The sequence below is a fragment of the Micromonospora globosa genome, assembly GCF_000717585.1.
GTDB lineage: Bacteria > Actinomycetota > Actinomycetes > Mycobacteriales > Micromonosporaceae > Micromonospora > Micromonospora aurantiaca.
Genome location: NZ_JNZR01000024.1, coordinates 56719 through 100287, shown reverse-complemented (window position 1 = coordinate 100287; position 43569 = coordinate 56719). Strand labels below are relative to the sequence as shown.

The 43569-nt window shown below is 73.1% G+C and carries 41 protein-coding genes, 1 other RNA gene and 2 pseudogenes (1 of these 44 only partly in view); 29 read left to right on the top strand and 15 right to left on the bottom strand.

Annotation, left to right across the window (positions count from 1 at the left end; translation table 11 throughout):
• Window positions 1-353: 353 nt before the first annotated feature.
• A complete protein-coding gene (locus IF06_RS0121570; protein ID WP_030273152.1) occupies window positions 354-1025 on the bottom strand; it encodes a bifunctional DNA primase/polymerase in 672 nt (223 codons plus the stop codon).
• A 217-nt stretch (window positions 1026-1242) separates the two neighbouring features.
• Here IF06_RS0121570 and IF06_RS0121565 point away from each other — a divergent pair, with 217 nt between their 5' ends.
• From IF06_RS0121565 to mctP, 7 genes are all read left to right on the top strand, one after another.
• Window positions 1243-2472 (top strand): helix-turn-helix domain-containing protein, encoded by a 1230-nt coding sequence (locus IF06_RS0121565; protein ID WP_013287790.1) that lies wholly within the window; start codon window positions 1243-1245, stop codon window positions 2470-2472.
• The gene (locus IF06_RS0121560; protein WP_030273150.1) at window positions 2469-3050 is read left to right on the top strand and encodes a flavoprotein; all 582 of its coding nucleotides are present in this window, start codon (window positions 2469-2471) and stop codon (window positions 3048-3050) included. The genes IF06_RS0121565 and IF06_RS0121560 overlap by 4 nt, the downstream gene beginning before the upstream one ends.
• Window positions 3051-3144: 94 nt before the next feature.
• Window positions 3145-4017, top strand: a complete 873-nt coding sequence (locus IF06_RS0121555) for a Nif3-like dinuclear metal center hexameric protein (protein ID WP_013287788.1) — start codon at window positions 3145-3147, stop codon at window positions 4015-4017.
• Window positions 4007-4744, top strand: coding sequence for a zinc ribbon domain-containing protein (locus IF06_RS0121550; protein WP_030273148.1), 738 nt, complete (start codon window positions 4007-4009; stop codon window positions 4742-4744). Before IF06_RS0121555 ends, IF06_RS0121550 begins: the two co-directional genes overlap by 11 nt.
• 5 nt (window positions 4745-4749) lie before the next feature.
• Window positions 4750-5898: a bifunctional RNase H/acid phosphatase gene (locus tag IF06_RS0121545; protein WP_030273146.1), complete on the top strand. Its 1149-nt coding sequence runs from the start codon at window positions 4750-4752 to the stop codon at window positions 5896-5898.
• A 127-nt stretch (window positions 5899-6025) separates the two neighbouring features.
• Window positions 6026-6268, top strand: coding sequence for a DUF3311 domain-containing protein (locus tag IF06_RS0121540; RefSeq protein ID WP_013287785.1), 243 nt, complete (start codon window positions 6026-6028; stop codon window positions 6266-6268).
• Window positions 6268-7920, top strand: coding sequence for a monocarboxylate uptake permease MctP (gene mctP, locus IF06_RS0121535; protein ID WP_030273144.1), 1653 nt, complete (start codon window positions 6268-6270; stop codon window positions 7918-7920). Before IF06_RS0121540 ends, mctP begins: the two co-directional genes overlap by 1 nt.
• Before the next feature lie 55 nt (window positions 7921-7975).
• On the opposite strand, the gene IF06_RS0121530 is transcribed toward mctP, so the two are convergent.
• Window positions 7976-8443, bottom strand: a complete 468-nt coding sequence (locus tag IF06_RS0121530; protein ID WP_013287783.1) for a MarR family winged helix-turn-helix transcriptional regulator — start codon at window positions 8441-8443, stop codon at window positions 7976-7978.
• Between the two features lie 56 nt (window positions 8444-8499).
• On the opposite strand from IF06_RS0121530, the gene IF06_RS0121525 reads away from it, so the two are divergent.
• Window positions 8500-9723 carry an MFS transporter gene (locus IF06_RS0121525; protein WP_030273141.1) on the top strand — a complete coding sequence of 408 codons (1224 nt, stop codon included), beginning with the start codon at window positions 8500-8502 and terminating at the stop codon, window positions 9721-9723.
• Between the two features lie 24 nt (window positions 9724-9747).
• Here the strand turns inward: IF06_RS0121525 and IF06_RS0121520 are convergent, their stop codons facing one another.
• Window positions 9748-10509 carry a sulfite exporter TauE/SafE family protein gene (locus IF06_RS0121520; protein WP_030273139.1) on the bottom strand — a complete coding sequence of 254 codons (762 nt, stop codon included), beginning with the start codon at window positions 10507-10509 and terminating at the stop codon, window positions 9748-9750.
• Window positions 10510-10721: 212 nt separating this feature from the next.
• Between IF06_RS0121520 and rnpB the strand changes: the two genes are divergently transcribed.
• Window positions 10722-11130: RNase P RNA component class A (gene rnpB, locus IF06_RS32865), an RNA gene on the top strand.
• Between the two features lie 198 nt (window positions 11131-11328).
• Here the strand turns inward: rnpB and IF06_RS0121515 are convergent.
• On the bottom strand, window positions 11329-11706 hold the full coding sequence (locus IF06_RS0121515; protein WP_052166203.1) for a hypothetical protein: 378 nt from the start codon (window positions 11704-11706) through the stop codon (window positions 11329-11331).
• 99 nt (window positions 11707-11805) lie between these two features.
• Here IF06_RS0121515 and IF06_RS0121510 point away from each other — a divergent pair, with 99 nt between their 5' ends.
• The 4 genes from IF06_RS0121510 (at window position 11806) to IF06_RS0121495 (ending at window position 14282) form a co-directional block, all read left to right on the top strand.
• Window positions 11806-12144 carry an immunity 51 family protein gene (locus IF06_RS0121510; protein WP_030273135.1) on the top strand — a complete coding sequence of 113 codons (339 nt, stop codon included), beginning with the start codon at window positions 11806-11808 and terminating at the stop codon, window positions 12142-12144.
• A gap of 185 nt (window positions 12145-12329) precedes the next feature.
• Window positions 12330-12674, top strand: coding sequence for a DUF6331 family protein (locus IF06_RS0121505; protein ID WP_013287776.1), 345 nt, complete (start codon window positions 12330-12332; stop codon window positions 12672-12674).
• A gap of 68 nt (window positions 12675-12742) precedes the next feature.
• Window positions 12743-13138 (top strand): VOC family protein, encoded by a 396-nt coding sequence (locus IF06_RS0121500; RefSeq protein ID WP_030273133.1) that lies wholly within the window; start codon window positions 12743-12745, stop codon window positions 13136-13138.
• A gap of 187 nt (window positions 13139-13325) precedes the next feature.
• The gene (locus IF06_RS0121495) at window positions 13326-14282 is read left to right on the top strand and encodes a threonine/serine dehydratase (RefSeq protein ID WP_030273131.1); all 957 of its coding nucleotides are present in this window, start codon (window positions 13326-13328) and stop codon (window positions 14280-14282) included.
• 133 nt (window positions 14283-14415) lie between these two features.
• Here the strand turns inward: IF06_RS0121495 and IF06_RS0121490 are convergent, their stop codons facing one another.
• Together IF06_RS0121490 and IF06_RS0121485 are read right to left on the bottom strand one after the other, a co-directional pair.
• Window positions 14416-14901 carry a roadblock/LC7 domain-containing protein gene (locus IF06_RS0121490; RefSeq protein WP_030273129.1) on the bottom strand — a complete coding sequence of 162 codons (486 nt, stop codon included), beginning with the start codon at window positions 14899-14901 and terminating at the stop codon, window positions 14416-14418.
• Window positions 14898-15269: a hypothetical protein gene (locus tag IF06_RS0121485; protein WP_013287772.1), complete on the bottom strand. Its 372-nt coding sequence runs from the start codon at window positions 15267-15269 to the stop codon at window positions 14898-14900. The genes IF06_RS0121490 and IF06_RS0121485 overlap by 4 nt, the downstream gene beginning before the upstream one ends.
• A gap of 238 nt (window positions 15270-15507) precedes the next feature.
• Here IF06_RS0121485 and IF06_RS0121480 point away from each other — a divergent pair, with 238 nt between their 5' ends.
• Both IF06_RS0121480 and IF06_RS0121475 read left to right on the top strand, forming a co-directional pair.
• Window positions 15508-15834, top strand: a complete 327-nt coding sequence (locus tag IF06_RS0121480; protein WP_013287771.1) for a PadR family transcriptional regulator — start codon at window positions 15508-15510, stop codon at window positions 15832-15834.
• Complete coding sequence (locus IF06_RS0121475; RefSeq protein WP_232236744.1) at window positions 15828-16793, top strand: hypothetical protein; 966 nt, start codon at window positions 15828-15830, stop codon at window positions 16791-16793. The genes IF06_RS0121480 and IF06_RS0121475 overlap by 7 nt, the downstream gene beginning before the upstream one ends.
• Before the next feature lie 17 nt (window positions 16794-16810).
• Here IF06_RS0121475 and IF06_RS0121470 read toward each other — a convergent pair whose 3' ends face one another.
• Window positions 16811-17479 carry a M48 family metallopeptidase gene (locus tag IF06_RS0121470; RefSeq protein WP_052166202.1) on the bottom strand — a complete coding sequence of 223 codons (669 nt, stop codon included), beginning with the start codon at window positions 17477-17479 and terminating at the stop codon, window positions 16811-16813.
• Window positions 17480-17622: 143 nt separating this feature from the next.
• On the opposite strand from IF06_RS0121470, the gene IF06_RS32260 reads away from it, so the two are divergent.
• The 4 genes from IF06_RS32260 (at window position 17623) to npdG (ending at window position 20917) form a co-directional block, all read left to right on the top strand.
• Entirely contained in the window at window positions 17623-17826 is a 204-nt protein-coding gene (locus IF06_RS32260) for a hypothetical protein (RefSeq protein ID WP_030273123.1), read from the top strand.
• A 77-nt stretch (window positions 17827-17903) separates the two neighbouring features.
• Window positions 17904-18653 (top strand): histone, encoded by a 750-nt coding sequence (locus tag IF06_RS0121460; RefSeq protein WP_222947130.1) that lies wholly within the window; start codon window positions 17904-17906, stop codon window positions 18651-18653.
• A gap of 62 nt (window positions 18654-18715) precedes the next feature.
• Entirely contained in the window at window positions 18716-20152 is a 1437-nt protein-coding gene (locus tag IF06_RS0121455; RefSeq protein ID WP_030273118.1) for an RNB domain-containing ribonuclease, read from the top strand.
• 66 nt (window positions 20153-20218) lie between these two features.
• The gene (gene npdG, locus IF06_RS0121450; protein WP_030273116.1) at window positions 20219-20917 is read left to right on the top strand and encodes an NADPH-dependent F420 reductase; all 699 of its coding nucleotides are present in this window, start codon (window positions 20219-20221) and stop codon (window positions 20915-20917) included.
• A gap of 86 nt (window positions 20918-21003) precedes the next feature.
• Here npdG and panB read toward each other — a convergent pair whose 3' ends face one another.
• On the bottom strand, window positions 21004-21849 hold the full coding sequence (panB, locus tag IF06_RS0121445; protein WP_030273114.1) for a 3-methyl-2-oxobutanoate hydroxymethyltransferase: 846 nt from the start codon (window positions 21847-21849) through the stop codon (window positions 21004-21006).
• 120 nt (window positions 21850-21969) lie between these two features.
• Window positions 21970-23730, bottom strand: coding sequence for an NAD+ synthase (locus IF06_RS0121440; protein WP_030273113.1), 1761 nt, complete (start codon window positions 23728-23730; stop codon window positions 21970-21972).
• A gap of 204 nt (window positions 23731-23934) precedes the next feature.
• Between IF06_RS0121440 and glnA (IF06_RS0121435) the strand changes: the two genes are divergently transcribed.
• The 5 genes from glnA (IF06_RS0121435) to IF06_RS0121415 all read left to right on the top strand — a co-directional run bounded on the left by glnA (IF06_RS0121435) (window position 23935) and on the right by IF06_RS0121415 (window position 30212).
• Window positions 23935-25284 (top strand): type I glutamate--ammonia ligase, encoded by a 1350-nt coding sequence (gene glnA, locus IF06_RS0121435; RefSeq protein ID WP_013475676.1) that lies wholly within the window; start codon window positions 23935-23937, stop codon window positions 25282-25284.
• A gap of 80 nt (window positions 25285-25364) precedes the next feature.
• The gene (locus IF06_RS0121430) at window positions 25365-25790 is read left to right on the top strand and encodes a DUF350 domain-containing protein (protein ID WP_013287762.1); all 426 of its coding nucleotides are present in this window, start codon (window positions 25365-25367) and stop codon (window positions 25788-25790) included.
• A 32-nt stretch (window positions 25791-25822) separates the two neighbouring features.
• The gene (locus IF06_RS0121425; RefSeq protein ID WP_030273108.1) at window positions 25823-26515 is read left to right on the top strand and encodes a helix-turn-helix transcriptional regulator; all 693 of its coding nucleotides are present in this window, start codon (window positions 25823-25825) and stop codon (window positions 26513-26515) included.
• Window positions 26516-26612: 97 nt separating this feature from the next.
• Window positions 26613-26978: a VOC family protein gene (locus IF06_RS0121420; protein WP_030273106.1), complete on the top strand. Its 366-nt coding sequence runs from the start codon at window positions 26613-26615 to the stop codon at window positions 26976-26978.
• A 207-nt stretch (window positions 26979-27185) separates the two neighbouring features.
• The gene (locus IF06_RS0121415) at window positions 27186-30212 is read left to right on the top strand and encodes a carbohydrate binding domain-containing protein (RefSeq protein ID WP_030273104.1); all 3027 of its coding nucleotides are present in this window, start codon (window positions 27186-27188) and stop codon (window positions 30210-30212) included.
• A gap of 133 nt (window positions 30213-30345) precedes the next feature.
• Here the strand turns inward: IF06_RS0121415 and IF06_RS0121410 are convergent, their stop codons facing one another.
• Entirely contained in the window at window positions 30346-30894 is a 549-nt protein-coding gene (locus IF06_RS0121410; protein ID WP_030273102.1) for a hypothetical protein, read from the bottom strand.
• Window positions 30895-31075: 181 nt separating this feature from the next.
• Between IF06_RS0121410 and IF06_RS0121405 the strand changes: the two genes are divergently transcribed.
• Window positions 31076-31969: a virginiamycin B lyase gene (locus IF06_RS0121405; RefSeq protein ID WP_030273094.1), complete on the top strand. Its 894-nt coding sequence runs from the start codon at window positions 31076-31078 to the stop codon at window positions 31967-31969.
• A gap of 51 nt (window positions 31970-32020) precedes the next feature.
• On the opposite strand, the gene IF06_RS0121400 is transcribed toward IF06_RS0121405, so the two are convergent.
• Window positions 32021-32905, bottom strand: coding sequence for a S66 peptidase family protein (locus IF06_RS0121400; RefSeq protein WP_369752289.1), 885 nt, complete (start codon window positions 32903-32905; stop codon window positions 32021-32023).
• 112 nt (window positions 32906-33017) lie between these two features.
• Here IF06_RS0121400 and IF06_RS0121395 point away from each other — a divergent pair, with 112 nt between their 5' ends.
• Together IF06_RS0121395 and IF06_RS0121390 are read left to right on the top strand one after the other, a co-directional pair.
• A complete protein-coding gene (locus tag IF06_RS0121395) occupies window positions 33018-33785 on the top strand; it encodes a type 1 glutamine amidotransferase (RefSeq protein WP_030273091.1) in 768 nt (255 codons plus the stop codon).
• A 2-nt stretch (window positions 33786-33787) separates the two neighbouring features.
• Window positions 33788-36811 carry a bifunctional [glutamine synthetase] adenylyltransferase/[glutamine synthetase]-adenylyl-L-tyrosine phosphorylase gene (locus tag IF06_RS0121390; protein WP_030273090.1) on the top strand — a complete coding sequence of 1008 codons (3024 nt, stop codon included), beginning with the start codon at window positions 33788-33790 and terminating at the stop codon, window positions 36809-36811.
• Between the two features lie 185 nt (window positions 36812-36996).
• Here the strand turns inward: IF06_RS0121390 and IF06_RS0121385 are convergent.
• A pseudogene (locus tag IF06_RS0121385) lies at window positions 36997-38193 on the bottom strand (hypothetical protein); the annotation flags it as partial.
• 89 nt (window positions 38194-38282) lie between these two features.
• Window positions 38283-38715: pseudogene (locus tag IF06_RS34990) on the bottom strand (hypothetical protein); the annotation flags it as partial.
• Between the two features lie 36 nt (window positions 38716-38751).
• On the opposite strand from IF06_RS34990, the gene mptB (IF06_RS0121380) reads away from it, so the two are divergent.
• Together mptB (IF06_RS0121380) and mptB (IF06_RS0121375) are read left to right on the top strand one after the other, a co-directional pair.
• Window positions 38752-40164, top strand: a complete 1413-nt coding sequence (mptB, locus tag IF06_RS0121380; protein WP_036311264.1) for a polyprenol phosphomannose-dependent alpha 1,6 mannosyltransferase MptB — start codon at window positions 38752-38754, stop codon at window positions 40162-40164.
• An 11-nt stretch (window positions 40165-40175) separates the two neighbouring features.
• Window positions 40176-41657 (top strand): polyprenol phosphomannose-dependent alpha 1,6 mannosyltransferase MptB, encoded by a 1482-nt coding sequence (mptB, locus tag IF06_RS0121375; protein WP_030273087.1) that lies wholly within the window; start codon window positions 40176-40178, stop codon window positions 41655-41657.
• Here the strand turns inward: mptB (IF06_RS0121375) and IF06_RS0121370 are convergent.
• Both IF06_RS0121370 and glnA (IF06_RS0121365) read right to left on the bottom strand, forming a co-directional pair.
• Window positions 41647-42186 carry an ATP-binding protein gene (locus IF06_RS0121370; RefSeq protein ID WP_030273086.1) on the bottom strand — a complete coding sequence of 180 codons (540 nt, stop codon included), beginning with the start codon at window positions 42184-42186 and terminating at the stop codon, window positions 41647-41649. The two genes, mptB (IF06_RS0121375) and IF06_RS0121370, sit on opposite strands and share 11 nt — an antisense overlap.
• A 164-nt stretch (window positions 42187-42350) precedes the next feature.
• Window positions 42351-43569, bottom strand: partial view of a type I glutamate--ammonia ligase gene (gene glnA / locus IF06_RS0121365; RefSeq protein WP_013287749.1) — the 3' portion only. 206 nt of this gene lie beyond the right edge of the window; the window shows 1219 of its 1425 coding nt (coding positions 207-1425); its start codon lies off the right edge, out of view — the gene reads right to left on this strand; it ends in the stop codon at window positions 42351-42353.

Sequence of the window (43569 nt, the reverse complement as noted above, 5' to 3'; positions counted from 1 at the left end):
GGGGGGGGAAGGGTGCAGGCGGGGTCAGCGGAGGGGGCGGTGGAGGATGGCGGGGCGGGAGCCGGTGGGGCGAGGACGGCCGGGGCGCACACCCAGCGGTCGGGTGAAGGCCCACGGGTGCAGGCGGCGGCGGGGCCGCGCCGGCTCGGTACCGCCGGTGTGGCGGGCAGCGTCGTCCCTGGACATGGTCAAACCCCCGCTCTGGCGCGGACGCGCCCTCGCCAGGAACAACGAGCCCGGTGCCGGGGAAGTCGCTGTCGGCCACCCGTCCGGGTCACCGGACCCGCTGTGACCAGGGAGAACGCTCGGCGTCGGAGCACGCGTTGCGGAAGCACCGGCCGGGTGCTGGGAGGTCAGCGGCCGCGGCGGGGCAGCGGGAGATGACCGGGGAACAGGTCGGCGCCGAGCGTCACCCCGGCCGCCCGTAACGCGGCGATCAGCGCGTTCTGCACCAGGTACGAGTCGGGTAGCTGCCACCGGGCCTGCTCGGGCGCGACCACCCAGCGCACCGTCCCCTCGGGCAGCCGGGTCGGCGGGGCCGGGATCCACGAGCCGGGTCCGTGGCGTACCACGTGGAAGCAGTGCTCCAGCTCGGGCCGCAGCGGGTCGCCGGGGCGTACCAGGAACATCCAACGGCCGGTCGGGGTGACCAGCGCAGGGCCGCGTACGCCGAACCCGGCGGGGTGGGTGGCGACCGCTTCCAGGACCTGCCGGCCCAGGTGGGCGGCGACCTCCAGGACGTCGAAGGCGCGGCCGGTGGGCAGCAGGATGCCGTGCGGGCGGTTACGCCACCAGGTGGCCACCCGGGCCGGGTCGGCGCTGGCGGCGTGTTCCCAGTCCTCAAGCGCCGGGTGGCAGCCCACTGTGGGACAGCCGGCCCGCCCGCAGACGAAGCGGCTGTTCGCCAGGCAGGCGCCGGGGGTGACCGGCCAGCCGTGCAGCGCGTACCGCACCGCGACGCGGCGCAGCCGGACCCGTTCCAGCGGCGACAGGTGAGCGACGCGCGGTCGGACGTTCCTCCACATGTCTGTCGTCCCCTCTGGTCCCGCCGAACCGTCCACAAGCCACACGTCGAAAGCCGTCACTGCCGTAACCCACGCTCGTTGAGGTGACTAACGGTCGGTGCAACTTGCACGAAAACTACGAGAACTGGCTGGACGGTGGACGCACAACCTGTGCGATCGGCGCGAGCCTGAGGGACGTGGGGGGACCGGCCGGCGCCGTGAGGGGGAGGGAGCGGGAATGGACGAACTGCCCATAGGCCGGCGGGTGGCGTACTGGCGGAGCCGCCGCAAGATGTCCCAGCAGGTCTTCGCCGACCGGCTCGGCAAGTCCAAGAGCTGGGTGGACAAGGTGGAGCGCGGCGTCCGCCGGCTGGACAAGTTCTCCGTGCTCTACGAGATCGCCGACATCCTCCAGATCGACGTGCAGTTGCTGCACGGCAAGGACCCGGAGCGGCGTACCGACGCGCTCAACTGCATCGACCAGGTCGAGGTGGAGGAGATCCGCACCGCCCTGGAGCGGTACGACTCGATGAGCGCCTACTTCGACGCGGCGCCCTACCCTCCGCCGCTGGCCGACATGCGCAAGGCGGTGAACCACGCCTGGCTCACCTACCAGTACGGCCGCTACGGCATGCTCACCCGCGCGCTGCCCAAGCTGCTGCGCGACGCCCAGGCGGCGGACGCCGGCTACGCCGCCGGCGACCAGGTACGCGAGGCCGCCCACCTGCTCGGGCAGGTCTACCAGATCGCCTCCTCGGTGCTGCGCAAGCTCGGCGAGTGCGACCTCGCCTGGCTCGCCGCCGACCGATCGATGGCGGTGGCCCAGCGGGCCGACGACCCGCTGCTGGCCGGCATCGCCACCACGCGCGTCTGCAACGCGCTCGTCGCGATGGGCCGCCCCCGCCCGGCGCTGGAGCTGAACGTCCGCATCGCGGGGCGGCTCGCGCCCGGCGGCGACAACGACGTCCGGCCGGAACGGCTCTCCGTGTACGGGATGCTGCTGCTCCAGGGCGCGATGGCGGCCGCCCGGATCGGTGACTCGGCGACAGTGGACGACCTGCTCGCCGGCGCCGGCGAGGCGGCCACCATGCTCGGCGGCGACCACAACCACTACTGGACCTCCTTCGGCCCGACCAACCTGGAGCTGCACCGCGCGGCGGCGGCGGTCGAGCTGGGCGACGGCGGCCGGGCGGTGGAGACCCACATGCGGCTGTCCGAGCCCGCGTTCAACGCGCTGCTGCCGGAGCGGCGCGCGCACCACCTGCTCGACCTGGCCCGCGGCTACTCCCAGATCGGTGACGTCGCCAACGCCGGGGACATGCTGCTGCGCGGTGACCGGCTCGCGCCCTCCGAGATCCGGTGTCGGCCGATAGCGCACGAATTGATGTCCGAGATTCTCCGTCGCACACGTGGTGCGCCGCCTCCGCCGATCGCGGAGTTGGCTGAGCACATGGGAGTCGGAGTATGAGCGGTCCGAAGACCGCCAGCGGGCACCGGCGGGTGCTCTACGTCATCGCCTGCGGTTCGCCGCTGGCCCGTCACGTCGGCCGGCTGGTCGACCTCGCCCAGCGGGAGGACTGGACGGTCTGCGTGGTCACCACGCCGGACGGCGCGAAGTTCGTCGACCGGACGGAGCTGGCCCGGCAGACCGGCCACCCGGTCCGTACGCACTACAAGAACCCGGGTGACCCGGACGTGCTGCCCCCGGCCGACGCCATGCTGGTGTGCCCGGCCACCGTCAACACGATCAACAAGTGGGCGGTCGGCATCACGGACACCCTGGCGCTGGGCCTGCTGATCGAGGCGCAGGGGATGGGGGTGCCGATCGCTGCCGTCCCGTACACGAACGAGGCGATGGCCGCGCACCCGGCGTTCCGGGCCAGCCTGGACCGGCTCGTGCAGTGGGGCGTCCGGATGGTCTTCGGCGACCACGTCGTACGCCTGCACCCGCCCGGCACGGGGGACCGGCGCGCGGACGCCTTCCCCTGGGACGCCGGCCTGGCCGCCCTGCGCGGCGCGGCCCGGCCGGTCGCCCCGGTCGGCTGAGAGGCGCGGTGGGCACGGCCCTCGGCAGACGCCGGGGGCCGCGCCCGGCGACGGTCGGCGTGTACCGGCCCGGACGCCGGTAAGCTGGCCGCCCGTGAGCACAACCGGATCGCCGCACACCGTCGCCGACGTGGTGGCCGCCCTGGACCGCCGTTACCCGCCCGCGTGGGCCGAGGAGTGGGACCGGGTCGGCCTGGTGCTGGGCGAGCCCGACCACCCGGTACGCCGGGTCGCCTGCGTGGTGGACGTGGTCCCGGAGACCGTGGACGAGGCGCTCGACGCCGGCGCGGACATGATCGTCGCGCACCACCCGCTGCTGCTGCGTGGCGTCTCCTCGGTGGCCGCCACCACGTACAAGGGCCGGATCGTGCACCGGTTGATCAAGGCGGACGTCGCGCTGCACGTGGCGCACACCAACGCCGACGTGGCCGACCCGGGGGTCTCCGACGCGCTCGCCGCCCGGTTCGGGCTCACCGGGCTGCGTCCGCTGCACCCGCCCCGCCCCGGCTCGCCCGCCGCCGGGCCCGGCCGGGGCATCGGCCGCATCGGCGAGCTGCCCACCCCGATGACGCTCGCCGAGCTGACCCGGCTGGCCGCCGCCGTGCTTCCGGTCACCGCCTGGGGAGTTCGCGCCGCCGGGGATCCCGGGCGTATGGTTCGTACCCTCGCCGTCAGCGGCGGCTCGGGGGACGGCTTCCTCGCCGAGGCGACCGCGGCCGGGGTGGACGCGTTCCTCACCGCGGACCTGCGCCACCACCCGGCCGGGGAACACCTCGCCGCCGGTGGCCCGGCGCTGCTGGACGCCGCCCACTGGGCGACGGAGCGACCCTGGCTGGACGACCTGGCCGCCTACCTGGCCGCCGAGCTGGACGTCGAGACCGTGGTGTCCGACCTGGACACCGACCCGTGGACCGTGCACGCCGCCGCGCCCCGGCCGGACGACAAGGAGCCCCGACGTGAAGGCTGACCCGAAGGTGCAGCGCCGCCTGCTCGACCTCCAGGCGATCGACACCGCGCTGGCCCAGCTCGCGCACCGCCGCCGCACCCTGCCGGAGCGCGCCGAGCTGGAGGCCCTCGCGCGTGAGCTGTCCGCGCTGGAGGACGAGCGGGTCCGCGCCCAGGTGGCAGTCGACGACCTGGACCGGGACATCGCCCGGATCGAGAAGGACGTCGACCAGGTGCGGGCGCGCAAGAGCAAGGACGAGGCCCGGCTGGCCTCGGGCAGCGGCCCGGCCCGCGAGCTGGAGGCGATCCAGCACGAGCTGGTCTCGCTGAACCGCCGGCAGAGCGACCTGGAGGACGCCGAGCTGGAGCTGATGGAGCAGCGGGAGACCGCGCAGGGTGTGCTCGACGGCATCGAGAGCCGGCTCGCCGAGGCCCGTGAGCGCCGCGCCGCGACCGAGCAGCGCCGCGACGAGACCCTGGCGGAGATCGCCAAGGAGGAGGAGTTCAAGCGCACCTCCCGCCAGCCGCTCGCCGGTGACCTCCCGGCGGACCTGATCGGCCTCTACGACAAGATCCGCGAGGACACCGGCATGGGCGCCGCGCTGCTCACCGGTGGCCGCTGCGGCGGCTGCCGGCTGGAGATGTCCGGCGCCGACCTGGCCCGTATCCGCAAGGCCGACCCGGACGACGTGGTCCGCTGCGAGGAGTGCCGGCGGATCATGGTCCGGACCAACGAGTCGGGGCTGTAGCCGTCGTGGCGGTGCGCGCGGTGGTGATCGAGGCCGACGGCGGCTCCCGGGGCAACCCCGGTCCGGCCGGCTACGGCGCTGTGGTCCGGGACCCGGAGACCGGCGAGGTGCTGGCCGAGCGGTCGGAGTCGATCGGTACGGCGACGAACAACGTGGCCGAGTACCGGGGCCTGATCGCCGGGCTGGAGGCCGCCGCCGAGCTGGGCGCGGCCGAGGTCGAGGCGCGGATGGACTCCAAGCTGGTGGTCGAGCAGATGTGCGGCCGCTGGCAGATCAAGCACCCCGGGCTGCGTCCGCTCGCCGCCCAGGCGGCCGGGCTGGTCAGCCGGTTCGCCGCCGTACGGTTCACCTGGGTGCCCCGGGAGCGCAACCGGCACGCCGACGTGCTCGCCAACGCGGCGATGGACGCCGCCGCGTCCGGCGCCGCACCGGCAGCGGCGGCGGCCGAGGCGCGGGAGGCGACTGTCGTGCGCGCCACCGGCACCGACCCGGCCACCACGCCCGCCTCCTGGGAGCCGCGCCCGACCGAGGAGGCCACCCGGCTGATCCTGGTGCGGCACGGGGAGACCGAGCGCACCGTGCAGAAGCGCTACTCCGGCCGGGGCGACGTGCCGCTCACCGGGCGCGGCCGGGCCCAGGCCCGGGCCACCGCCGCCCGGGTGGCCGCGCTGGCGCCGTCCGTCGCCGCAGTGGTCAGTTCCCCGCTGTCGAGGTGTACGGCCACCGCCGAGGCGGTCGCCGCGCAGGTCGGCAACCCGCCGGTACGCACCGACGACGACCTGATCGAGTGCGACTTCGGCGTCTGGGAGGGGCACACGTTCGCCGAGGTACGCGAGGGCTGGGCGGCCGAGCTGGACGCCTGGCTCGCCTCCACCCGGGTCGCGCCGCCGCGGGGCGAGTCGTTCGTGACAGTCGCCGAGCGGACCGGGCGGGCGGTCGACCGGCTGCGGTCGGCGTACCCGGGGGAGACGGTCGTGGTGGTCTCCCACGTCTCGCCGATCAAGCTGGTGCTGCGCGACGCGCTCGCCGCCGGCGACGCGTTCCTGCACCGGCTCTACCTGGACACGGCCGGCATCTCGGTGCTGGACCTGTACCCGGACGGCGGCGTCGCGGTCCGCTCGGTCAACGACACCTCGCACCTCGCGGACGTCTGACGGCCGTTCGGCGCATGCCGGCGGCCGTTCGGCGCATCGACATCACCCGATCGGACGTGACCCCCGTCACAGGGTCGTAGCCTCCGGCCGTCACATGGCCCGCTACGAATGCCCGGAGGGGTGTCACATGTCCGCACCGGAACCGGAGGCGCTCGACACGGCGCGATCCAGGGCGAAGGACAAGAGTCCCTGGAACTGGTTGCTCTTCATCCCGATCGTGGTGCCGCTGATCCCGGCACTGTTCAACGCCGACTCGCCCCGGCTGTTCGGCTTCCCGCGTTTCTACTGGTTGCAACTGGTCTGGATCCTGCTCGGCGTCGGCACCACCACGCTGGTCTACCAGATGACCAAGAAGCGGGGTGACCGCTGATGTGGCGGGACCACCTCACCGAGATCATCGTCTTCACGCTGCTGTTCCTGCTGGTCAGCGCCATGGGTTTCGTGGCTGCACGGTGGCGCAGACCGACGGACATGGCCCACCTGGACGAGTGGGGACTGGGCGGGCGCAGCTTCGGCGGCTGGATCACCTGGTTCCTGGTCGGCGGTGACCTCTACACCGCGTACACGTTCGTGGCGGTCCCGGCGCTGATCTTCGGGGCCGGCGCGGCGGGCTTCTTCGCGGTGCCGTACACGATCGTCATCTACCCGCTGGTGTTCCTGGTGCTGTGCCGGCTCTGGTCGGTCTCGCACCGGCACGGATTCGTCACCCCCGCCGACTTCGTCCGCAACCGGTTCGGTTCGCCGATCCTGGCGCTGCTGGTCGCGATCACCGGCATCGTCGCCACGATGCCGTACATCGCGCTGCAACTGGTCGGCATCGAGGCGGTGCTCAAGACCATGGGCGTCACAGGGGACAGCGCGCTGGCCCGGCACCTGCCGATCATCATCGCGTTCGCGATCCTGGCCGCGTACACGTACCAGTCCGGGCTGCGCGCCCCGGCGCTGATCGCGTTCGTCAAGGACTCACTGATCTACATCGTGATCCTGGTCGCGGTGATCTGGCTGCCGTACAAGCTCGGCGGCTGGGGCGCCATCTTCGACGCGGCAGACGCGAAGTTCCAGGCGTCACCCGCGCCCGGCGACGGCATCCTGCTCAACCAGAACAACCAGATCCAGTACGTGACGCTGGCGTTCGGCTCGGCGCTGGCGCTGTTCCTCTACCCGCACAGCATCACCGGTGTGCTGGCCAGCCGGAACCGCGACGTGATCAAGCGGAACATGTCCGCGCTGCCCGCGTACAGCCTGCTGCTGGGGTTGATCGCGCTGCTCGGCTACATGGCCATCGCGGCGAACGTGAAGCCGTTGCCCGGCGCGAAGGAGGGTACGACCGACGGCAACACTGTGGTGCCGCTGCTGTTCGACCAGCAGTTCCCGGACTGGTTCGCCGGGGTGGCGTACGCCGCAATCGGCATCGGCGCACTGGTCCCTGCGGCGATCATGTCGATCGCGGCGGCGAACCTGTTCACCCGCAACATCTACAAGGAGTACCTGAAGCGGGACGCCACCCCGGCGCAGGAGGCGAACGTCTCGAAGATCACCTCGCTGGTGGTGAAGGTCGGGGCGGTGGCCTGCATCGTCTTCCTCGACCCGCAGTTCTCCATCGACCTCCAGCTCATCGGCGGCGTGATCATCCTCCAGACGCTGCCCGCGGTGGCGCTGGGCCTCTACACCCGCTGGTTCCACAGGGGCGCGCTGATCGCGGGCTGGGCGGCCGGCATGGGCCTGGGCATGTGGATGCTCTACCAGATCGGCAACCCGGCGACCGGGAAGAAGCACTTCGCCGGATCGGCGTTCCCGCTGGAGAAGTTCGGTTTCGACACGCCGAAGACCATCTACGTGGGCATCGTTGCGGTGCTGGTGAACCTGGTGGTGGCCGCGCTGCTCACGCTGGTGCTGCGCGCCGCCAAGGTGGCCGACGGGCCGGACGGCACCACGCCGGACGACTACTTCGCCGACGAGGGCCACCCGCGCGTGACGGCGACCGCCGACCGCGCCGACTCCGCGCGGGAGCCGGTGGCGTGAAAGGAAGGGCCCCTTATTAACGCATTCTGCATAATAAGGGGCCCTTCCTAACACCTCAGCGGCGGCGGTTGCGCGCGTCGAGCGCCTCGTTGAGGCGGTGCAACATGTCCGCCAGTGTCTCCCGGTCCGCCTCGGGCCAGGCGGCGAGGATGTCGCCGTACAACCGGGTGCGGGCCGCCCGGACGGCGGCCATCCGCTGGAGCCCGGCCGCCGTCGCGGAGATCACCGTGCCGCGCCCGTCGGCCGGGTCGGGGGTACGCGAGATCAGCCCGTCGCGCTGGAGCGCGGAGACCTGCCGCGTGACGGTGGAGCCGTCCAGGTTCAGCCGCGCGGCGAGCGCCGACACGTTCTGCGGGCCGGCCGCGTCCAGGTGGCGCAGGATCACGTACGCGGCGCGGTCCAGCAGCCGGTGCTCCATCGTGCCGGTGCCCCGGCGGGTGGCCTCACCCAGGCGCATCAGCAACGCGACCTCGGTTTCGATCCGGCCGAGGGTGACCTCGGGAGCGTGGACGTCGTCACTCATAGCTGTATGATACAAGAAAAATATCTGTACGATACAGCTATCTGGGAGGTTGCGGAGTGGATCGCCGATCCGAGCCCAACCGCAGTGCCATCTACGCCACCACGCTCGTGGCGTTCCTCGCGATCGCCGGCATCGCCGTGGTCGACCCGATCCTGCCCGCCATCGGCGAGGCGATCGGCGTCACCGCCTGGCAGGTCGAGCTGCTCTTCACCGCGTACATCGCGGTCATGGCCGTCGGCATGATCCCGGCGACGCTCGCCAGCGGGCGGTTCGGTTTCAAGCCGGTGCTCGTCACCGGCGTCTCGGTCGTCGGCCTGGCCGCCATCGGAGCCTCGTTCAGCAACGACATCGTGCAGCTCTCCGTGCTGCGCGGCGTCTGGGGCCTGGGCAACGCGATGTTCTTCGCCACCGCCATGGTCGTGCTGGTCAACCTCGCGAACGACAGGGAATGGGTGGTCGGCCTGTTCGAGACCGCCCTCGGGCTCGGCTTCGCGGTCGGCCCGCTGATCGGCGGCCTGCTCGGCGAGGTGAGCTGGCGGCTGCCGTTCTTCGTCTGCGGCGTGTTCATGGTGCTGGCGCTCGGCGTCGCCGCCCGCAAGCTGCGCGAACCGGTGAACAAGCAACAGCCGGTACGCCTCGGCCAGATCTTCGCCACCTACCGCAAGCCCGCGTTCGTGACGCTGTGCGTGGTCACCGCCGCGTACAACTTCGTCTTCTTCGTCGTGCTCGGCTACACGCCGCTGTTCCTGCGCCTCGACGTCATCCCGCTGGGCCTGGCGTTCACCGGCTGGGGTCTCGGCCTGGCGGCCGGCATCCTGCTGATCGGGCACCGGCTGGCCCACCGCATCGGCGCGGTGCAGACAGTCGGCGTCGCACTGCTCGGCCTGCTGGTCTGCATGGTCCTGTTCGCCACCTCCACCGGCACCGCCATGTCGCTCGTCGTCCTCGTCGTCGCCGGCCTGTTCATGGGCCTCGCCAACGCCAACCTGACCGACCTGGCGCTCGGGCTCGGCTCCGCCGACCGGCGCGTCGCCACCGGCGCGTTCAACCTGGTCCGCTGGGGCGCCGCCGCGCCCGCGCCGATCATCTCCGGCAAGCTGGCCGAGCACGGCCTCGCGCTGCCGTTCTGGGTCGGCTTCGGGGTGCTCGCCGCCGGCGTGCTCGCGTACCTCGCGTTCGGGCACCTGATGGCGGCCGGCTACGGCGAACGGGTCATCTGGAACCGGGCCGCCCGCCGCGCCGAGCACGCACCGGAGGAGCCGGTGGGGGAGGCCTACTGACGGGTCCGGTCTTGCCGGGTGGCGTCAGGTCAGCGCGCGCCACAGCAGGTAGAACCCGATGGCGGTGCCGAACACCACGATCACCGTCTTCAACACCACCTGCGGAAGCCGGCGGGCCAGCCGCGCGCCCGCGTACCCGCCGAACAGGGTGGCCGGCGCGACCACCGCGACGGCCGCCCAGTTCACCGGGCCGAACAGGGCGAACACCACGAGCGTGGTCAGCCCCACCACTGCCGAGAGCAGGTTCTTCACCGCCGACACCCGGGCCAGCGTCGCGTCCAGCACCAGCGCCAGCCCGGCCACCAGCATCACCCCGAGGGCCGCGCCGAAGTAGCCTCCGTACACCGTGCCGAGCGCGACCATGGTCTGGACCGTGACGGTACGGCGGCGCGCGCCCAACCGTTCCGGATGGCCGACCAGCCGGCGCAGCGGACCCTGGAACGCGAGTACGGCGGTCGCGCCCAGCACGAGGAACGGCACCACCAGCTCGAACGCGCGCGCCGGAGTCGCCAGCAGCAGCGCGCACCCGGCGATCGTGCCGAGGACGGCGGTGGGCAGCAGCGACCACAGCTCCCGCCCGCGCGGCAGGTCCACCCGGCTGCCCGCCACGCTCGCCACGTACCCCGGGAAGACCGACACCGAGTTCGAGACGTTGGCCGCCACCGGCGGCAGGCCGGTGGCGATCATCGCCGGGAACGTGATCAGTGAGCCACCACCGGCCACCGCGTTCACAGTGCCCGCGGCGAGACCGGCGGCGAGCAGGAGCGCGGCGTCGGAGAGATCCATGGTCCCCCGAGGCTAGTCGGTCGGGCGGCGAGCGCGCATCGCGCCAGTTCGGGCGCGCACCGCGCCAGTTCGGGCGCGCATCGCGCCAGTTCGGGGAAGTGGCGGTATCCCGGGCCGGTTGATGCCGCCACCTCCCCGAAGTGGCGGACGAGATGGTGGGCGGGGTGGAAATGGGCGCGGCGGGTGCGTCGTTAGGATGAGGGCGCGACGGACGAGTCGACCGGGCGGTCGCGTCGACGGGCTCCGGCCCGTCGCCGAGGAACGTCCGGACTCCACAGGGCAGGGTGGTTGCTAACGGCAACCCGGGGTGACCCGCGGGACAGTGCCACAGAAAACAGACCGCCGGCCCGTAACGGGACGGTAAGGGTGAAACGGTGGGGTAAGAGCCCACCAGCACCCCGGGTGACCGGGGTGGCTCGGTAAACCCCACCCGGAGCAAGGCCAAGAAAGGGCCGTCACCGCAAGATGACGACCCGCGCAGACGCTTGAGGGCTGCCCGCCCGATGTCTGCGGGTAGGCCGCTGGAGCCTGCCGGCAACGGCAGGCCGAGATGGATGGCCGCCGCCGGTGCGCCTACGGGCGTGCCGGGCACAGAATCCGGCGTACAGGTCGACTCGTCCGTCGCCCACCAGCTCAGAGCTTTGATCAAGGTTCTGAACTGGTTCTAGTAGCGTCGACGGTCGTCGTTGGTCAGCAAGCTCTCGCTGTGCCGACGTCGCCCGTCGTCCCGGCGGTGCTGCCTCCCCGCGGCGTCGTCCAGCCAAACCGGCCGCACGTCGTCGGGATCCTCCGATGGCCGCCGTCTGTACCGGTCACCCGCTATCGGAACTCGTGGATGACCTCGATCGAACCGACGATGTGCGCGTTGAACTCGTCGAGTTCGTCGGCTGCAACCCACAGCATCGGAGCGGCGGATCCGCCGAAGGACCGTGTCGAGTAGCGGCCCAGGAAACCTGTCTGGACGTGGAAGCGGGCCACGTAGCGCACGGGTCCGAACAGGTTCCAGTTCTGCGCAGCCCTGACCGCGAAAGCCTCGTCGAGCATCGGGAAGAAGTGAGTTTGCTCCGGCGACAGTGGCGGCCACCTGCGCCCCCCTGCCTCGCGGACGAGGTCGAGTTCCTGCTGTCCCAGGGGGCGCCACAGCACCGTCGTTACGTCGCTGGTCACGTCGTCCCCGCTGCCGTGGTCGGTCGTCATACCGGACAGTCCCGCCGGATCGAATGGAGGAGCGGAACTGAGCGCGTGACGGAGACTTCGGATCTTGCCACGAGCACCGACCACTGTCAGGCTTCGAAGATGACCTTGCTCAGACTGATCGAGACCACTCCCGGACAGTATTCGCTGTTGCTGGATGCCGGGACCACTCCAGTCGACAGTGTGATCGGGGAGCTTGGTCACGAGCCCAACGGTTACTTCTGGGCAGGCGTCGCGGAGGTTCTTGTCAGCACCGAGGCCCCGACGCTCGAAGGTCGATTCGCCTATGACCCTGAGGCCGGCATGTTCTGCGCCTACGGCACCGACCGAGGCGCGCTGCAAGAGCTGGAGGCCTTGATGAAGGCGGTAGCCACCGGCGGCGAACGTATGCGGCGGCTGGTCAACGACGCCGAAGCGCGCGGGTTCGAGTTCGACGACTGACAGCGGAAGCGGGCGGTTGACGAGGGAGACGTAGCGCTCCACGCGGTGTCCACCCCGGCAACCTCCTCGACGATCGCGAGGCTCTGGCTCCGGAGTGGCCGCCGAATTCGCAGGAGTGCCAGGCGGTCGTGGCGCTAGCATCGGCCACCCGTCACTGTCGCGGCGGGCTCAGGGGAGGAGAGGCGATGGCGGACGTATCGGTCGATGTGCCGTCGCCCCTGCGTACGTGCATCGCCTTCTGCGAGGTCGAGTGCGTTGTCGGATGCTGCGGGATCGATGCCGTCTCCACGGACCCCGACCTGATCGAGGAATGGTGTCGCCAGGTGGGCTCGGCCGCGGTGATCGAGGCTCGGCTTCAACTCATCGAGCTGATCGAGGTGGTCGAGGACCGCTCCCGATGCGTCGCGTCGGACGTCCTGAACCACCGCACGCATGACGAGGCCGCGCGGCGTGAGTTGCTGGACTTCCTGGCCGCGCTCGACGCCGGACTGGCTGCCGGCGATGCGTCCGTGAGCGGCGCTGACACCTAGGGAGCCGGTGGCCGGTCCGGGAACGGCTGGGTAGCCCGGGGGCCATCAGGACTTGCGATGATCCGGTGATGACCTCCTACGTGTCCCACACCACCGTGGACTGTGCCGACGCCTACGCCCTGTCCCGCTGGTGGGAAGCCGTCCTCGACTACCGGGAGGACCCGGACGATCCGAACGAGCCGGGCCACGAGGAGTGCATGATCTACTCGCGGGACGGGCGGCACCGCCTGCTCTTCATCGAGGTACCGGACGCCAAGCAGGTCAAGAACCGCATCCACCTCGACCTGCGCCCGGTCGAGGGCACGCGCGACGAGGAGTTGGCCCGGCTGACCGACCTGGGCGCGACGGTGGTGGCCGACCGGCGAGAGAGCGACGGCACCGGCTGGGTGGTGCTCGCCGACCCGGAGGGCAACGAGTTCTGCATCCTCCGCAGCGACGCCGAGGTGGCCGCCAGCCGACCGTGACAGGTCCGTCCCACTCCAGCGATCTTGGAGTTGTGGCGCCCGGAACGGCCCTTCCGCGCAGTTCGCGAGGTGCCACAACTCCAAGATCGACGAGTGCCGGAGCGCGGGGCGGTGGGGCGGCGGGGCGGCGGGGCGCCGCGCGGTGGGACGGCGCGGGGCACGGGGGCCGGTGTGGGACGCTGCGGGGGTGATCGAGCTTGCGGACATCCAGGCGGCCGCCGACCGGATCGCCGACGTCGTCGTACACACCCCGACCGTGCCCAGCCCGGGACTGACCGAGCTGCTCGGCGTACCGGTCAACGCCAAGCTGGAGCTGCTGCAACGTACCGGCTCGTTCAAGGCCCGTGGTGCGGCGGCCAAGCTGCTCGCGCTCGACGAGGCGGAGCGGGCGGCCGGAGTGGTAGCGGTCAGCGGTGGCAACCACGGCATCGCGGTCGCGGTGATGGCCGGCGCGCTCGGGGTGGCGGCGACAGTGGTCATGCCCCGGACGGCGCCCGCCCGCGCGGTCGAGGTGGCCCGCGCCGCGGGGGCGGACGTGCGCCTGACCGAGGACATGGCCGGCGCGTTCGCGCTGATGAACCGGCTGCGGGACGAGGGCGTCACGCTGCTGCACCCGTTCGACGATCCGATTGTGCTGGCCGGGCAGGGCACTGTCGGGCTGGAGTTCGCCGACGACGCCGGTGAGCTGACCGACGTGCTGGTCAGCATCGGCGGTGGCGCGCTGATCTCGGGCGTGGCGGCGGCGCTGCGGGCGCGGCGGCCGGGGGTACGGATTTGGGGCGTCGAGACCGAGGGCGCGCAGGCGATGTCGCAGGCGCTGGCGAAGGGCGGCCCGGTCGAGGTGCCGCTGTCGTCGATCGTCACCACGCTCAGCGCGCCGAGCGTCTCGCAGCTCACCTATGACCATGTGACCGCGCTGGTCAGCGACGTCCTCGTGGTCTCCGACGCCGAGGCGGTGCGGGGCACGCTGGAGCTGGCCGAGCACGCCAAGGTGTGGGCCGAGCCCGCCGCCGGGTGCCTGCTGCCTGCCGCCCGCCGGGTGGTCGAGCGGGTGGGCGCCGACGCCCGGATCGGCCTGGTGGTCTGCGGCGGCAACGCCACGGTGGCCGACGTGACCGCGTGGGCCGGCCGCTTCGGCCTCTGACCCGCCGCGCCGCGACTGCCGCGGCAAGCGCGCGACCGCGCCGCGCGACCGCCGCGCCACACGAACGACAGAACCCGGGGGTACGCCGGCCGCCTCCGGTCCGGACGGGTGGGACCGGGACGACCGGCGTACGTCAGGACGTGGCCGGGCTGACGCCGTCGAGCAGTTCGGCGAGCCGGGCCGCGGTCGTCGGGGCGTGCAGGTGCAGCCGCGCCACGTTGATGGTGTCCGTGCCGACCACGGCGAGCAGCGCCTCTCCGTTGATCGCGTACACGCTGAGGTAGCCGCCCGCGTTGCGTACCGTGGACTGCTGGAAGTCGCCCTGTCCGAGCCGGAACCCGACCTGGCGGCCGAGTCCGTACGTGGTGGCGGCGAGCGCGGCCAGGTCGTCCGGGTCGGCGCCGTTCTGCAGGTTGTGCGTGACGAGCAGGCCGTCGACGCCGCCGAGGACGCAGCCGTGCACGCCGGGGATCTGCAACCGCAGCGCGGAGAGTTCCTGGGCGATGGCCGGGTACGGCAGCGCCGGGTTGCCGGCCAGCGACTGTGGAAGCGCCCGTGGTGGCGGCAGGGTGCCGGCTTGGGCGCGCGTACGGCGGGGGAGGTCGTCCACCCGGCTCACAGTTCCAGGCTCTCCTCGATCGTGCGCAGTTGGTGCCGCGCCATCGCGAGGTTGGCCCGGCTCTTGCTCACCATCAGGTAGAGGAACAGGCCCTTGCCGGTGCGGTTGCTCAGCGGGCGGATCAGGTGGTACTGGCTGCCGAGCGTGATCAGGATGTCCTCGATCTCGTCGTCGAGCTTGAGCATCTCGATGGTGCGCAGCTTGGCGCGTACGACGTCGGTGTTGCCGGCGGCGGCGACCGTCAGGTCGATCTCGCCGGTGCCGCCGGCGACGCCGAGGGTCATGCCACTTGTGTAGTCGACGAGCGCGGCCCCGATCGCGCCGTCGATGTTCATCGCGTTCTTCAGCGCGATGTCAAGGTTGCCCACGATTTTCTCTCCCCAGCTCGGGTCGCTGTCCGCTGGAAGCGCGACAGCGGATTCGTCCGTCGAGGCTCGCATATGGAGTCGCGCGACGCACCCGGGCCACCGGTGATCCACCTGAGCGGGCCCTGCCGGACCGGCCACCGGTTCCGCCGAAGGGGACACACCGTCCCATTGTCGATCACCGTTCGTCCTGCTACCTCGGGTGCACCCGCCCTATGTAGAGTTCCGATAGAGTGCCGCTGTGCGACTGACCATCCCGGTGGCGAAGGTGCTCTCGGCGCTGCTCGCCGAGCCCGAGGCGCCGCGTTACGGCCTCGACCTGATGCGGCTCACCGGCCTGCCCAGCGGGACGCTCTACCCGGTGCTGCACCGTCTCCAGGCGGCGGGCTGGCTCGCCGCCGACTGGGAGGACGTCGACCCGGTGACCGCCGGCCGCCCGGCCCGCCGCTACTACCGCCTCACCGGCGAGGGCATCCGGTCGGCCCGGCTGGCGCTGGCCGAGCTGCGTGCCCTCGTACCCTCCGAACGTGCCGGCGGCGCGGACCCGGCCGGGGCGCCGGCGTGGTGACCCGGCGGGTGGCGGCGCTGCTGCTGCGGGTCGCGGTACGCCGGTGGCCGGCGGAGCTGCGTGCCGGCCTGGCCCGGGAGTGGGCCGCCGAGCTGCACGAGCTGGCCCGCACCGGCCGCCGCTGGGGGATGCTCCGGTTCGCCGCGAGCCTGGCGGCCCGCCGGGCGGCCACACCACTGACCGGCCGGGCCGGGTCGCGGCGGCTGGGGCGTACCGCAGGGGTGTTGCTGCTCGCGCCGCCGGCCTGCGTCGCGGTGCTCGTGCTCGCCGGCGCGGTGATGGCCCTGACCCACGGGTGGCTGGAGATGCGCGTGCCGTGGGCCGCCGCCGCGCAGCTGCCGACCTGGTCGGCGCTCACCGCGCTGCTCGGCACGGCGCTCGCGCTCGGAGTCACCCGGGCCGCACGCCGGACCGTACGCGTGGGGGCGCTGCCCACCGCGCTCGGCGTGGTGCTGCCGATCGCCGCGACGGTGACCGCGACGCTCGCGCTGCTCGCCGCGCGAGGTGAGAGCCGGGTGTGGGAGACGGTGCCCGGGCTGCTGCTCTGGCTGGCGCTGCTGACGGCGGCGCTCTGGACCGCCGGGGCGCTGGCCCGCCAGGGCCGGGTCCGGCTCGCGTGGTCGGCCGGGCTGCTCGGCGCGCTGGTGGCGGCCGACGCGGCGGTGGTGCTCGCGGTGGTCACCTCGATCCCGGCCACCGCGCCGGTGGCGGACGGCCTGCCGCCGGACGCGGTGGACCGGATCTCCGCGCCGCTCTGGCTGTTCACCTGCTGGACCGACTCGTCGTTCGGGCTGCCCCGGCCGACCGGGTGGGAACGGTTCCTCATCACCGACCGGGTGCTCGTCGAGCCGATGTTCCATCTGGCCTGCACGCCCTACGCCCTCGCGTACGCGATCGCGGCGGCCCGCCCGGCGCCCGCCGCCGTACCCGGTCCGGAGCCCGTCCCGGCACCCGCCTGACGGTCAAGCGTTCCAGCTCAGCGCCCGGCCGGCCCGCTCGTAGTGCCCGGCCAGTTCGGCGTCGATCCGCGCGGCGCGCGTCCCGTCTCCACCCGCCAGGTGCCCGGCCCGTGGCCGCCGCGTACCGCGTTGCGTACCGCCGTGGCCACCGAGCCGGTCCGCAGCAGCGTGTCCAGCAGCCGCGACAGCGCCCAGGACGCCAGGTGCCCCAGCCGCTCGCCGACCATCACCAGCAGCCCGCCGCCGTCGGACCCGCCCCGGGGCCGGAACAGGTCGGCGGCGTTGCCGAGCATGGTCAGCGCCGGCTGGGTCACCGGCCCACGGCGGACGTCGTCGTTGACGAAGTGGCCCAGCTCGTGGCCGAGCAGCGCGACCCGCGCCGGCCCGTCCAGGGCGCCCCACAGCGGCAGCCCGAGGCCGAGCACACGCCGCCGGCGCAGCCCCACCGACGTCGCGTACGCGTTGATGCCGCCGTCGACGCCGATCACGTGCGGCGTCGGCGCGCCCACCGCCGTGGCCACCTCCCGGACCAGGGCGTGCAGCTCCGGCGCCTCCCGTTCGGTGAGCACGTCCAGGTCCCGGTCGAGCCGGCCGAAACGCGGCCGCAGCGCCACCGCGAGCGCGATGAGCGCCACGCCGCCGACCACGGCGAGGTTCGGGAAGGGGTACGCGAACAGCAGCCACACCCCGTTCGGACGAGGGCGGGCATGTCCGGGGTCTTCCGCCGTTCCCCGCCGCAACCGCCCCGACCAGGTCTAATGTGGAGAAGGACGTGACTATTTGTGCCGTTCCGGTGGCGGCCGGGCGGTTCCCGGTGCACAGTGATCGCATGAGCGACGACGGAAGTGGTGGGCACTACTACTGGTGCACGCGACACCACCGGGTCGAGACCGATGCCGACGTGTGCCCCGCCAAGCACGTTCTCGGACCGTACGCCTCAGCCGCCGACGCGGACAACGCCCTGCAGACAGTGCGGGAGCGTAACGACGCGTGGGACGCCGAGGACGCCCGTTGGGCCGGGGAGGGCCGCTAGACGGCGCGGGAGGGCCCGCGTCGAGGTGATCCGTGCTCCGCGAGGGCGAGAGCACGTCCCCAGGAAAGGGAACCGAGATGGCCGAAGCACAGCAGGCCACCCGCCCGGCCGCGAAACGGACGACCGCGAAGAGGACCGCCGCGGGCAGGACGACGACGGTCACCAAGGCGTCGCCGAACGCCTCGGGCGCCGGCGCCGGACGGACACCGGCGAAGAAGGCGGCGGCCAAGAAGGCGGCCGCCAGGAAGGTCGTGTCGGCGGCTCGTAAGGCGCCGGCCACCAAGGCCACCACCAGCAGGACGACGGCGAAGAAGACCGCCGCTCGTACGGCGCCGGCCGGCCGGGCCACCGCCAAGACCGCGCCGGCGAAGAAGACCACGGCGAAGAAGGCGACCGCGACGAAGACCACAGCGGCCAAGAAGACGGCGGCGAAGAAGACCACAGCGGCCCGGAAGACCACGACGCCCCGGACCACCGCGACGCCCCGGACCACCGCGACCGCGAAGAAGGCGCCGGCCCGCAAGACGACGGCGGCGAAGAAGACGACGACGGCGGCCAAGAAGACCACCGGCGCGCGGAAGGTCACCTCGGCGGCGAAGAAGACGACCGCCGCCAAGAAGACCACAGCGGCGAAGAAGACCACAGCCTCGACGCGTCCCACGGCGCGCAAGGCGGCGGCGAAGAAGGCGCCCGCCCGCAAGACCACCACCGCGCGCAAGACCACCACGACGGCGAAGAAGACCACCGCCGCGAAGAAGGCGCCGGCCCGCAAGAGCACCGCAGCCAAGAGCACCACCGCACGTAAGGCGCCGGCCCGCCGCGCCTGACGCCGCGGACACCGCTCCCTCCCGGGGAGCGGAACGTGCGGGGCGCTGTCAGGATTGACCGCGTGGTGATCCGACGCGTACTGGCGCCCCGTATCGACTTCGGCGCGCTGCGCCGCGAGCTGGGACTGCCCGAGGGCTTCCCGGCCGCGGCGCAGCGCGAGGCCGACCTGGCGGCCGCCGCGCCGCCGCCCGCAGTCGCCGACCGGACCGACATCCCGTTCGTCACCGTCGACCCGGCGACCTCGCGCGACCTCGACCAGGCCATGCACCTCACCCGCCGTCCCGGCGGCGGCTACCGCGTCCGGTACGCGATCGCGGACGTCCTGACCCACGTACGCCTCGGCGGTGACCTGGAGGCCGAGACGTGGCGCCGGGGTCAGACGGTCTACCTGCCCGACGGCAACGTGCCGCTGCACCCGCACACGCTCAGCGAGGGGGCGGCCAGCCTGCTGCCCGACGCCGACCGGGCCGCCGTGCTCTGGACCGTCGACCTGGACGCCGACGGCGGCACCGCCGCGGTCACGCTGGAGCGGGCGCTGGTGCGCAGCCGGGCCAAGCTCGACTACGGCGGCGTGCAGCGCGACGCCGACGCCGGACGGCTGCCCGAGCCGATCGCCCTGCTGCCCGAGATCGGGGCGCTGCTCACCGCGCGGGGCCTGAGCCGGGGCGCGATCAACCTGCCGCTGCCCGAGCAGGACGTCGAGCCCGACGGCGACGGGTGGCGGCTGGTGCTGCGCGGCCCCGGCCCGATGGAGGAGCACAACGCGCAGATCTCGCTGCTGACCGGGATGGCCGCGGCCGACATCATGCTGGCCGGCCGGATCGGGCTGCTGCGCACCATGCCGCGCCCCCGCCCGGAGGCGGTCGAACGGCTGCGGCTCGCCGCCGGCCCGCTCGGCGTGCCCTGGCCGGACGGCACACCCGTGGGTCAGGTGCTCGACGGGCTGGACACCTCCCACCCCCGGGTGGCCGCCTTCGTCGACCAGGCCGCCGAGCTGATGCGCGGCGCCGCGTACACCTCGTTCGACGGTGACCTGCCCGAGCAGCCCGAGCACGGCGGGGTGGCGGCCGCGTACGCGCACGTCACGGCGCCGCTGCGACGGCTCGCCGACCGCTACGCCACCGAGGTCTGCCTGGCGCTGCACGAGGGCCGCGAGGTGCCCGAGCAGGTCCGGGCCGCGCTGCCGAAACTGCCCGAGGTGATGGCCGCGACCGATCGCGCCGCGGGCGCCGCCACCCGCGGCGCTGTGGAACTGGCCGAGGCGGTGCTGCTCGCGCACCGGGTGGGGGAGACGTTCGAGGCGGCGGTGCTCGACGTGGACGAACCGCGTCCGGCGGGTAACGGCCGTCCCGGCCGTCCGCCCGGCGGCACGATCGCGCTCGACGAGCCGCCGGTGCGCGCCCGCTGTACCGGTGAGCTGCCGCTGGGCGAACGCGTCCGGGTACGCCTCACCGCCGCCGACCCGGCCCAGCGCCGGGTCGCCTTCGAACGGGCGTGACCAGCGCGGCGATTGTCACAGCATCGGGATGCACCGCTCGCGGCCCCGCTTTGCGAGGATGAGCGCATGGCTTACGACGCGACCACGCTGCCCGACGTCTCCGGGCTGACCGTCGGCATCATCGGTGGCACCGGCGACCAGGGACGGGGTCTCGCCTACCGGTTCGCCCGGGCCGGGCAGACCGTGCTGATCGGCTCCCGCACCGCCGAGCGGGCCACCCAGGCCGCCGCCGAGATCGCCGCCCTGCCCTACGTACCGGAGGGTGCCGTCGTCTCCGGCGGCGACAACGAGGACGTCGCCCGGCGCAGCGACGTGGTGATCGTGGCGGTGCCGTGGGACGGGCACGCGGCCACAGTCGCCGCGCTCGCCGGACCGCTGGCCGGCAAGATCGTGGTGGACTGCGTCAACCCGCTCGGCTTCGACAAGCAGGGCCCGTACGCGCTCACCGTCGCCGAGGGCAGCGCCGTTCAGCAGGCCGCCGCACTGCTGCCCGAGTCCCGGGTCTGCGCCGCGTTCAACCACGTCAGCGCGCCGCTGCTGGCCGACCCGGAGATCGACCGGATCGACCTGGACGTGCTGATCTGCACCGAGGACCGGGAACTGGCGGGCGTGGTCGGCGCGCTGGCCGCGCGGATCCCCGGCATGCGGGGCATCTACGCCGGGCGGCTGCGCAACGCCCACCAGATCGAGGCGTTCACCGCGAACCTGATCGCGATCAACAAGCGCTACAAGGCGCACGCCGGCATCCGGGTCACCGACCTCTGACGCGTCGCGCCGCCGTCGCGGCGGCGCGTGTTAAAAAGGGGCCCCTTCTCTACGCCAGGCGTTAAGAAGGGGCCCTTCCTTACACCTCAGAAGGTGTGCTCGGCCGCGGGGAACTCGCCGCCGCGTACCTCGTCGGCGAACCGGCGGGTGGCGTCGGTGAGCGCTCCCGCCAGGTCGGCGTACCGCTTCACGAAGCGCGGCGCCCGGCCGGTCCGCAACCCGGCCATGTCCTGCCAGACCAGCACCTGCCCGTCGGTGTCCGGGCCGGCCCCGATGCCGACGGTGGGGATGGGCAGCTCGGCGGTGACCCGCTTGGCCACCTCACCCGGCACCATCTCCAGCACCACCGCGAACGCGCCCGCCTCGGCCACCGCCCGCGCGTCGGCGAGCACCTCCTCGGCGGCCTCGCCCCGGCCCTGCACCCGGTAGCCGCCGAGCGTGTGCTCGCTCTGCGGGGTGAAGCCGATGTGCGCCATCACCGGGATGCCGGCACCGGTGATCGCCTCGATCTGGGCGGCGCAGCGCCGCCCGCCCTCCAGCTTCACCACGTGGCAGCCGCCCTCCTTCATGAACCGCACAGCGGTGCGCAGCGCCTGCGCCGGCCCCTCCTCGTACGAGCCGAACGGCAGGTCACCGACGATCAGCGAGTGCTTCGTGGCCCGTACCACGGCACGCACCAGCGGCAGCAGCTCCTCGGCGGTCACCGGCAGCGTGGTCTCGTAGCCGAAGACGTTGTTCGCCGCCGAGTCGCCGACCAGCAGCACCGGGATCCCCGCCTGGTCGAAGATCGAGGCCGTGTACTGGTCGTACGAGGTCAGCATCGCCCACCGCTCGCCGCGCTCCTTGGCGGCGATCAGGTCGCGGGTGCGTACCCGCCGGGTGGCCGGCCCGCCGTAGAGGGCGGCCACCTCGGCCGGGGTGGACTCCACCATGACAATCTCCTTCCTCGAGGCCGCGCACGCGGTCCCCGGGTTCCCCGCGATCGTCGCACCGGGCGGCGGGCCGCGGGCAGGTCGGAGTGGAGGATGTCACTCCCCGGCCCGGGGGAGCGGTCAGCCGTCCTCGCGCCACCGGTTGGTGATCGGCAGCCGCCGGTCCCGCCCGAACGCCTTCATGGAGATCTTGGTGCCGGGCGCGGACTGCCGTCGCTTGTACTCGGCGGTATCCACCATCCGCAGCACCTTGTCCACCACGGCCGGGTCGTGGCCGGACTCGACCAGGCCGTCACGGCCCAGGTCGCCGTCGACGTAGCCGATCAGGATCGGGTCGAGCACGTCGTAGTCGGGCAGCGTGTCGCTGTCGAGCTGGCCGGGGCTCAGCTCGGCCGACGGCGGCTTGCCGATCGAGTTCTCCGGGATCGGCGGCGTCTGCCCGCGCCGCACCGCGTCCGTGTTGCGCCACTTCGCCAGCCGCCACACGAGCGTCTTCCAGACGTCCTTGACCGGGTTGTATCCGCCCACCGAGTCGCCGTAGAGCGTCGAGTAGCCCACCGCCAGCTCGCTCTTGTTGCCGGTGGTGAGCACCAGGTGGCCCTCCTGGTTCGACAGCGCCATCAGGATCACGCCGCGTACCCGGGCCTGGAGGTTCTCCACCGCCACCCCGGACAGCGACATGTTCGCCAGGAACGTGTCCACCATCAGCTGGATCGGCTCGACCCGGTAGTCCAGGCCGGTGCGCTTCGCCAGGTCCTCGGCATCGGTGCGGGAGTGCTCGGAGGAGTGCTGGCTGGGCATCGAGACGCCGACGACCCGCTCCGGGCCCACCGCGTCCACCGCGATGGCCGCCGCCACCGCCGAGTCGATGCCACCGGACAGGCCCAGCACCACCGAGGGGAAGCGGTTCTTGTCGATGTAGTCGCGCAGGCCCAGCACCAGCGCGTGCCACACCTCGGCCTCGTCGGCGACCGGCTCGATGATCCCGCCGTCCGCAGCCGGACCGGACGGGGCGGCCGGGATCGCCGGGATCTCGTGGCGGGCCACCCGCATCCCGTCGGCCGGCGCGACGGTCCCGCCCGGCGCCCCGGTCGCCGCCGGCAGTTCCAGGTCGTGCACCAGCAGGTGCTCGACGAACTGCGGCGCCCGGGTCAGCAGCGTGCCGTCCGCGGCGACGACCATCGAGTCGCCGTCGTAGACCAGCTCGTCCTGGCCGCCGACCATGTTCACGTACGCGATGGCGGCCCCGGCCTCGGCGGCGCGTCGGCGCACCAGCGGCAGTCGCACGTCGTCCTTGTTCAGCTCGTACGGCGAGCCGTTGATGCTCAGCACCAGCCCGACGCCCGCCTCCCGGGCCACCGCGAACGGCCCGCCGGCCTGCCACAGGTCCTCGCAGATGGTCAGCGCCACGTCCACCCCGCCGACGCGCACCACTGTCAGCGTGTCACCGGAGACGAAGTAGCGGTCCTCGTCGAAGACGCCGTAGTTGGGCAGATGGTGCTTGAAGTAGGTGGCCACCACCTCGCCCCGGTGCAGCACCGCCGCCGCGTTGCGGGCGCCCCGGCCCGGTTCCGCGTCCGAGCTGACCTGGGGAGGGCCGTCCGCGTCCAGGTAGCCGACCAGGACCGGCAGGTCACCGAGGCCGTCGGCGGCCAGGTCGGCGGCGAGCCGGTGCAGCGCGGCGCGGGACGCGGCCACGAACGAGCGGCGGAACACCAGGTCCTCGACGGGGTAACCGGTGAGCATCAGCTCGGGGAACAGGACGAGCTGGGCGCCGGCGTCGGCGGCCTGACGGGTCCACGAGCGGACCAGGCCGGCGTTTCCGGCGAGGTCGCCTACCGTCGGGTTGACCTGGCACAGGGCGAGACGCAGGGTGGGCATGCGTTTATCTTCCCCCAGCCGTCCGGGCCGAATCCGACAGGTCGCGGGAGACCGGGGCGGCGCAGCGCGCGTCCCGCCCGGCCGGACACGGCGGGACGGCCGGCCGGGGAAGGCGTAACGTCGGCGTAACGAGCCCGGTGGAGACTGGGCGGTCAGGCCGGGCCGGCCCGACCGGTGCGGACGTACGTGTCACGAGGGGTGGAAGTGGACCGTCAGCAGGAGTTCGTCCTCCGCACGCTGGAAGAGCGGGACATCCGTTTCGTCCGGCTGTGGTTCACCGATGTGCTCGGCACGCTCAAGAGCGTCTCGGTGGCCCCGGCGGAGCTGGAGGCGGCCTTCGAGGAGGGCATCGGCTTCGACGGCTCAGCGATCGAGGGCTTCGCCCGGGTGTTCGAGTCGGACATGGTGGCCATGCCGGACCCGACCACGTTCCAGGTCTTCCCGTTCGAGGGCGGGGTCAGCGGCGAGAGCGCCCGGATGTTCTGCGACATCATGCTGCCCGACGGCAGCCCGTCCTGGGCCGACCCGCGGCACGTGCTGCGCCGGATGCTCTCCCGGGCGGCCGACAAGGGCTTCACCTTCTACACCCACCCGGAGATCGAGTTCTTCCTGCTGGAGAACGGTCCGCAGGACGGCTCGGTGCCCACCCCGGTGGACACCGGCGGCTACTTCGAGCACACCACGCACGCCGTCGCGCGGGACTTCCGCCGCCAGGCCGTGCTGGCGCTGGAGCGGATCGGCATCTCGGTGGAGTACAGCCACCACGAGGTCGCCCCGGGCCAGCAGGAGATCGACCTGCGCTACGCCGACGCGCTCACCACCGCCGACAACATCATGACGTTCCGGCACGTGGTGAAGGAGGTCGCGCTCTCCACCGGCGTGCAGGCCAGCTTCATGCCGAAGCCGTTCACCGACCAGCCGGGCAGCGGCATGCACACGCACCTGTCGCTGTTCGAGGGGGAGCGCAACGCGTTCCACGACGCCGGCGACCCGATGAAGCTCTCCAAGGTCGCGAAGTCGTTCATCGCCGGGCTGCTCACCCACGCCCGGGAGTACACCGCCGTCACCAACCAGTGGGTCAACTCGTACAAGCGGCTGTTCCCGCAGGCGCTGCCGGACCGGATCACCGAGAGCCCCGCGTACGTCTGCTGGGGTCACCTGAACCGGTCCGCGCTGGTGCGGGTGCCCGCGTACGGCAAGCCGAACTCGGCCCGGGTCGAGGTCCGCTCGCTGGACTCCGCGACCAACCCCTACCTGGCGTTCGCGGTGATGCTCGGCGCCGGCCTCAAGGGCATCGAGGAGGGCTACGAGCTGCCCCCGGGCGCCGAGGACGACGTCTGGTCGCTGAGCAGCGCCGAGCGCCGCGCCATGGGGTACGAGGCGCTGCCGGAGAACCTGGCCGAGGCGATCGACGTGATGGCCGGTTCGGAGCTGGTGGCCGAGGTGCTCGGCGAGCACGTCTTCGACTTCTTCCTGCGCAACAAGCGCTCCGAGTGGGAGCAGTACCGCCGCGAGGTCACCCCGTACGAGCGGCAGCGCTACCTCTCGCTCTAGATCACGCTGGCGCGGTGCCGCTATCGTCTGCGGCACCGCCCCGGCACCACCGCCGGGCGGCGTGAGCCGGGGAGGCGTTGGTGCTGGGAGATCTGCTCGACGGGGCGTGGCAGAGCATCGTGTTCGGGATGGTCGGGGTCGCCCTGATGGCCGCCGGATTCCTGCTCGTCGATCTGCTCACCCCGGGCAAGCTGCGGGAGCTGATCTGGGTGCGCCGCAACGGCAACGCCGCGCTGCTGCTCGCCGCCAACCAGCTCGGCATCGCCGGCATCGTCTTCACCGCCGTGCTGACCAGCTACAGTTCGTTCACCAAGGGGCTCGCGTCCACTGTGGTGTTCGGGCTGGTCGGCCTGTTGGTGATGGCGCTGGCGTTCCTGGTGCTGGACCTGCTCACCCCGGGCAAGCTGGGCGACGTCATCGCCGCCGACGAGCCGCACCCGGCGGCCCGGGTCAGCGCCGCCACCCACTTCGGCGCCGCGCTGATCGTCTGCGCCTGCATCGCCTGAGGGGTGTCGTACCCCCGGGTTAGCGTCCGGGGGTGAACCGCACCGACCGCCTCTACGCCCTGGTCGAGGAGCTGCGGGCGGTCTCGCCGCGCCCGCGCAGCGCGTCCTGGCTGGCCCGCCGCTTCGAGGTGAGCACCCGCACCGTCGAGCGCGACATCTCCGCGTTGCAGGGCGCCGGGGTGCCGATCTGGGCCGAGCCGGGCCGCGCCGGCGGCTACGTGGTCGACCGGGCGCGCACGTTGCCGCCGGTCAACCTGACACCGGCCGAGGCGGTGGCGATGGCCGTCGCGCTGCACCGGCTCGGCGGCTCACCGTTCGCCCCGGCGGCCGGCGCCGCGCTGCGCAAGCTGGTCGCGGTGATGCCGCCCGCCGCGGTGGCCGAGGCGCACCGCCTCGCCGGCCGGGTGCACCTGGTCGGCGACGGGCCGGGCACACCCGTCCCGGCCGCCGTCGCCGACGCGGTCGCCGCCGGGCGGGTCCTGCGCCTGCGGTACGCCGACCGCGGCGGTGCCGATTCGGCGCGCGACGTGGAGCCGCTGGCCTACCTGGGCAACTCGGTGCACTGGTACCTGGTCGCCTGGTGCCGGCTGCGCGACGGTCTGCGCTGTTTCCGCACCGACCGGATCCTGTCGGTGCATCCGCTGGCCGAGCCGGTGACCCGGGAGTTGCGTCCCGGCGACCTCGACGTGCCGGTCGACCGGGTGCGCCCGCTCACCCTGGTCTGATCCGGGTGGAAACACCGACAGGACGCTGTCGTGGCCCGATACGAGGCTGAATCCTGACGACGTCGGCCGACCGCCGGCGCGAACCTCAGGAGGAAGCATGTCCAGCACGCCCGTGACCTGGTTCGAGATCGGCTCCGACCGCCCGGACGAGGCGCAGCGGTTCTACTCCGAGCTGTTCGGCTGGAGTTTCGACGAGCAGGGCGGCCCGAGCGGGTCGTACCGGCAGACGACGGCCGGCGGTGAGCGGGGGATCGGCGGCGCGATCCGGGACACGGACACCGGCAACTACGCGATCTTCTACGCCGAGGTGGCGGACGTGCCGGAGACCTGCCGCCGGGCGGAGGCGACCGGCGGCACCGTTCTGACGGCGCCGGTGACCACGCCGACCGGTCTGGTGCGTGCCCTGTTGCGCGACCCGTCGGGCAACCTGCTCGGCGTGTTCACCCCGCCCGCCGAGGGCTGAGCGCCGCGCCCTTGCTCCCGGCCCGGCCGGTCGCCGGCCGGGAGCAAGTCGTTGCGGGCCGTGCAATCCGTTACGCCCGTGTCTACTGTGAACCACTGGTTTCGTGGAATCGAAGCTGGTAACTTCCTGGCACCACGCGTCGCAAGTTCTTGCAACGCCTTCATCCCCTTGCGCCCGTCGTGCGGGCGTGGGTGTCAGGAGAGCGCCATGAGGGGCACCACCACCAACCGCCGCCGGTGGGGAGCGTTCGCGCTCGCCGCCGGCGTGCTCGCCGCGCTGCTGCCGTTCACCGCCGCCGCGGCGGCGAACACCGTCACCGTCTACTACCAGCCACCGGCCGCCTGGGGCACGTCCGTCAACATCCACTACGGCGTGGACGGGCAGGCATGGACGCCGGTGCCCGGCGTGCCGATGGACACCGCCTGCGCCGGCTGGCGTCGCAAGACCGTCGACCTGGGCGCTGCCACCGGCGCCCAGGTCGTCTTCACCAACGGCAGCGGCGTCTGGGACAACAACAACGGCGCCAACTACCGCCTCGGCGCCGGCACCGTGACCGTCGCCGGCGGCCGGATCGGCACGGGCGACCCGTGCGCCACCCCGCCGCCGTCCGGCACCCCGACTCCGAGCCCGTCCACCACTGTCGCGCCGAGCCCGACGCCGGGGAACACCGCCGAGGTCTGGTACCACCTCACGCCGCGCGGCTGGACCGCCGCGAACCTGCACTACCGGCCCGCCGGCGGCGCCTGGACCACCGCCCCGGGCGTCGCCATGGAGACGCGCTGCGCCGGCTGGGCCCGCCGGATCGTCGACCTCGGCACGGCCACCGGCCTGACCGCCGCGTTCAACAACACCGCCGGCGCCTGGGACAACAACGGCGGCGCGGACTACACCCTGGGCGCGGGGCGCAGCGTCGTCGACAACGGCCGGGTCACCGCCGCCGCCGCGGACCCGTGCGCGCCGGTCACCCCGGACACCACCCCGCCGTCCACGCCGGGCGGCCTCACCGCCGTCGCCGACGGGCTGGCGGTCACCCTGACCTGGACCGCCGCCACCGACGACCGGGGCGTCACCGGGTACGAGCTGACCCGCACCGGGGGAGCCGGCGGCACCACGGTCACCAGCGCCACCACCCGGCACGTCGCGTACGACCTGCGGCCCGGCACCGCGTACACCTGGACCGTGCGGGCCCTGGACGCGGCCGGCAACCGGTCGGCGGCGAGTGCGCCCGCCTCCGCGACCACCGGCACCCCGCAGACCGGCGGCGCCCCGCTCGGCGGCGACCCGCGCGAGGACACCATCTACTTCGTGATGACCGCCCGGTTCGCCGACGGCGATCCCACGAACAACCGCGGCGGCAGCCAGCACGTCGCCTCCGGCAACGCGGCCAACGACGACCCGATGTTCCGGGGCGACTTCAAGGGGCTGGTCGACAAGCTCGACTACATCAAGGCGCTCGGCTTCTCAGCGCTCTGGATCACCCCGGTCGTGCTCAACCGGTCCGACTACGACTTCCACGGCTACCACGGCTGGGACTTCTACCGGGTGGACCCGCGGCTGGAGAGCGCGGGCGCCTCCTACCAGGACCTGATCAACGCCGCGCACGCCAAGGGCATAAAGATCTTCCAGGACGTGGTCTACAACCACAGCTCCCGGTGGGGCGCCAAGGGCCTGTTCACGCCCACCGTCTACGGCACCCGCGACGACCAGTGGAAGTGGTACTACGACCAGCCGCAGGCCGGCCGGGAGTACGACCCGATGGTCGAGGCGACCGGGAACGACCCGGCGCTCACCCCGGCGCAGAACGCCAAGGCCAAGGGCCGGCCCTACAACGGCGACGTGTGGTCGTCCGCTGCGCCGGCCGGCAACCAGTGCCTGAACTGGGGTACGCCGACCGGCGGGCGCAGCCCCGAGGGCTACACGCTCTACCAGTGCCAGTGGCCGGTCCCGACCACCAAGCTCTTCCCCGCCGACAAGTACCACCAGTGCTGGATCGGCAACTGGGAGGGCGAGGACTCACGCAGTTGCTGGCTGCACGAGGACCTGGCCGACTTCAACACCGAGAACGCCGCCGTGCAGCAGTACCTGATCGACGCGTACAACCGGTTCATCGACATGGGTGTGGACGGCTTCCGGATCGACACCGCCGTGCACATCCCCCGGGTCACCTGGAACCGGCGCTTCCTGCCCGCCATCCAGCAGCACGCGGTCGCCCGGTTCGGCGAGAAGGGCAAGGACTTCTACGTCTTCGGCGAGGTGGCCGCGTTCGTCAACGACAAGTGGAACCGCGGCTCGGTCAACCACTCCGCGCAGTTCTACACCTGGAAGGAGCGCAAGGAGTACAGCCCGGACGACGTCCGCGCCGCGATCGAGCAGTACGACCACGAGCAGCTGCTCGGCCCGAACGGGCAGCCGACCACCGACAACGCGTTCCTGCGCGGCAACACGTACCACGCGCCGGACCGCTCGCAGTTCTCCGGCATGAACGTCATCGACATGCGGATGCACATGAACTTCTCCGACGCCGGCAACGCGTTCGGCAACGGGAAGGACTCCGACGACAGCTACAACGACGCCACGTACAACGTGGTCTACGTCGACAGCCACGACTACGGGCCGAACAAGTCCTCCACCCGGTACACCGGCGGCACCGACGCCTGGGCGGAGAACATGAGCCTGATGTGGACGTTCCGCGGCATCCCGACGCTCTACTACGGTTCGGAGATCGAGTTCCGCAAGGGCGCCCGGATCGACTGCGGGCCGACCTGCCCGCTCGCCACCACCGGACGGGCCTACTACGGCGACCACCTGGCCGGCAGCGTCACCGCCGCCGACTTCGGGGTGGTCGGCTCGGCCGGCGGGGCGGTGGCCACCACGCTCGCCCAGCCGCTGGTCAAGCACGTGCAGCGGCTCAACCTGATCCGGCGGGCAGTGCCGGCCCTGCAGAAGGGGCAGTACTCGACCGAGGGTGTGAGCGGCGCGATGGCGTACAAGCGGCGCTTCACCCAGGGCACGGTGGACAGCTTCGCGCTGGTCACCGTGTCCGGCGGCGCCACGTTCCGCGGGGTGCCGAACGGCCGGTACGTGGACGCGGTCACCGGCGACGTGAAGACGGTCACCGACGGCACGCTCACCGCCGCGGCCGGCGGCAAGGGCAACCTCCGGGTCTACGTGCTCGACCTGCCCGGCAACCCGGCGCCGGGCAAGATCGGCGCGGACGGACCGTACCTGCGCTGACACGGGCGCGGCGGGGTGGCGGTGCGAGTGCACCACCACCCCGCCGCGGTCCGAGGGGATCAGGCGTGGGTGGCCCCGCCGGGCGCCGGCCAGGAGGAGGGAACGGCCGGTGAGGGGCGGCGGGGCCACCGCGTCACTTGCCGCCCTGGCCCTCCTGCTCGGCCTCGGCGCCCTGGTCGGCCTTGCCCTCCGGGCCGCCCTTGTCGCCACCCTTGCCGTGGTGGCCGGGCCTGCCGTCCGGGCCGCCCTTGCCCGGGCCCGGGAACACGCCCGCCTCGGCGGCCTTGAGCACCGCGTCGGCCTGCTCCTGGGTGAGCTTGCCGTCGGTGACGGCCTGGTCCAGCCGCTCCTTCAGCGCGGCCTGCCGGTCCTCGGTCGACGGCCGCTCCGGCCGCTCCGGGCGATCGCCCTGGCGCTGCTCGTGCAGCTTCTCCAGCGCCGCGGTGACCTTGTCGGTCGAGACGCCCAGCTCCTTGGCGAGCGCCTCGGAGAACTCGGCCTGCCGGTCGGCGTGCTTCTGGCGGCGGTCGTCACCCTGGTCGGTGGTGCTGCTGGCGCTCGAAGACGGGTTCGGGCTCTTGTCGTCGGCGAGCGCCACCGTCGGGGCGGCGATCCCGACGCCGAGCACGCCGGCGGCGGCCAGGCCGGCCAGCAGGTGCTTCTTCGACATCGTGCGGATCATGCGATTCTCCTGTTCGGTGGTGGTGCGATGACGTCACCGACAGTGGTCGCCGGAACTGAGGGCCACCCGTGGCGAACCTGTCAGCGAGCTGGCAATCCCGTCCGGAAGGCCCGAATTATTCGTGTTGCCGGGGTGCCGGAGCGCCCGCGAGGCTGGGCGAAGCCCGACGAAAGGCCACTCGATGACACAGCCCGCCATCCGCGAGATCCCGCTCACCGGGCCGGGCTCCGGGCCGTACTCGATCACGGTGGGACCCGACGGCGCGCTCTGGCTGGCGCTGGCCGGCTCCGGCGGCGTCGCCCGGCTCGGCCTCGACGGTGAGGTACGGACCTACCGCGACGACCCGCCCGGCAGCCGCCCGCTGATCATCGTCGGCGGCCCCGACGGCGCGCTCTGGTACACCCGCTCGGGCGACGACCGGCTCGGCCGGATCACAGTCGACGGCGAGACAGGCTCGGTGGCGCTGCCGCCCGGCTGCGGCCCCTGCGGGCTGGTGGTCGGTGCGGACGGCGCGCTCTGGTACGCCGGCATGAGCGACGACACGATCGGCCGGGTGAGCGTCGACGGGGAGGTGACGTCCTTCCCGCTGCCGGTGACCAAGGGTTTCCCGTCGATGCTGGCGGCTGGCCCGGACGACGCGCTCTGGCTCACGCTCAACCAGGCGAACGCGATCGCCCGGGTCGGCCTGGACGGGTCGGTGACTGTGCATCCGCTGCCCACCGAGGCGGCCGGGCCGGTCGGCATCACCCGGGGCGGTGACGGCGCGCTCTGGTTCGTCGAGATCGTCGCCGGGCAGCTCGGCCGGATAATGCCGGACGGGCGGATCGACGAGTTCCCGCTGCCGGACCGGGCGGCGCGCCCGCACGCGATCGTCGCCGATCCGGCCGGTGGTTGCTGGTTCACCGAGTGGGGCGCCAACCGCATCGGCCACGTCGACCCGGACGGCCACATCACCGCCCACACCCTGCCCACGCCGGCCTCGGAACCCCACGGCCTCACGGTCACCCCCGACGGCGCGGTCTGGGCCGCCTTGGAGATCGGCGCCGTGGCCCACCTCACGCCCTCGCCGCGTTGATCATGAGGTTGGCGGCAGTTGTGGATCTCTGAACTGCCGCCAACTTCATGATCAGCCCGGGTGGCGGACGGCGGCGGTTGCCGTCAGGGTGCCTGTGGTGGCGTCCAGGGTGGCGGGGGTACCCACCGGGACGGTGAGCTGGTTGGGGCCGTGGCCGATGGGCAGGCCGCCGAGGACCGGCACGCCCAGGTCGCCCAGGCGGTCGGTGAGCACGTCCACGACCGTGGTGTCCCAGCCGTCCGCGCACTCGGTGAACTGGCCGACAGCCACCCCGGCGATCCCGTCCAGCGCACCGCAGCGGCGCAGGTGGGTGAGCATCCGGTCGATCTTGTACGGCGGCTCCTGCACCTCCTCGACCAGCAGGATCGCCCCGGTCAGGTCGGGCATGTCCGGGGTGCCGATGGACGCGGTGATCAGGCACAGGTTGCCGCCGAGCAGCCGGCCCTCGGCCCGGCCGGGCACCCGCACCGGGAACGTCTCCTCCGCCTCGACCGCCGTCACCGTCACCGGCTCGGCGCTGGTCAGCGCGGCGTGCAGCGACTCCGCCGAGCGGATCGGCGTGCGCTCGTCCCGCCACGCGGCGCCCGGCCCGTGCACCCCGGCCAGGCGGGCGCCCCGCCAGAGCGCGAACTGCAACGCGGTGATGTCGGAGAACCCGGCCACCACCTTCGGATCCCGGCGTACCGCCGCCATGTCGATCAGGTCGACCACCCGCTGCGCGCCGTAGCCGCCCCGGGTGCAGATCACCCCGCGGATCTCCGGGTCGGCGAACGCCGCGTTCAGGTCCGCGGCCCGCAGCGCGTCGTCGCCGGCCAGGTAACCCCGCCTGGCGTACGCGTTCGGCGCGGGCACCGGCCGCAGCCCCCAGCCGGTGAGCAGCTCGATGCCGCGGGCCACCCGTTCGGGACGGGTCGGCCCGGACGGGGACACCAGCATCACCGCGTCGCCGGGACGCAGGGCCGGTGGGCGCAGGCAGTCGTCAGGCACGATCGGAGCCTAGGGCCTGCCGGACCGTGCCCTGTCGGGCGTACCGGTTAGCCTCGACGTCGTGGCGACCGCGCTGGTGATCGAGAACGACCCGACCGACGACCTCCGCCGCCTGGGGGAGTGGCTCACCGAAGGGGGCCTTGAGCTGCGCGTGCTGCGTCCGCACGCCGGTGACCCGCTCCCCGGCGACCTGGAGGGATACGCCGCGCTCGTGGTGCTCGGCGGCGACCAGCAGGCATACCCGGGGTCCGACGGCGGCCCCGGCGCGCCCTGGTTCCCGGCGCTGGAGGGGCTGCTGCGCAAGGCGGTCCGCGGGCGCGTGCCCACGCTCGCCGTCTGCCTCGGCGCGCAACTGCTGGCCACCGCGCACGCCGGCCGGGTCGAACGCAGCCCGTCCGGTCCGGAGGTCGGTCCGGCGCTCGTCGGGCGGCGCGACGCCGCCGAGGACGACCCCCTGTTCCGGTACGTGCCGCTGATGCCCGACGTCCTCCAGTGGCACGCCGACGAGATCACCGAACTGCCGCACGGCGCGACGCTGCTCGCCGCGTCCACCCGCTACCCGCACCAGGCGTTCCGCCTCGGCGACCGGGCCTGGGGCCTGCAGTTCCACATCGAGTGCGACACCGCGATGATCGCCGAGTGGTCCCGCGACTCGGCCGTGCTGGCCGAGCTGGGCTACGACCCGGAGCTGGTGGTGGCGGCCTGCGACCGGGTGATGGCCGACGTCGAGGAGGCGTGGCAGCCGTTCGCGATCCGGTTCGCCGCGCTCGCGCTCGGCGAACTCGGCGACGACAACCCGCGCCGTAGCCTGCCGCTGCTCGGAGCCTGACGGTGACCCGGCCGGCCCGCGGGCGCCTGGCCCGCTACGGATTCGCCGAGGGTGACGGCGCCACCCGCGCCGCGGATCTGCTCGGCCCGGACGGGCTCGCCCTGTGGCGGCCCGACACCCAGGAACCCGCCGACGAACGCGCCGCCGAACTGCTCGCCGCGCTGTCCCGCGCCGCCGACCCGGACCTGGCCCTGCGTCAGCTGCACCGGCTGGTCGAGTCCGAGCGGCGCTCCGGCGACGAGGTGGCCGTACGCGACGCCCTGGCCGCCGACCCCGGGCTGCGCCGCCGGCTGATCGCGGTGCTCGGCGCCTCGTCCGCGCTCGGCGACCATCTGGTCGCCAACCCCGGGCAGTGGGCGGTGCTGGCGACCGAGCCGGACGGGCTCGCCCCCACCGCGGAAGGGCGGCTCGACCTCGGCGTCGCCGCCCGGCTCACCACCGTCACCGGCGCGGTCCCGCTGCTGCGGCAGGCGTACCGGCTCGCGCTGCTGCGGATCGCGGCCGCCGACCTGACCGGCGGGCGCGGCCTGGAGCAGACCATGGCGGCGCTGTCCGGGCTGGCCGACGCCACGCTGGCCGCCGCCTACGACATCGCCGTCGACGAGCTGCCGGAGGGCACACCGCGCCCCCGGCTCGCAGTGGTGGCGATGGGCAAGTGCGGCGGCGACGAGCTGAACTACGTCTCCGACGTCGACGTCATCTTCGTCTCCGCCACCGACCACGACCTGCCCGCCGCGGCCCAGATCGCCACCCGTCTGATCCAGATCTGCGGGCTGGTGGCGTGGCCGGTCGACGCGGCGCTGCGTCCCGAGGGCAACCGGGGGCCGCTGGTGCGCACGCTCGCCAGCCACCTCGCCTACTACAAGCGCTGGGCGCGCACCTGGGAGTTCCAGGCGCTGCTCAAGGCCCGCCCGGCCGCCGGGGACCTGGAACTCGCAAAGGAGTGGATCGACGCGCTGGCCCCGCTCGTGTGGACCGCCGCCGAACGCCCTGAGGCGGTCGAGGACGTCCGGTCCATGCGCCGCAAGATCCTCGACAACGTGCCGCCGAAGGAGCTGGAACGCGAGATCAAGCGCGGCCCGGGCGGGCTGCGCGACATCGAGTTCGCCGTCCAGCTGCTCCAGCTCGTGCACGGCCGGGGCGACGAGTCGCTGCGGGTGCCCGGCACCGTGCCGGCGCTGCGCGCGCTCGTCGCCGGCGGCTACGTGGGCCGCGCCGACGGGGAGGCGCTCCTGCGCGGCTACCGCTTCCTGCGCGCCGTCGAGCACAGGCTCCAGCTCCAGGCCCTGCGCCGCACCCACACCGTGCCGACCGAACCGGCCGCGCTGCGCTGGCTCGCCGCCGCGCTCGGCTACGCGGCCACGCCGGGCCGCAGCGCCGTCGAGGAGTTCCGCGCCGAGTGGGTCACCCACGCCACCGAGGTACGCCGGCTGCACGCCAAACTGCTCTACCGGCCGCTGCTCGAATCCGTGGCCCGCGTACCGGCCGAAGGGCTGCGCCTCACGCCCGAGGCGGCCCGGCACCGGCTGGAGGTGCTCGGCTTCGCCGACCCGGCCGGTGCGCTGCGGCACCTCCAGGCGCTCACCGGCGGGGTCAGCCGGACCGCCGCCATCCAGCGCACGCTGCTGCCGGTGCTGCTCGACGAGTTCGCCGACGCCCCCGAGCCGGACCGCGGACTGCTCAACTACCGGCAGGTCTCCGACAAGCTCGGCAGCACCCCCTGGTACCTGCGCCTGCTGCGCGACTCCGGCCCGGTGGCGCGCCGGCTGGCCCGGGTGCTGTCCTCGTCCCGGTACGCGGCCGACATGCTGGCCCGCGAACCGGAGGCGCTGCGGCTGCTCGCCGAGGACAGCGAACTGACCCCGCGTCCACGGGAGACGCTCGTCGACGGCTTCGCCGCCGCTGCCGCCCGCCACGACGACCCGGTCGAGGCGATCCGGGCGGTCCGCGCGCTGCGCCGCCGGGAACTGGTCCGGATCGCCGCCGCCGACGTGCTCAGTCGCGCCGGTTCGCTCGCCCCGCTCACCCCGCGCCCGGTCGGCGGCGGGGAACGCCGGCCCACAGTGGTGGACGTGACGGCTGTCGGCACCGCGCTGTCGCACGTCGCCGACGCCACGCTCGCCGCCGCGCTGCGCGCCGCCCGTACCGTCCACCCCGGACCGCCCGACCTGCGCTTCGCGGTGATCGGCATGGGCCGGCTCGGCGGGTACGAGTCGAACTACCTCTCCGACGCCGACGTGCTGTTCGTCTACGACCCGCCGCCCGGGGTGGAGGAGAGCGCGGCGAGCGCAGCAGCGCACGCCATCGCCGAGGAGTTGCGCCGGCTGCTGTCCGCGCCCGCCCCCGACCCGCCGCTGGGCGTTGACGCCGACCTGCGCCCCGAGGGCCGGCAGGGCCCGCTGGTCCGCAGCCTGGCCGCGTACGCGCAGTACTACGCGCGCTGGTCCCGGGTGTGGGAGGCGCAGGCGCTGCTGCGCGCCCGGTTCGTCTGCGGCGACGCCGACCTGGGCGCCGAGTTCGAGGCCATGATCGAGCCGGTGCGCTACCCGGCCGAAGGGCTGAGCCGCGAGCAGGTGGTCGAGATCCGCCGGATCAAGGCGCGGGTGGAGACCGAGCGGCTGCCCCGCGGCGCCGACCCGGCCACCCACACCAAGCTGGGCCGGGGCGGGCTCGCCGACGTCGAGTGGGCGGTGCAGTTGCTGCAGCTCCGCTACGCCGGTCAGGTGCCCGCCCTGCGCGGCACCCGTACGCTCGACGCCCTCGCCGCCGCCCGCGACGCCGGGCTGCTCGACGCCTCCGACGCCGCCGAGCTGGCGGCCGGCTGGACGCTCGCCGCCGAGGTGCGCGACGCGTTGATGCTGGTACGCGGCCGGGCCGGCGACCAGTTGCCCCGGCACGGGGTGGAGCTGGCCGGTGTGGTGCGGTTGCTGGGGCGCGAGGACCAGGGCGAGTTCCTCGACGAGTACCTGCGCACCGGCCGCCACTCCCGCACAGTCGTCCAGCGCATCCTGGAGTCCCCCCTCTAGACCCGAGCCCGGATGCCGGCCCGGGTGCCACGGCGTGCCGGGGCCTCGCTGACCGCCTTCGCTGCTCCTCTACCGAGGCTTGTCCCGACACGCGAGCCATGCGTTCCGCATCTCGGCAGCGCCGAGAGATCTTGGTAGCAAACGGCCCCTATGAGGGCCTTTTCGTACCAAGATCTCTAGCCGGGTCAGCTCGTGAGGGTGTAGGTGCCGGGTTGGGGGACCGTTACGGTGGTCCACTTACCGGCTCGGGTGACCGTGGCGCCGTTGGAGACGGTGAGCCAGCGGTCGTGGCGTACCCGGATCGGGATCGGGCCGGGGGCGAGGGCGCGGAACGTGATCGAAGCGCCGTCCTGGCTGATCAGCTCACCCGGCGCGCCGACGATCGGGGTGGGTTCGGCCACCGCGTACAGCTTCCAGTGCCGGTTCGACCAGACCTCGGTCAGGTACGGCTGGCCCAGCTCGACCAGCTTCGCCTCGGATCGCCCCACCCAGGAGAACTCGGCATCGGGCACTGCCACGTACTGCACCGCGTTGTCGGCCAGCCAGTCCCGGTAGGTAACGGAGGTCAGCGGAATGCCGGTGCCGTCCGCGCCGGGCACCGTGGTGAAGAACAGCGGGTTGCGGTCGATGTCGGCCTGGCGTAGCCAGCCCCGGGCCAGCGGCACCTCACCCATCCGGGCCGCCTCCCAGTAGTTGCGGGTCGGCGGCACCTCCACCCGTCCGGTGAGCCCGCGCCGGGCCAGTTCCGCGCGCAGCGGAGCGAAGTACGCCGGGTCGGCCGTCGGATCGTCGGCGCTGCGCAGGTCGGCGGTGACCACCGGCGGCTGCCACCAGCAGACGACGGCGAGCAGGGCGGCCAGCCCGGCCGCTCCGACAGCGCGGCGGGACCGACCCTGGCCGAGCCGGCCAATGCCATGCGCGTCGCTGTCGGGACGGCCCGCACCGAGTCGGCCCGCGCCGAGTCGGCCGCCGAGGCGGCTCGCGGTGAACCATGCGGGGGGCGTCGCCGCGGCGGCCAGCAGCGGCAGCGCGAACATCACCACCAGGCGGGTGGCGTTCAGCCCGACCGGTGTGTGCAGCAGCGCCGACGCCAGCACCCCGGCCGCGGACAGCAGCGCGCCCACCCGCACCGGCCGGTACGCCACGAGAGCCGCCACGACCAGGCTCGTCACCACGGCGTGCACGGTGTCGGCCGTGCTGATGTTCATCCAGCCGCCCTCGCCGAACAGCAGCCCGGTCACCGCGAGCGGCACCGCGGCCGGTACGGCGAGCAGCAGGCCGTCGGCGTACCGGCAGGACAGCAGCAGCGCGACGCCGGCGAGCCCGACGAACAGCCCGGCCACCGGACTGGCCGCCGATGCGAGCAGCGCGGCGGCACCGGCGGCGACGGCCGCCCAGACGTTCCGGCCGCCACCGGCAGCGCCGGGACCGGCCGGCCCGGCAGCGACACCATCGGCAGCGGCGAATCGGGTGCGGCGGGCGGGCAGCGTGAGCGCGAGCAGCGCGGCCAGGCCGAACGCGACGCCGAGGGCGTACGTGACCCGGCCGGACACCAGGTTGCCGGCGATCGTGACCACGCCGACCAGGCTGCCGAGCAGCGGACGGGGCACCCGGGTTCGCACCAGCAGGGCGGCGAACGCGGTGGCGGAGGCGAGCAGGGCGAGCGCGCCGGTGACGCGCACCCCGAGCAGCGCCATCAGCGGCGGCGAGACGAGGCTGTAGCCCCACGGGTGCACGCCGCCGTACCAGCGCAGGTCGACCAGGGCGGCCCCGTGGTCGGCGAAGAAGCCGGCGCGGGCGACCTGCGCGGACAGGTCCGAACCGGTGGCCGGCAGCGTGAGGTAGAGCACGGCGAGGACGAGCGCCGACACGGCGGAGACCGCCACCACCCGACCGCCCCGCATGCCCACCTCCTGATCGCGAACCACCGTACTGGCAGCATGTCGGACGTGCCTCACCACCTCTCGCGCTGGATCGGCCTGGCGGGTTCGGTGCTGCTCGCCGTGGCCGCGTTCCTCGGCGGCGCCCTGCCCGACGGCGAGTTGCGTCCCACCCCGGTCAGCATCTGGCAGGGCCCGAACGGGCCGCTGATCATCGGGTTGTGGCTGGTCGGCACCGCGCTGCTGGCGTGGGCCTGGTGGTCGCTGCGGGACCGGGTGCCGTCGTCCCGGTGGGTGCTGGTCACAGTCGCGCTGTGGCTGCTGCCGATGCTGGTCGCGCCGCCGCTGGGCAGCCGGGACGTGTACGCGTACGCCTGCCAGGGCGCCAGCTTCTCCGCCGGGATCAACCCCTACGAGCAGGGCGTCTCAGCGCTGCCCTGCCCCTGGCTGGACACCATCTCCTACATCTGGCGGGACACCCCGGCGCCGTACGGGCCGCTGTTCGTGCTGCTCGCCGGCGCGGTGGTGGAGGCCACCGGCTCGCTGCTCGCCGCCGTCGCGCTGTTCCGGGTACTGGCCGTGGCCGGAGTGGCGCTCACCGCGTGGGCGCTGCCGGTGCTGGCCCGCCGCTGCGGGGTGCCGCCACGGCGGGCGCTCTGGCTGGCGCTGGCGAGCCCGCTGGTGCCCGTGCACCTGGTGTCCGGCGCGCACAACGACGCGCTGATGATCGGCCTGCTCGTGGCCGGGCTGGCCGTGGTGGCCGCTCGACCGGGCCGGCCCGGACCGCTGCTCGCCGGTGGGGCGCTGCTCGGACTGGCCGCCGCCGTCAAGATCACCGCGCTGGTCGTGATGCCGTTCGCCGCGCTGGCCGCGATCGTCGGGGCGTACCGGATCAGGACGCTGGTGCGCGACGGCGGGTGGGTGGTCGGCGGCTCGCTCGCCGCGCTCGCCGCCGTGACCCTCGCCTCCGGCCTGGGGCTGGGGTTCGTCGGCGGGCTGGAACAGGGCGGGCTGGTGGTGGCCTGGACCTCGCCGCCGACGGCGGTGGGGCAGACCGTCGGCTACCTGCTCGCGCCGTTCGGCGTGCACGTCGACGCGCTGCCGGTGACCCGGGCGATCGGCATGGTCGTGCTGGTCGCCGTGCTGATCTGGCTCTGGTTCCGGTCGTTCCGTCGCGGTGAGCCGTTCTGGCACGCCGGGCTGGCGCTCACCGCCACCGTCGCGCTCTCCCCGCTGTTCCACCCCTGGTACTGGCTGTGGCCGCTGGCCGTGCTCGCCGCCACCGCGCACCGCACGCTCTGGTTCTCGATCGTCACAGTGGTGTCGTCGTTCCTGGTGCTGGCCGACGGCACCGGTTTACCCCGGTACACCAAGATGCCCGGTGCGCCCTTGATGACCCTGTTCGTGATCGGGGTGGTCGTGTGGTTGGTACGGTCGGCTCGCAAGGGCCGGCAGCCGGTTCCCGTGGACTGAGGAGTGTGCCGGTGAGCGAGCCCGACGGACCCGTCCGGCCGATCGCCGCCGGTCTCGCCCGCTACACCGGCCTCGCCGGTGCCGTACTGCTCACCGTCGCCGGATGGCTCGGCGGCGCGCTACCAGGCACACCACCGCGCGGCACGCTCGCCGCGATCTGGGCCGCACCGCACGGGCCGGTGACGCTCGGCTGCTGGCTGGCCGGGACGCTGCTGCTGGTGGGCGCCTGGTGGTCGCTGCGGTGGGGCGCACCGTCCGGCCGGTGGGCGTACGTGACCGCCGGGCTCTGGTCGCTGCCGCTGCTCGCCGCGCCGCCGATCGGCAGCCGCGACGTCTACTCGTACGCCTGCCAGGGCTGGACGTGGACGCAGGGGCTCAGCCCGTACCGGGTGGGGGTCGCCGCGGCCGGCTGCCCGTGGACCGACTCGGTGTCGCCGATCTGGCGGGACACCCCGGCGCCGTACGGGCCGTTCTTCGTGCTGCTGGCCGGGCTGGCAGTCCTCGCCGGTGGCGGCCTGATCGGGACGATCGTGGCGCTGCGGCTGGTCGCGGTGGCCGGGGTGCTGCTGGCCGCGCTCTGCCTGCCCGGCCTGGCCCGCGCCGCCGGGGTGCCCACCCGCCGCGCCGCCTGGCTGGTGCTCGCGTGCCCGCTGGTCGGGATCCACCTGGTGGCGGGCGCGCACAACGACGCGCTCGCGCTCGGGCTGCTCCTGCTCGGCCTGCTGGTGCTGGTCCGCCTGCCGGGCAAGCCACGCGCGCTGCTGGTCGCCGGGGTGCTGCTGGGCCTGGCCGTGGCGGTGAAGGCGGTCGCCGTCGTGGCGCTGCCGTTCGCGGCGCTCGCCGCCGTGCTCGGCCGCTACACCTGGCGGGCGCTGCTGCGCGACGGCGGGCAACTCGCCGCGTCGGTGCTCGGCACGCTGCTCGTCGTCTCGCTCGCCACCGGGCTCGGGCTGGGCTGGGTGGAGGGGCTCGGCCACAGCGGCGACTCGCAGCAGTGGACCTCACCGCCCACAGCCGTCGGGTTCGTGATCGACTACGCCGGTGAGCTGGCCGGGCAGCGGCCCGCGTCGGTGCCGGTGGCCCGGACGGTCGCGCTGGTGCTGCTCGCCGGGACGCTCGTCGCGCTCTGGTGGCAGGCGTGGACGGCGCTGCGGCGGCTCAACGACGCCCGGCAGCGGGTGGCCCGGCTGACGCTGGCCCGCCCCCGGGTGGCGCTGCGCGGCGCGGGGCTGGCGCTCGCCGCCACGGTGCTGCTCGCCCCGGTCTTCCACCCCTGGTACGCGATCTGGCCGCTGACAGTGCTCGCGGTCGCGGCGGTGCCGCTGGCCCGGCAGGTCTGGTTCGTGGCGCCCTGCGCGGTCGCGTCGGCGCTCACCCTGCCGGACGGATCCAACCTGGCCCGGTTCAGCAAGGCACCGGGCGCGGTGCTGATGACGGTGCTGGTGGTGGTCGTGGCGGTCGTGTGGACGTTCCCACGCGGTTCTAGGAGATGAAGGCGGGCCAGCGGTGCCTGCGCCACTCGTCCCAGGTGGCGAACCCGGCCGGTGGATCGTCGACAGGTTCACTGCCGTCCAGTTCCCCCGGCGTCGGGATGCTCATGACGGCAGCCCACGTGGCGAGTTCCTCGTCGGACATGTGCCAGGTCGTGTGCGGCTCCTCGGCCTGCCGCCGGTCAAGCCGTTGCCGCTGCTCGGCCGGTGTGAGCTGGAAGTAGCGCATCGTCACCGACGCTCCGAGGTCGGCTGCTGCCTGTCGTAGAGCCGAGCGCTCATCTCGGCCCCAGAGGCCGAAGTCGATGACGACGTTGACGCCGAGTTCGAGCGCCCGCAGCGCGATCTCGATGAGCCGTCCCTCGATGACGTCCGAAGCCGACGGCGGGTTCGCCAGCCCGTAGAGGGCCTTCACCCACTCGTCCTTCGTCAGACGAAGGGCCTTCTCCTCGACCTCCATGCGCCGCGCCTCCGTGGTCTTCCCGGTGCCCGGCAGTCCTACGGTCAGGAACAGCGTCGGTCGTGTTGTCATCACTACCCCTACAAGCGGTCGCCTCATCATCGCTGACATCCGGCCATGCCACGATCAGCACGCGACCGCTCGACACGAAACGGCGGCCACGCCGGCTGTGAGCCGGCATGACCGCCGTCCGTCAGGTCGGACCCGATTCGTGCGGGTCGGCGCCTTGATCTACCTCAGCAGTCGAAGTACATCGCGAACTCGTGCGGGGTCGGGCGCAGACGCACCGGGTCGACCTCGTTGGCCCGCTTCCAGTCGACCCAGGTGGAGATCAGGTCCGGCGTGAACACGCCGCCGTCGAGCAGGTAGTCGTGGTCGGCCTCAAGCGCGTTGAGCACCTCCGGCAGCGAACCCGGGACCTGCTTGACGTCGCCCCACTCCTCCGGCGGCAGGTCGTACAGGTCCTTGTCGATCGGCGCCGGCGGCTCGATCTTGTTCTTGATGCCGTCCAGGCCGGCCATCATCATCGCCGAGAACGCCAGGTACGGGTTGCTCGACGGGTCCGGCACCCGGAACTCGACGCGCTTGGCCTTCGGGTTGCTGCCGGTGACCGGGATGCGGGTGCACGCGGAGCGGTTGCGCTGCGAGTAGACCAGGTTGACCGGCGCCTCGAAGCCCGGCACCAGACGACGGTAGGAGTTCACCGTCGGGTTGGTGAAGGCCAGCAGCGAGGGTGCGTGGTGCAGCAGGCCGCCGATGTACCAGCGCGCGGTGTCGGACAGCCCGGCGTAGCCGGTCTCGTCGTAGAACAGCGGCTCGCCGCCACGCCACAGGCTCTGGTGGGTGTGCATGCCGGAACCGTTGTCACCGAACAGCGGCTTCGGCATGAACGTCGCGGTCTTGCCGGCGGCCCAGGTCTCGTTCTTGACGATGTACTTGAACAGCTGGAGCTGGTCGGCGGCGTGCAGCAGCGTGGAGAACTTGTAGTTGATCTCCGACTGGCCGGCGGTGCCGACCTCGTGGTGCGACCGCTCGACCGTGAAGCCGCCGTCGACGAGGCGCCGCACGATCCGGTCGCGCAGGTCGGCGTAGTGGTCGACCGGCGGCACCGGGAAGTAGCCGCCCTTGTAGGCGGTCTTGTAGCCGCGGTTGCCGCCCTCCTCGATCCGGCCGCTGTTCCAGGCGCCCTCGATCGAGTCGATGTAGTAGAACGACTGGTGCGCCGAGGTCTCGTGGCGGATGGAGTCGAAGATGTAGAACTCCGCCTCGGCGCCGAAGTAGGCGGTGTCGGCGATGCCGCTGGCGGCGAGGTACGCCTCGGCCTTCTTCGCCACGTTGCGCGGGTCGCGGGAGTACGCCTCGCGGGTGAACGGGTCGTGGATGAAGAAGTTGAGCGCGAGCGTCTTCTGGGCCCGGAACGGGTCGATGAAGGCGGTGGCGACGTCCGGCAGCAGG

Coding starts and splice junctions, on each gene's coding strand:
- IF06_RS0121540 (WP_013287785.1), top strand. CDS start 6,026: ATGTCCGCACCGGAACCGGAGGCGCTCGACACGGCGCGATCCAGGGCG.
- IF06_RS0121415 (WP_030273104.1), top strand. CDS start 27,186: ATGAGGGGCACCACCACCAACCGCCGCCGGTGGGGAGCGTTCGCGCTC.
- IF06_RS0121405 (WP_030273094.1), top strand. CDS start 31,076: ATGACACAGCCCGCCATCCGCGAGATCCCGCTCACCGGGCCGGGCTCC.
- IF06_RS0121460 (WP_222947130.1), top strand. CDS start 17,904: ATGGCCGAAGCACAGCAGGCCACCCGCCCGGCCGCGAAACGGACGACC.
- IF06_RS0121500 (WP_030273133.1), top strand. CDS start 12,743: ATGACCTCCTACGTGTCCCACACCACCGTGGACTGTGCCGACGCCTAC.
- mptB (WP_036311264.1), top strand. CDS start 38,752: ATGTCGGACGTGCCTCACCACCTCTCGCGCTGGATCGGCCTGGCGGGT.
- IF06_RS0121565 (WP_013287790.1), top strand. CDS start 1,243: ATGGACGAACTGCCCATAGGCCGGCGGGTGGCGTACTGGCGGAGCCGC.
- IF06_RS0121410 (WP_030273102.1), bottom strand. CDS start 30,894: ATGATCCGCACGATGTCGAAGAAGCACCTGCTGGCCGGCCTGGCCGCC.
- IF06_RS0121570 (WP_030273152.1), bottom strand. CDS start 1,025: ATGTGGAGGAACGTCCGACCGCGCGTCGCTCACCTGTCGCCGCTGGAA.
- IF06_RS0121400 (WP_369752289.1), bottom strand. CDS start 32,905: ATGCTGGTGTCCCCGTCCGGGCCGACCCGTCCCGAACGGGTGGCCCGC.
- IF06_RS0121520 (WP_030273139.1), bottom strand. CDS start 10,509: ATGGATCTCTCCGACGCCGCGCTCCTGCTCGCCGCCGGTCTCGCCGCG.
- IF06_RS0121560 (WP_030273150.1), top strand. CDS start 2,469: ATGAGCGGTCCGAAGACCGCCAGCGGGCACCGGCGGGTGCTCTACGTC.
- IF06_RS32260 (WP_030273123.1), top strand. CDS start 17,623: ATGAGCGACGACGGAAGTGGTGGGCACTACTACTGGTGCACGCGACAC.
- npdG (WP_030273116.1), top strand. CDS start 20,219: ATGGCTTACGACGCGACCACGCTGCCCGACGTCTCCGGGCTGACCGTC.
- IF06_RS0121505 (WP_013287776.1), top strand. CDS start 12,330: ATGGCGGACGTATCGGTCGATGTGCCGTCGCCCCTGCGTACGTGCATC.
- IF06_RS0121440 (WP_030273113.1), bottom strand. CDS start 23,730: ATGCCCACCCTGCGTCTCGCCCTGTGCCAGGTCAACCCGACGGTAGGC.
- IF06_RS0121420 (WP_030273106.1), top strand. CDS start 26,613: ATGTCCAGCACGCCCGTGACCTGGTTCGAGATCGGCTCCGACCGCCCG.
- IF06_RS0121510 (WP_030273135.1), top strand. CDS start 11,806: ATGACCTTGCTCAGACTGATCGAGACCACTCCCGGACAGTATTCGCTG.
- mctP (WP_030273144.1), top strand. CDS start 6,268: ATGTGGCGGGACCACCTCACCGAGATCATCGTCTTCACGCTGCTGTTC.
- panB (WP_030273114.1), bottom strand. CDS start 21,849: ATGGTGGAGTCCACCCCGGCCGAGGTGGCCGCCCTCTACGGCGGGCCG.
- IF06_RS0121515 (WP_052166203.1), bottom strand. CDS start 11,706: ATGACGACCGACCACGGCAGCGGGGACGACGTGACCAGCGACGTAACG.
- IF06_RS0121370 (WP_030273086.1), bottom strand. CDS start 42,186: ATGACAACACGACCGACGCTGTTCCTGACCGTAGGACTGCCGGGCACC.
- IF06_RS0121530 (WP_013287783.1), bottom strand. CDS start 8,443: ATGAGTGACGACGTCCACGCTCCCGAGGTCACCCTCGGCCGGATCGAA.